Origin of the sequence: Zavarzinia marina, from assembly GCF_021568905.1 — a bacterium.
GTDB lineage: Bacteria > Pseudomonadota > Alphaproteobacteria > Zavarziniales > Zavarziniaceae > Zavarzinia > Zavarzinia marina.
Genome location: NZ_JAKGSB010000002.1, coordinates 115,059 through 170,805 on the forward strand (window position 1 = coordinate 115,059; position 55,747 = coordinate 170,805).

The 55,747-nt window shown below is 68.8% G+C and carries 53 protein-coding genes (2 of these 53 only partly in view); 23 read left to right on the forward strand and 30 right to left on the reverse strand.

Translation table 11 applies throughout. The features are described 5' to 3' along the window. Positions 1-487: the 3' portion of an SDR family oxidoreductase gene (locus tag L2U69_RS06340; protein WP_236105947.1), read on the forward strand. Its footprint begins 296 nt before the window's first position; only the last 487 of its 783 coding nucleotides appear in the window; its start codon lies beyond the left edge, outside the window; it ends in the stop codon at positions 485-487. Positions 488-508: 21 nt separating this feature from the next. Further along, the gene (locus L2U69_RS06345) at positions 509-982 is read left to right on the forward strand and encodes a nuclear transport factor 2 family protein (protein ID WP_236105948.1); all 474 of its coding nucleotides are present in this window, start codon (positions 509-511) and stop codon (positions 980-982) included. 69 nt (positions 983-1,051) lie between these two features. Here the strand turns inward: L2U69_RS06345 and L2U69_RS06350 are convergent, their stop codons facing one another. Beyond that, positions 1,052-3,070, reverse strand: coding sequence for an autotransporter family protein (locus tag L2U69_RS06350; protein ID WP_236105949.1), 2,019 nt, complete (start codon positions 3,068-3,070; stop codon positions 1,052-1,054). A gap of 271 nt (positions 3,071-3,341) precedes the next feature. Between L2U69_RS06350 and L2U69_RS06355 the strand changes: the two genes are divergently transcribed. From L2U69_RS06355 to L2U69_RS06370, 4 genes are all read left to right on the forward strand, one after another. Continuing rightward, positions 3,342-4,529, forward strand: coding sequence for a BaiN/RdsA family NAD(P)/FAD-dependent oxidoreductase (locus L2U69_RS06355; protein WP_236105950.1), 1,188 nt, complete (start codon positions 3,342-3,344; stop codon positions 4,527-4,529). A 39-nt stretch (positions 4,530-4,568) separates the two neighbouring features. Then, complete coding sequence (gene arfB, locus L2U69_RS06360; protein WP_236105951.1) at positions 4,569-4,994, forward strand: alternative ribosome rescue aminoacyl-tRNA hydrolase ArfB; 426 nt, start codon at positions 4,569-4,571, stop codon at positions 4,992-4,994. Between the two features lie 93 nt (positions 4,995-5,087). Further along, positions 5,088-5,717: a PadR family transcriptional regulator gene (locus tag L2U69_RS06365; RefSeq protein ID WP_236105952.1), complete on the forward strand. Its 630-nt coding sequence runs from the start codon at positions 5,088-5,090 to the stop codon at positions 5,715-5,717. An 8-nt stretch (positions 5,718-5,725) separates the two neighbouring features. After that, positions 5,726-6,025, forward strand: coding sequence for a DUF2218 domain-containing protein (locus tag L2U69_RS06370; protein WP_236105953.1), 300 nt, complete (start codon positions 5,726-5,728; stop codon positions 6,023-6,025). Here the strand turns inward: L2U69_RS06370 and L2U69_RS06375 are convergent. Then, on the reverse strand, positions 6,009-6,698 hold the full coding sequence (locus tag L2U69_RS06375) for an LrgB family protein (protein ID WP_236105954.1): 690 nt from the start codon (positions 6,696-6,698) through the stop codon (positions 6,009-6,011). The genes L2U69_RS06370 and L2U69_RS06375 overlap by 17 nt on opposite strands. After that, positions 6,688-7,101 (reverse strand): CidA/LrgA family protein, encoded by a 414-nt coding sequence (locus L2U69_RS06380; RefSeq protein ID WP_236105955.1) that lies wholly within the window; start codon positions 7,099-7,101, stop codon positions 6,688-6,690. Before L2U69_RS06380 ends, L2U69_RS06375 begins: the two co-directional genes overlap by 11 nt. A 94-nt stretch (positions 7,102-7,195) precedes the next feature. Between L2U69_RS06380 and L2U69_RS06385 the strand changes: the two genes are divergently transcribed. Continuing rightward, positions 7,196-8,077 (forward strand): LysR family transcriptional regulator, encoded by an 882-nt coding sequence (locus tag L2U69_RS06385; protein ID WP_236105956.1) that lies wholly within the window; start codon positions 7,196-7,198, stop codon positions 8,075-8,077. Between the two features lie 31 nt (positions 8,078-8,108). Here the strand turns inward: L2U69_RS06385 and L2U69_RS06390 are convergent, their stop codons facing one another. The 8 genes from L2U69_RS06390 to L2U69_RS06425 all read right to left on the reverse strand — a co-directional run bounded on the left by L2U69_RS06390 (position 8,109) and on the right by L2U69_RS06425 (position 16,760). Beyond that, positions 8,109-9,665, reverse strand: a complete 1,557-nt coding sequence (locus L2U69_RS06390) for a PepSY-associated TM helix domain-containing protein (protein ID WP_236105957.1) — start codon at positions 9,663-9,665, stop codon at positions 8,109-8,111. Further along, a complete protein-coding gene (locus L2U69_RS06395; RefSeq protein ID WP_236105958.1) occupies positions 9,662-9,937 on the reverse strand; it encodes a hypothetical protein in 276 nt (91 codons plus the stop codon). Before L2U69_RS06395 ends, L2U69_RS06390 begins: the two co-directional genes overlap by 4 nt. Next, positions 9,927-10,202 carry a hypothetical protein gene (locus L2U69_RS06400; protein ID WP_236105959.1) on the reverse strand — a complete coding sequence of 92 codons (276 nt, stop codon included), beginning with the start codon at positions 10,200-10,202 and terminating at the stop codon, positions 9,927-9,929. Before L2U69_RS06400 ends, L2U69_RS06395 begins: the two co-directional genes overlap by 11 nt. A gap of 215 nt (positions 10,203-10,417) precedes the next feature. Further along, positions 10,418-12,592: a TonB-dependent receptor gene (locus L2U69_RS06405; RefSeq protein ID WP_236105960.1), complete on the reverse strand. Its 2,175-nt coding sequence runs from the start codon at positions 12,590-12,592 to the stop codon at positions 10,418-10,420. Between the two features lie 153 nt (positions 12,593-12,745). Further along, positions 12,746-13,621: a LysR family transcriptional regulator gene (locus tag L2U69_RS06410; RefSeq protein WP_236105961.1), complete on the reverse strand. Its 876-nt coding sequence runs from the start codon at positions 13,619-13,621 to the stop codon at positions 12,746-12,748. Between the two features lie 30 nt (positions 13,622-13,651). After that, entirely contained in the window at positions 13,652-14,668 is a 1,017-nt protein-coding gene (locus L2U69_RS06415) for a YeiH family protein (protein WP_236105962.1), read from the reverse strand. A 125-nt stretch (positions 14,669-14,793) separates the two neighbouring features. After that, a complete protein-coding gene (locus L2U69_RS06420; protein WP_236105963.1) occupies positions 14,794-15,501 on the reverse strand; it encodes a DUF1013 domain-containing protein in 708 nt (235 codons plus the stop codon). 254 nt (positions 15,502-15,755) lie between these two features. Then, positions 15,756-16,760, reverse strand: coding sequence for an NAD(P)H-quinone oxidoreductase (locus L2U69_RS06425; protein ID WP_236105964.1), 1,005 nt, complete (start codon positions 16,758-16,760; stop codon positions 15,756-15,758). 122 nt (positions 16,761-16,882) lie between these two features. Between L2U69_RS06425 and L2U69_RS06430 the strand changes: the two genes are divergently transcribed. Beyond that, the gene (locus tag L2U69_RS06430) at positions 16,883-17,092 is read left to right on the forward strand and encodes a DUF1192 domain-containing protein (RefSeq protein WP_236105965.1); all 210 of its coding nucleotides are present in this window, start codon (positions 16,883-16,885) and stop codon (positions 17,090-17,092) included. 194 nt (positions 17,093-17,286) lie between these two features. Here L2U69_RS06430 and L2U69_RS06435 read toward each other — a convergent pair whose 3' ends face one another. From L2U69_RS06435 to L2U69_RS06445, 3 genes are all read right to left on the reverse strand, one after another. Continuing rightward, entirely contained in the window at positions 17,287-17,757 is a 471-nt protein-coding gene (locus L2U69_RS06435) for an Hsp20 family protein (RefSeq protein WP_236105966.1), read from the reverse strand. A gap of 204 nt (positions 17,758-17,961) precedes the next feature. After that, a complete protein-coding gene (gene rpmE, locus L2U69_RS06440) occupies positions 17,962-18,186 on the reverse strand; it encodes a 50S ribosomal protein L31 (RefSeq protein ID WP_236105967.1) in 225 nt (74 codons plus the stop codon). 141 nt (positions 18,187-18,327) lie between these two features. After that, positions 18,328-19,323, reverse strand: a complete 996-nt coding sequence (locus L2U69_RS06445; RefSeq protein WP_236105968.1) for an SHOCT domain-containing protein — start codon at positions 19,321-19,323, stop codon at positions 18,328-18,330. Positions 19,324-19,516: 193 nt separating this feature from the next. Here L2U69_RS06445 and L2U69_RS06450 point away from each other — a divergent pair, with 193 nt between their 5' ends. Continuing rightward, positions 19,517-19,759 carry a DUF3297 family protein gene (locus tag L2U69_RS06450; RefSeq protein WP_236105969.1) on the forward strand — a complete coding sequence of 81 codons (243 nt, stop codon included), beginning with the start codon at positions 19,517-19,519 and terminating at the stop codon, positions 19,757-19,759. A gap of 12 nt (positions 19,760-19,771) precedes the next feature. On the opposite strand, the gene L2U69_RS06455 is transcribed toward L2U69_RS06450, so the two are convergent. After that, positions 19,772-20,650 carry a helix-turn-helix transcriptional regulator gene (locus L2U69_RS06455; protein ID WP_236105970.1) on the reverse strand — a complete coding sequence of 293 codons (879 nt, stop codon included), beginning with the start codon at positions 20,648-20,650 and terminating at the stop codon, positions 19,772-19,774. A 352-nt stretch (positions 20,651-21,002) separates the two neighbouring features. On the opposite strand from L2U69_RS06455, the gene L2U69_RS06460 reads away from it, so the two are divergent. Both L2U69_RS06460 and L2U69_RS06465 read left to right on the forward strand, forming a co-directional pair. Continuing rightward, positions 21,003-22,382 (forward strand): DUF1329 domain-containing protein, encoded by a 1,380-nt coding sequence (locus L2U69_RS06460; protein WP_236105971.1) that lies wholly within the window; start codon positions 21,003-21,005, stop codon positions 22,380-22,382. A gap of 65 nt (positions 22,383-22,447) precedes the next feature. Then, positions 22,448-24,646, forward strand: a complete 2,199-nt coding sequence (locus tag L2U69_RS06465) for a DUF1302 domain-containing protein (RefSeq protein WP_236105972.1) — start codon at positions 22,448-22,450, stop codon at positions 24,644-24,646. A 122-nt stretch (positions 24,647-24,768) separates the two neighbouring features. On the opposite strand, the gene L2U69_RS06470 is transcribed toward L2U69_RS06465, so the two are convergent. The 4 genes from L2U69_RS06470 to L2U69_RS06485 all read right to left on the reverse strand — a co-directional run bounded on the left by L2U69_RS06470 (position 24,769) and on the right by L2U69_RS06485 (position 29,016). Further along, positions 24,769-25,542, reverse strand: a complete 774-nt coding sequence (locus L2U69_RS06470; protein WP_236105973.1) for an enoyl-CoA hydratase — start codon at positions 25,540-25,542, stop codon at positions 24,769-24,771. Continuing rightward, positions 25,539-26,009: a MarR family winged helix-turn-helix transcriptional regulator gene (locus tag L2U69_RS06475; protein WP_236105974.1), complete on the reverse strand. Its 471-nt coding sequence runs from the start codon at positions 26,007-26,009 to the stop codon at positions 25,539-25,541. Before L2U69_RS06475 ends, L2U69_RS06470 begins: the two co-directional genes overlap by 4 nt. Positions 26,010-26,048: 39 nt before the next feature. Then, positions 26,049-27,101, reverse strand: coding sequence for an MBL fold metallo-hydrolase (locus L2U69_RS06480; RefSeq protein WP_236105975.1), 1,053 nt, complete (start codon positions 27,099-27,101; stop codon positions 26,049-26,051). Between the two features lie 118 nt (positions 27,102-27,219). Continuing rightward, the gene (locus L2U69_RS06485; RefSeq protein WP_236105976.1) at positions 27,220-29,016 is read right to left on the reverse strand and encodes an acyl-CoA dehydrogenase; all 1,797 of its coding nucleotides are present in this window, start codon (positions 29,014-29,016) and stop codon (positions 27,220-27,222) included. A gap of 109 nt (positions 29,017-29,125) precedes the next feature. On the opposite strand from L2U69_RS06485, the gene L2U69_RS06490 reads away from it, so the two are divergent. Genes L2U69_RS06490 through L2U69_RS06515 form a run of 6 tightly spaced genes read left to right on the forward strand, consistent with a single transcriptional unit; the run spans position 29,126 to position 34,797 of the window. Next, entirely contained in the window at positions 29,126-30,124 is a 999-nt protein-coding gene (locus L2U69_RS06490) for an L-threonylcarbamoyladenylate synthase (protein ID WP_236105977.1), read from the forward strand. Continuing rightward, positions 30,121-31,533, forward strand: coding sequence for an FAD-binding oxidoreductase (locus L2U69_RS06495; RefSeq protein ID WP_236105978.1), 1,413 nt, complete (start codon positions 30,121-30,123; stop codon positions 31,531-31,533). Before L2U69_RS06490 ends, L2U69_RS06495 begins: the two co-directional genes overlap by 4 nt. A gap of 31 nt (positions 31,534-31,564) precedes the next feature. Further along, positions 31,565-32,554, forward strand: coding sequence for an NAD-dependent epimerase/dehydratase family protein (locus tag L2U69_RS06500; protein WP_236105979.1), 990 nt, complete (start codon positions 31,565-31,567; stop codon positions 32,552-32,554). Further along, a complete protein-coding gene (locus tag L2U69_RS06505) occupies positions 32,555-32,998 on the forward strand; it encodes a GNAT family acetyltransferase (RefSeq protein WP_236105980.1) in 444 nt (147 codons plus the stop codon). A gap of 36 nt (positions 32,999-33,034) precedes the next feature. Further along, positions 33,035-33,805, forward strand: a complete 771-nt coding sequence (locus L2U69_RS06510) for an SDR family NAD(P)-dependent oxidoreductase (protein WP_236105981.1) — start codon at positions 33,035-33,037, stop codon at positions 33,803-33,805. An 11-nt stretch (positions 33,806-33,816) separates the two neighbouring features. After that, the gene (locus tag L2U69_RS06515) at positions 33,817-34,797 is read left to right on the forward strand and encodes a YheT family hydrolase (RefSeq protein ID WP_236105982.1); all 981 of its coding nucleotides are present in this window, start codon (positions 33,817-33,819) and stop codon (positions 34,795-34,797) included. 4 nt (positions 34,798-34,801) lie between these two features. Here L2U69_RS06515 and L2U69_RS06520 read toward each other — a convergent pair whose 3' ends face one another. Continuing rightward, the gene (locus L2U69_RS06520) at positions 34,802-35,236 is read right to left on the reverse strand and encodes a thermonuclease family protein (RefSeq protein WP_236105983.1); all 435 of its coding nucleotides are present in this window, start codon (positions 35,234-35,236) and stop codon (positions 34,802-34,804) included. 253 nt (positions 35,237-35,489) lie between these two features. Here L2U69_RS06520 and L2U69_RS06525 point away from each other — a divergent pair, with 253 nt between their 5' ends. Further along, complete coding sequence (locus tag L2U69_RS06525; protein WP_236105984.1) at positions 35,490-36,455, forward strand: alpha/beta hydrolase; 966 nt, start codon at positions 35,490-35,492, stop codon at positions 36,453-36,455. Between the two features lie 26 nt (positions 36,456-36,481). On the opposite strand, the gene L2U69_RS06530 is transcribed toward L2U69_RS06525, so the two are convergent. Next, on the reverse strand, positions 36,482-37,399 hold the full coding sequence (locus L2U69_RS06530) for a LysR family transcriptional regulator (protein ID WP_236105985.1): 918 nt from the start codon (positions 37,397-37,399) through the stop codon (positions 36,482-36,484). A gap of 56 nt (positions 37,400-37,455) precedes the next feature. Here L2U69_RS06530 and L2U69_RS06535 point away from each other — a divergent pair, with 56 nt between their 5' ends. From L2U69_RS06535 to L2U69_RS06545, 3 genes are all read left to right on the forward strand, one after another. Next, positions 37,456-38,229 carry an SDR family NAD(P)-dependent oxidoreductase gene (locus L2U69_RS06535; protein ID WP_236105986.1) on the forward strand — a complete coding sequence of 258 codons (774 nt, stop codon included), beginning with the start codon at positions 37,456-37,458 and terminating at the stop codon, positions 38,227-38,229. 152 nt (positions 38,230-38,381) lie between these two features. Further along, positions 38,382-40,484, forward strand: coding sequence for a trypsin-like peptidase domain-containing protein (locus L2U69_RS06540; RefSeq protein WP_236105987.1), 2,103 nt, complete (start codon positions 38,382-38,384; stop codon positions 40,482-40,484). Continuing rightward, positions 40,481-40,924 carry an MOSC domain-containing protein gene (locus L2U69_RS06545; protein ID WP_236105988.1) on the forward strand — a complete coding sequence of 148 codons (444 nt, stop codon included), beginning with the start codon at positions 40,481-40,483 and terminating at the stop codon, positions 40,922-40,924. The genes L2U69_RS06540 and L2U69_RS06545 overlap by 4 nt, the downstream gene beginning before the upstream one ends. Positions 40,925-40,933: 9 nt before the next feature. Here L2U69_RS06545 and L2U69_RS06550 read toward each other — a convergent pair whose 3' ends face one another. Continuing rightward, positions 40,934-41,947 carry a 3',5'-cyclic nucleotide phosphodiesterase gene (locus L2U69_RS06550; RefSeq protein WP_236105989.1) on the reverse strand — a complete coding sequence of 338 codons (1,014 nt, stop codon included), beginning with the start codon at positions 41,945-41,947 and terminating at the stop codon, positions 40,934-40,936. 418 nt (positions 41,948-42,365) lie between these two features. On the opposite strand from L2U69_RS06550, the gene L2U69_RS06555 reads away from it, so the two are divergent. Further along, complete coding sequence (locus L2U69_RS06555) at positions 42,366-45,827, forward strand: AMP-binding protein (protein WP_236105990.1); 3,462 nt, start codon at positions 42,366-42,368, stop codon at positions 45,825-45,827. Positions 45,828-45,845: 18 nt separating this feature from the next. On the opposite strand, the gene L2U69_RS06560 is transcribed toward L2U69_RS06555, so the two are convergent. From L2U69_RS06560 to L2U69_RS06595, 8 genes are all read right to left on the reverse strand, one after another. Continuing rightward, a complete protein-coding gene (locus L2U69_RS06560; protein WP_236105991.1) occupies positions 45,846-46,946 on the reverse strand; it encodes an alpha/beta hydrolase in 1,101 nt (366 codons plus the stop codon). Between the two features lie 324 nt (positions 46,947-47,270). After that, positions 47,271-48,299, reverse strand: coding sequence for an aspartate-semialdehyde dehydrogenase (locus L2U69_RS06565; protein WP_236105992.1), 1,029 nt, complete (start codon positions 48,297-48,299; stop codon positions 47,271-47,273). Between the two features lie 147 nt (positions 48,300-48,446). Beyond that, positions 48,447-48,959: a diguanylate cyclase domain-containing protein gene (locus tag L2U69_RS06570; protein WP_236105993.1), complete on the reverse strand. Its 513-nt coding sequence runs from the start codon at positions 48,957-48,959 to the stop codon at positions 48,447-48,449. A 131-nt stretch (positions 48,960-49,090) separates the two neighbouring features. After that, complete coding sequence (locus L2U69_RS19240; protein WP_236105994.1) at positions 49,091-50,842, reverse strand: heparinase II/III family protein; 1,752 nt, start codon at positions 50,840-50,842, stop codon at positions 49,091-49,093. Between the two features lie 49 nt (positions 50,843-50,891). Further along, complete coding sequence (gene rpe / locus L2U69_RS06580; protein WP_236105995.1) at positions 50,892-51,557, reverse strand: ribulose-phosphate 3-epimerase; 666 nt, start codon at positions 51,555-51,557, stop codon at positions 50,892-50,894. A gap of 40 nt (positions 51,558-51,597) precedes the next feature. Further along, on the reverse strand, positions 51,598-52,917 hold the full coding sequence (locus L2U69_RS06585) for an RsmB/NOP family class I SAM-dependent RNA methyltransferase (RefSeq protein ID WP_236105996.1): 1,320 nt from the start codon (positions 52,915-52,917) through the stop codon (positions 51,598-51,600). Between the two features lie 4 nt (positions 52,918-52,921). Then, the gene (htpX, locus tag L2U69_RS06590; protein ID WP_236105997.1) at positions 52,922-53,797 is read right to left on the reverse strand and encodes a zinc metalloprotease HtpX; all 876 of its coding nucleotides are present in this window, start codon (positions 53,795-53,797) and stop codon (positions 52,922-52,924) included. Between the two features lie 101 nt (positions 53,798-53,898). After that, positions 53,899-55,038 (reverse strand): penicillin-binding protein activator, encoded by a 1,140-nt coding sequence (locus L2U69_RS06595; protein ID WP_236105998.1) that lies wholly within the window; start codon positions 55,036-55,038, stop codon positions 53,899-53,901. A 203-nt stretch (positions 55,039-55,241) separates the two neighbouring features. Between L2U69_RS06595 and rsmI the strand changes: the two genes are divergently transcribed. After that, positions 55,242-55,747, forward strand: partial view of a 16S rRNA (cytidine(1402)-2'-O)-methyltransferase gene (rsmI, locus tag L2U69_RS06600; protein WP_329605372.1) — the 5' portion only. 307 nt of this gene lie beyond the right edge of the window; 506 of the gene's 813 nt are visible here — the first part of the coding sequence; the start codon lies at positions 55,242-55,244; its stop codon lies off the right edge, out of view.

The following is a 55,747-nucleotide window of genomic DNA, read 5'->3' on the forward strand; positions in this document are numbered from 1 at the left end:
GCTCGACAATGACGCCGACGACCTGCGCCAGGCCTTCGACGTCATCGTCGGCGGTGCTCTGAACATGGTGCGCGCCGTGCGCCCGACCATGCAGGCCAAGGGCAAGGGCGCCGTGGTCAACATCGGCACCATGGCCGACCGGAAGCCCATGGCGGGCGAAGGCGGCTACGTGCTGGCCAAGGGGGCGCTGGCCGCCCTGACCCGCCAGCTCGCGCTCGAACTCGGGCCCGAGGGCATTCGCGTCAACATGACGGTCATGGGCTGGCTGGGCGGGCCCGCCACCGACATGTTCTTCGAATGGCGCGCCATGTCGACCGGCAAGACCAAGGAGGACGCCGTGGCGGAGGCGACCGCGCGCATCGCGCTGGGCAGGATCCCGCCCGACGACGAATGCGGCCGCGCCGCCCTGATGCTGCTGTCCGATTACGCCGTGCAGATCTCGGGCGCCATGCTCGACGTCAACGGCGGCGAATACATGCCCGCCTGATCCCCAGGGAAGGAGAGAGCCATGGCCCTGCGCCTCGAGGACATGGAGCTGATCAAGCAGCTCAAATACAAATATTGCCGCGCCATCGACACCTGCGATCTCGAACTTCTCGAAAGCCTGCTGACGCCGGATGCCGAGGTCGACTATCAGGGCGGCATCTACCGCTTCAAATACGAGGGGCGGGACAATGTGATGCAGGCGATCAAGGAAGCCTTCAGCCCGGAACTCGTCTCCAGCCACACGGTCCATCACCCGATCATCGACATCCATGACGACGACACCGCCGACGGCCATTGGACCCTGATCGACTGGACCCTGAGCATCGCCTTCCAGAACACGGTGGTCGAGGGCAGTTCCTTCTACGTCGACAAATACGTGAAACTCGACGGCAAATGGCTGATCCGGAAGGCGACCTATACCCGCCTGTTCGAGCGCGTGCACCAGATCCCGGACGCCAATCTGACCGCCCATCTGCTGGGCAGCAAGGCGGTCTGATCCGATCGCCGCAAAGGCAACGGCCGCCCGGATCGCTCCGGGCGGCCGTTTCCGTTCGAAGGCCCCGCCCTAGAAGGCGACGCGGGTCCGGAAGGTGACGAGGTGGTTGGTATAGTCCTCGTTGCCGAAGATGCCCTCGTAGTCGAGGCCCATGGCGAAATCATAGGTCACGGGGAAGCTGAGACCGCCGCCCAGCCGGGCATAATTGCGGTCCGGATTGGCGTTCCGCGTGGCGAGCGTGGTGCCCGTCGCGATGACCTGCTGGTTCACGGTCAGCGCGTCGTCCAGATATTCGTGGACCCAGCCGGCCGAGGCCCGGAGCAGAACCGTATCGGCGAGGATATAGGACGGCACGCCCATTTCCGCGCCGAGACCGACCTCCGTGGTCAGGGAGTCGGACGAGAAACCCGACACCGTGCGCGCCCCGACGCCACCCGTCTCCGAGAAGCCGTCGACCGACGAGGCGTGGTAGCGCAACTCGACATAGGGTACGAAGGCGAGAGTCGCCCCCTCGACGTCCGACGGCATGTCGAAGCGATAGCCGGTGCGAAGCAGGGCGCCGAAATCCGACGAGTCGATGTCGGCCGAGAACCGGTTGGCGCCCGCCACGCGATCGCTCTCGTTGGCCAGCCAGGAATAGCCGATGGTGGCGTCCACCGTCAGATTGTCCAGGAGAGTGGCGCCGCCATAGGCGAGCAGGGTGACGCCATTGCCGTCCGCGTTGGATCCGCCGTCGTGGGCATCCGACGAATAGCCCGACCAGCCGAGACCGATGCCGACGATGGCATTGTTCACCACGTCGCCCCCGGACACGAGTTCGTAGTCGATGCCGGCGGTGATGGCAAAGCCGGTGATGTCCTGGCCGAGGGCTCCGCCGCTGGTGCTGAGCTTGCTGCTGCTGACCGAGCCGGTCAGGAAGGCGCGCAGGCCCGAGACGCCGAACATGTTGCTGGCCATCGTATCGCCCGACGCCGCCCCCATCGCGTAGGGCGCGCCGTCCATCATGGATGCGACCGTCGACAGGGTGGAGGTCTCGCCGCCGCCGATGCGGCCGGTCATGCGCAGGCCGATGTTGCGGAAGTGCTCGTTGGTGACGAGCAGCGGCATGTCGACATAGAGCGGATAGATGTCGGTCTGGGTGCCGCCGAGCGCCGAGCCACCGACGCCGGCGAAGGCGAAGATGAAGGTGTTCTGATCGTCGGCCGCATTGCCCCCGGCGCCGGTCGCCTGACCGAGCGAGAAGACTTCCGCCCCGACGGCCCGCAGCGCCTCGAGCGCCTCGGCCTCGTTGGCGGCGGCACCGTAGAAGATGGTGAATTCCTTGGTGTCGCCAACGGCCAGATTGCCGAAGCTGAAATCGAAGGTGGCGCCGTGATCGGCCGGGCCGTCATCGACGAAATTCGAATCCTGCGGTGCCGTGATGTTGCCGGTCGCCACCAGCGGGCTGCCGTCGGCGAAGCCGTTGTCGCTGGTCGCGACGATGTCGGTGGCCGGCAGGCCCTGGATGGTGACGAATTCGGAGAATTCGGTGGGCGGGATATCCCAGTCCATGGCGCGGCGATAGCGCAGGTCGCCGATGTCGGCCGTACCCGTGTTCTCGATCGCCACGTCGACGGCATAGAGCCGGGCATCGACGCTGGGATGATAGTCATGGGTGACCTGAAGGCCGAGCGGGCTGCCCGCGACGCTGACGTCGACACGGGAGACGGCACTGTCGCCGGTCGAGCGCGGATCGGTGCCGGTGCCCGAGACGGTCAGAGTGGCGCCGCTCAGGTTGGCGTCGCCGAAGCTCTCCCCCGCCTTGCCGAAGAATTCGGCGCCCGAGCCGGCAGTGGTGAAATCCGCCACGCCCCAGCCTTCGCAGGCACAGCCGGGCGTCAGGGCATCCTGCGCGCCGAGAGGTGACGGCAGGAAGGTGAGACCGACACCGCCGGTCACCAGATTGCCTTCGGCATTGACGCCGAGCGCGACCGTACCATTGTCGATGATGGCCTGCGCCGACGCCTGGCCGGCCAGCAGGCCCGCGCCGAGCATCAGCACCGGCAAGGAGACCGCGGCGGTCAGCATTGAACGCTTGAATACAGACATTGAATTCCCCCCTCGACATGGGAAACCATCCGGCCCAGGCCGGCTTCGAAACCCAATCGAACTGACATACTGAATGCGGCGCTGGCCCCCCCGGACCTGATCACCGTCGGCACTAGCATTGAGCAATGATCCGCGACAAATCAATACAATTTCCGATTTCGGGAAGACGGGCTCAATCCCCGGTGGCACAACCGCCCTCGGGTGCCGGAAATTCCACGTATCGGCGCGAATTCCACGTGACGGATGCGAGCCATGCATACAATCACGGGCCATGACCACGACCCGTCCCATCGAAAGTGATTCGATCGTCATCGGCGCGGGTGCCGCCGGCCTGTTCTGCGCGGCGACGGCGGGCGGACGCGGCCGGCGCGTGGTGGTACTCGAACACGGGCCGAAGCCTGGCGCCAAGATCCTGATTTCGGGCGGCGGGCGCTGCAATTTCACCAATCTCGACGCGGGCCCCGACCGCTTCCTGTCGGCCAATCCGCATTTCTGCAAATCGGCGCTGAGCCGCTATGACCAGCATGATTTCGTCGACATGGTGCGCCGCCACGGCATCGCCTTTCACGAAAAGACCCTGGGGCAATTGTTCTGCGACGGCTCGGCGCGCGAGATCCTGGCCATGCTGCTGACGGAATGCGCCGTGGGCGGCGTCGACATCCGCCTGTCGCACCGGATCACCGAGGTCGGCCATGACGGCAGCCGCTTCAGGGTGGCGACGGAACGCGGCACCTTCCTCGCCCCGCGCCTGGTGATGGCGACCGGCGGCCCGTCGATCCCCAAGATGGGGGCCACCGCCTTTGCCCATGACGTGGCACGACAATTCGGCCTTCGCGTGGTGGAACCGCGCCCGGCCCTGGTGCCCTTCACCCTGGATGCGACGGAACGGGCCTGGACCGTGCCGCTGTCGGGCGTTGCCCTCGGTGCCCGCGTCGCCTGCGGCAAGGCACGCTTCGACGAGGCCGTGCTGTTCACCCACCGCGGCCTGTCGGGCCCCGCCATCCTCCAGGTTTCGTCCTATTGGCAGCCAGGCGCGGCGATCACCCTGGACATGGCACCGGGCACCGACACCCTCGCCTTCCTCAAGGACCGCAAGGACGCCCGCCCGAAGGCGGAAGTGCGGAGCGTGCTGGCGGAAATCCTGCCGGCCCGCCTTGCCCAGGCTCTCGCGGGGGAACAGCACCGCCCGATCGGCGAGACCGGGGACAAGATCCTGCGCAATCTTTCCGAGCGGATTTCGCGCTGGCGCGTGGTGCCCGACGGAACCGAAGGGTTCGCCAAGGCCGAGGTCGCGGCCGGCGGCGTCGACACGCGGGATCTGTCGTCCCGCACCATGGAGGCCAATGGGGTGCCCGGCCTTCATTTCATCGGCGAGGCGGTGGATGTCACCGGCTGGCTGGGCGGCTATAATTTCCAATGGGCGTGGTCGAGCGGCCATGCCGCCGCAACCGCGTTCTGAGCGCCCCATATTCAGAACGCCCCACATTCAGATCGAACGATGGCCCCGATCCGCATCACCCACCGCATCACCATCGACGATGGCGAGATCCTGGAGAGTTTCATCCAGGCCTCGGGGCCGGGCGGGCAGAACGTCAACAAGGTCGCCACCGCCGTCGAACTGCGCTTCGACGTCGCCCGTTCCCCCTCCCTGCCGGAGGGCGTGCGCCAGCGCCTGATCGCGCTCGCCGGCCGGCGCATGACCCAGGACGGTGTCCTGGTCCTCTTCGCGCGCCAGCACCGCACCCAGGAGCGCAATCGCGCCGATGCCCGCGAGCGCCTGTTCGAGCTGATCCGCAAGGCGAGCGTGGTGCCCGTCACCCGCCGGCCGACCCGCCCCACCCTCGCCTCCAAGCAGCGCCGCCTGACCCGGAAGGGCCAGCGCGCCACCGTCAAGAAGGACCGGCGCCGCCCCGATCTCGAATGACCCGCATCGGGCGATCGGTTTTTCTCGCTTGAATTCGAGTGCAATTAGATATATCCAAACTTCGACATATCGAAACAATGTCGGAGAATGAAGATGCGTTTCAACAGAGAGAGCGGCCTGTGCCGCCAGGATAGGGGCCGCCATGAAAGGGGCCGCCACGACAAGGGATGCGGCGACAGCCGGCGCTTCGCCCGGGGCCGGGACGATTTCGGCGATCACGAGCGCGGCGGGCGCGGCCGTCACGGCGGCGGCGGACGGCGCGGGCGCCGGTTCTTCGATCACGGCGAGTTGCGCCTGGTGATCCTGGGCCTGCTGGCGGAGAAGCCGCGCCACGGCTATGAGCTGATCAAGGCGATCGAGGATGCGGCCGGCGGCCAATACAGCCCGAGCCCGGGCGTGGTCTATCCGACCCTGACCCTGCTCGAGGAGATGAACCAGGCCGCCATCGTCGAGAGCGAGGGCAGCCGCAAGCTCTATGGCGTCACCGAGGAAGGGCGCGCCCAGATCGACGCCAACAAGGGCGCGGTCGATGCCCTCTTCGCCCGCATGGCGGAAGCCAAGGCGATCCACGGCGACGGTCCGCCGCCCCAGATCATCCGCGCCATGGAGAACCTGAGGATGGCGCTGCGCCTGAAGCTCGCCGCCGGCAAGCCCGACGAGGAGCAGGTCCGCCTCGCCGCCGCCGCGATCGATGCCGCCGCCCTCGAAATCGAGAAACTGTGAGGATGCCGATGATCCAGTCCAGGGCCATGGTGGCGACGGCGTCGGGCCGGCGCTACCTCGGGCAATTGTGCAAGCATTTCGCCCATAAGATCCCGACCGAACTCGACCTCGACGCCGGCAACGGGCGGATCGACTTTCCCTTCGGCACCTGCCGGCTGAAAAGCGACGCCGAGGGCCTGCGCCTCGACGCCGAGGCGGCCGACGCCGACACGCTGGAACAGGTTCAGCAGGTGATCGAAAGCCACCTGATCCGCTTCGCCCACCGCGAAGACCTGACCATGACCTGGGCCTCTACCCCAGCGTCATGATCAGCGCGGGCGCGACCGCGACATTGGCGAGCCCGGCGAGGATCATCACGAGGCCGGCGACGGAGCCTTCCTCCGCCCCGACCTCCCGCGCCTTGGCGACGCCGGCACCATGCGCCCCCATGCCGAACAGCGCGCCCCGCGCCATCGAGGAGCGCAACGGCAGGAGTTTCAGGAGCAGATCGCCGAGCGCCGCCCCGACCACGCCGGTGATCATGACGAAGACCGCCGTCAGCTCCGGCAGCCCGCCGACATGGCCCGAGACATTCATGGCGAAGGGCATGGTGACGGAACGCGGCAGCAGGCTCTGCCGGAGTTCGGGCGCGAGGTCGAGGGCGCGGGCCAGCGCGTAACCGCTGGCGACCGCGATCAGGCTGCCCACGGCGACGCCGACGGCAAGCGGCAGCCAATGGCGCCGGATCACCGCCCGCTGATCGTAGATCGGCAGGGCGAAGGCGACGGTCAGCGGCCCGACCATGGCCATCAGCCAATGGCTGCCCAGCAGATAATCGCCATAGCTGGCATGAAGGGCGACGGCGAGCAGGATCAGCACCACCGGCGTCGTCAGCAGGGGCGAGGTCTGCCACCCCGGACGGCGGCGATAGAGCGCCCGGCACAGCAGATAGGCGGCGACGGTCGCCGCCGGCCAGAACAGGATCTTCGCTTCAACGGGCATGATCGGCGCCCGAACGCGCCATCAGGCGCTGCACCAGTTCGACCGTCAGGGCCGTGCCGGCCATGACCAGCAGGGTGCCGACCAGGATCAGCAGGAAGATCTTGGCGCCGAGCAGGCCCAGGAATTCCCCATGGTCCAGCAGGCCCATGACCGCCGGCACGAAGAACAGCAGCATGTCGCCCAGCAGCACGTCGGCGCCGCGCCGCACGCTGCACGGGCCGATCCCCCGGGCCAGCAGCAGGCCCAGCATCAGCAACATGCCGATCACCCCGCCCGGCACCGGCAGGCCGATGGCGCGCACGGCCGCATCCCCGAGCCACCAGAAACCGACGATCAGCCCGAGCTGGACCAGACGGCTGCGGTGGAGGATCCGCTGGGACGAGAGGAGGATGCGGCGCGGCATGACGGGTTTCCTTGCGACGATCCTTATCTTGGCGCGCCGGCCCTATAGATAAAATGAATTGTCGGAATGAAATTTATTCCATATTGGAATGAGAATGCAGCTTCGCACCCTCAGGATCTTCGTCGAGGTCGTCCGCCAGGGCGGTTTCTCCGCCGCGGCCAAGGTGGTCTTCGCCACCCAGCCGACCGTGAGCAAGGCCGTCCAGCAGATGGAGGACGAGTTGGGCGTCATCCTCCTCGACCGGACCGGCCATCGGCCGGTGCTGACGGCGGCGGGCGACATCGTCTTTCGCCGCGCCCAGGCGATCCTGGCGGCGCGCGAGGACATGCTGCGCGAGATCGACGATCTGCGCGGCCTGCGCCGGGGCGAATTGCGCCTGGGCCTGCCGCCGCTGGGCAGCGCCGAACTCTTCGCCCCGCTCTTCGCCGCCTATCGCCAGCGCTATCCCGGCGTCGAGATCCGCCTGGTCGAACATGGCGCCAAGCGGCTGGAGGCGATGCTGCTGGGCGGCGAGATGGAGATGATCGCCACCCTGCTGCCCCTCGACGACGCCTTCGCCTGGCAGGCGGTGCGGCGCGAACCGCTGGCGGTGCTGATCCCGGCGGACCATCCGCTGGCCGGACGCCCGCGCATCGGCTTCGCCGATCTCCGCGAGACCCCTTTCATCCTGTTCGAGGGCGGTTTCGCCCTGAACGCGGTGATCACCGCCGCCTGCCAGCGCGCCGGCTTCACCCCGGTCGAGGCGGCGCGCAGCGCCCAGGTCAGCTTCATCTGCGCCCTGGTCGCCGCCGGCCTCGGCTGCGCCGTGCTGCCCCGCATGATCGCGGAACGGCGCGAGCAGACGGGCGTGCATCTGGCGGAACTGGACGCGGAGGGGGTCGACTGGCACATGGCCCTGGCCTGGCGCCGGGGCGGCTATCTCTCGGATGCGGCGCGGGCCTGGCTGACGCTGGCGCACGGGATCTACGGCGCCTGAGCATCGACCGGCGACCGTGGCGGCGCCGAATTCAGGGTGAAACCGTGGCCGCCCGCCGTCCGGGCAGGGACCAGACACTGTTGATCGGCCCCTCCCGACCGCGACGCAGCGTGGCGCGCGCCATGCGCGCATAGGCCCAGGCCAGCAGCAAGGCCGTCACATCCACCCAGAGCCGATGCAGATGCCCGTCCAGCAACGCGGCAAGCGGCGACACGCCGGTGGCCACCCAGGCCGCCGCGGGGATCGCGGCGGTCACCACGGCGCACAGCCACAGCAACTCGTGCCCGGCGCGGGCCGGCGCGCGCAGAAATGCCCAGACGACGCAGGCGAAGAACAAGCCGAAATAGACGGACTCGTCGAAACGCTCGGGCAGCAGGGCACCGCTGACGAACAGTGCCGAGATACCGGCAATGCAGCCGAGGCACACGCCCAGCGTCAGCTGCGCCATGAGGCGCGTGCGGCGCGGCTGTTCGGCCTGCTGGCGCTTTCGGCGCGCCTCAACGTAAAGCAGGTTGCCGCTGTAGAACAGGAAAGCGCCCGCCAGGCCGAGGATGAAATACAGCCACTTGAGCAACGTGCCGCCGAAATTGCCGTAGTGCAGCGAGGTCAGACCGGCGAGAAAGCGCTTGCCCGGCGTGTCGGTGATCGGCTGGTCGATGCCCAGCACCGCACCGGTGGCGCCGTTGAGCGCCACGGCCACACGCCGGCTCAACCTCTTCTGGTCCGCCAGGCCCGAGAGCGTGACCTGTGCGTTGACATCACCGGGATCGTGCAGGGCGATGGCGCCGACCTCAAGGCCGGGCACCTCTTCCTCCGCGCGGCGCAGCAGTTCGGCCAGGGGCTGCAAGGGTTGGCGTACCCCCGCCGGTTCCACATGCGCGGCAACCTCGAGGTCGGGCCCGATCCGCGGCATCAACCGACCCTCGAAGACGAGGAACTGAAAGGGTGCCAGCAGGAGCGTGCCGATGGTCAGGATTGCCCCGCTCCAGGCGAAGATCGCGTGGAAAGGCAGGGAAAGCACGCCGATGACATTATGCGCGTCCTGCCAGAAGCGCTTGAGGTTGCGCCCGGCGCGCAATGCGGACATGTCCTTCAACAGCACGGGAGAATGGACGACGATGCCGCTGACCAGGGCCAGACCGTAGAGCACGCAGGCGACGCCGAACAGATAGGTGCCCCAGGGCGCGGGCAGGCCGGCCGTATAGTGCAGCGTGTAGATGAACTGAATGAAGCCGCCGTGCTCCGCGCCCTGCGTCAACGCCTGGTTCGAGGGATCGAGCAGGTAGCGGCGGTGTTCGGCGTAATTCTCGCTGTACCAGTGCAGTTCGGGATTGGCGGGTTCCAGGCGCAGGCGAAGATTATGCGCGTTCGGGTGGGCGGCTTGGACCTTGTCCAGCAACAGCTGCGCCCGCTCGATCTTTTCCTCGCGCGGGACTTCGCCCGCGGGCCGGCGCCAGCCGTCGAGCTCATGCGTGAAGACCGAGATGGCACCCGCATAGAACGCAATGAAGAGCAGCAGGCCGGAAGCCAGGCCGACCCAGGTGTGCAGCGTCACGAAGCTGCGCAGCGTCTTGGATGGGAGTCTCATGGTGCGCCGACTCCGATCCAGCCCAGAGTCTTCAGGCCCTGCAGCAGACCATAGCCGAGCACCGTGGCACCGCCCATCCACAGCCAGGCCCGCAGACCGCTGCGCGCGGCGAAGGCAAGCGACATGAGGCCGATCCAGAGGGGAAAGGCCATCATCAGCCAGGGCAGGGTGACGATCTCGGGACGGCCGGGCCAGCTCAGGGCCAGCAGGCCGATGACGGCAACCGTCAACGGCAAGCCCAGGAGGGCCGCCGCGAGCGCCTTAACCCACATGGCGGATTTCCTTCCGCGCCTTGCGCTCGCTCTTCCATGCGCCGTACCAGACGTCGGCATAGGGCAGGGCGACGGCCGCCAGCATGAAAGCCGTCAGCATCGCAAAGCCGCCGCCCCAGAAGCCCAGCGCCCGCCAGGCCGCCGCCCAGGCCAGCACCAGCAACAGCCAGCCGGCCCGGCGCAGGCGCCGCGGCCGGCGGACCCCGCGCAGCCGCTGATGCGGGCTGCCCAGGTAGAAGGCGCCAGCCGCAGCCAGCGCGAGCACGAGATAGAGCGCGCCCCACATGCCGGTCAGAACGTTTCGCGATGAATCGACGACACCGCGCGTGCCGTCCCGATCGCCATAAGGCCGATCAAGACGCGGATGTTCCCGTGGCCGATGATGACGCCCATGGTTTCCATTCGCCCCTTCCTCACACTACCGCCGGGTCTTCATCGCCAGCGGACCGTGCCCCCGCGATACCCCTTCGGTTGCAGATTTCAGAATTGGCTGCTGAGGCGGATGCCGAAGGTCCGTCCCTCGCCGACGGCCGCCTGCGCCCCACCGGACGAGATGCCGGTCAGATACTCCTCGTCGAAGAGGTTGCGGGTGAATGCGGAAACGGTGAAATGCTCGGCCTCATAGCCGAAATTGGCATTGACCAGGGTGAAGGCATCGACGGACAGCGCCGGCGAATTGGCGATGTCGCCCTTGCTGTAGAACCCGTCGGTGTAGATGACGTCGCCGCCCAGGAAGAAGCCCGAGCGATGGTGCCACATGCCACCCAGCGAGGCGGTGACGGCCGGCGCCTCCGGGAATTCATTGCCGTCGAGATTGAAGCCGGCGCCGCCCGAACCGGTCAGGACGAAACCTTCGTCGAATTCCGTGTCGAGAAGGCCGAGGCCGGCGAAGAGCTCGAGGCCCGGCGTGGGTTTCCACCGCGCCTCGACCTCCGCGCCATAGGCATGAGATTCGGCGGCATTGATCGTGATGGTCTGGAACGGGAAGCTGTCGCTGAAGAAGATCGGGACCTGCTGGTCGCGATAGTCGTAGTAGAAGGCGTCGAGATTGAGTTGCAGGCGGTCGCCGAACCAGCGCGAGCGATAGGCCAGCTCATAGGCCCACAGGGATTCCGCCGAGACTTCGTTGACGTTCGCCGTGCCGATCTCGAGTTCCGAGAATCCGGGGCGATAGCCCTTGCTGACCGTGGCGGCGATGGTCTGATTCTCCGCCAGATCGAAGGCGAGGCCGATCTTCGGCAGGAAGGCGGTATCGGAGACCGAACTGTCCTCGGCCAGCGAGGCGTAGGTCGGCGTGAAGGTGGCAATGGTCGTGACGACATCCAGCAGGGCACCGCTGTAGTTCGCGGAGACTTCGTCGCGCAGCAGGCGGCCGCCCGCGAGCAAGGTCCAGCGGTCGGCGAATTCGTAGCGTGCGTCCGCATAGAGCGCGAAGGACTCGCTCTCGTTCGTCGCGTCGAGCTGCTGGAACGGCAGCAGGGGGATGAGGGGGGCGAAGAACGTCGTCTGGATGTTGGAATCGATATCCATGGTGGAGCGGCCGGCGAAGACGCCGATCACGCCCGAGACCGGCGAATCCGGCGAGGCATAGCTGAGCCGGATGTCCTGCGACAGATCCTGGCCGCCGCGCATGTCGTCGCGCACCAGGGCCGACGTGGCCGGCGACGTGATCTCGACGTCCGTATCGACCAGGGCGCTGATCGAGTTGATCGTCCAGTCCGGGGAGATTTCGTAGCTCAGGTCGGCGATGTAGCGGTTCACCTTGGTGTCGCGGAATTCCCCGGCGCTGTTACCGGTATCGGTGAAGGTCCGGGCGAAGAAATCGGGGCCGGTGGCCAGCGACCAGGCGGGCTTGTCGTGGGTATGGCTGATCGTGAACAGGCCGGAGAATTCGGGCAGGCCGGCGGGTTCGATCAGCAGCTTGCCGCGCACTTCCTCGAATTCGTCGTCGCCCAGCGTCGCGAGGATGGGGTCGGTGTACTCGATGCCGTTGTCCCGCCGCGACATCTGGCCGGCGATGCGGACGGCGAGCTGATCCTCGACGATCGGTCCCGAAGCGACGATCGCGCCGGATGCCGTGTGCTGATTGCCGCCGATGCCTTCGAACCTGAATTCCGGGTCCCAGGTCGGATCCTTGGTCTTGATCTGGATCGAGCCGGCCAGGGCGTTGCGGCCCTGCAGGGTCGACTGCGGCCCGCGCAGCACTTCGATCTGCTCGACGTCCCAGATGCCGCGCGTGCCGCGCCGCGTCGCCTCGATGCCCTGTTCGGCGCCGTCGACCACGACGGAGATCGCGGGATTGGAGCGGCTGGGCTGGGTGGCACCCTCGGCGTTCTGGCCGCGAATGACGAAATTGCCGTTGCCCGTGCCGGTATCGAACGACCGGATGTTGGGCGCGTTGTTCAGCGCCTGGCCGAGCGTGTCATAGCCGAAGTCCTCGATCTCGTCGTCGGTGACGACATCGACGCTCTCATAGGTCTTGAAGACTTCGCGCGGCACCTTCTCGCCCTCGACCACGATCACGTCGAGCATGACGCTGTCGTCGCTGTCGGCCGGCTCCTGCGCCATGGCCGGCGACACGCCCGCCAGCGCGACCGATAAAGCAGCGCCGCTCAACCCGCCGCGCACACGCCGACGCCCGAAGATCACAGACATGAAAGCCCCCAACCCAATACAGATGGGGCTAACCGTAATAAAACCGAGGGCGATCACAATTCTGATTACATTATCGCGAGACACGGCCATCTATCCGCGATGACCTTCGTGATCGCCAAAGGCGCGGGCCTGGCTGACGCTGGCGCACGGAACCTAGGGTGCCTGAGCGTCCACCAGACCCGCCAGCGCCTCCGCCGCGCGGGAGAGGCTGCGCTGGCGATGGGTCAGCATCAGGAATTGGCGCCCCGGCATCGCGAACGGCAGCACCGCCAGCCGGCCCGTCTCGAGGCCGCTGGCGACCACCACGCGCGACAGCACGGCGACGCCGCCGCCCGCCTCCACCGCCGTGCGCACCGCTTCGTTGGACGGCAGTTCGAGCAGGACGTCGAGATCGAAGAGACCGAGGCCGTGGGCCGCCAGCGCGCGCTCCAGCGCGTCGCGCGTGCCGGACCCCTTCTCGCGCAGGATCCAGCGCAGGCGCCGAGGATCGAGGGGCGGCGGCCCGGCGTCGAAGCCGGCGGCGGCGACCAGCACCATGTCGTCCGCCGCGATCGGGCGGGCGGACAGGGCATCGTCCGCCACCCGGCCCTCGACGAAGCCGATGTCGGCGGCACCGTCATGCAGCAGCGCGGCGACGGCCTCGGTATTGGCGATGGCGACATCGACCACGATGCCGGGATAGCTCTCGCGATAATGCAGCAGAAGCGGCGGCAGCCAGTAATGGGCGACGGTCTGGCTGGCGGCCACCGAGAGCCGGCCCCGGGCCAGCCCGGTCAGATCGGCCAGCAGCGCCTCCGCCCCCGCCGCCTCGGCGAGGACGGCGCGCGCCGCCGGCAGAAAGGCGCGGCCCGCCGCCGTCAGGGCGATGCCCCGGCCCACCCGGTCGAACAATCTGGTGCCGTGGCGCGCCTCGAGCGCGGCGATGGCGGCCGAGGTCGCGGATTGGGTCAGGCGCAGGGCCTCGGCGGCGCGGGTCATGTGCTCGTGCTCGGCGACGGCGACGAAGATCCGCAGTTGCTCCAATGTCATCCGGTCCCGTCCGATCGTTGGCTTCGGCCCTCAGCCGATCACCTCGACCAGTAGCAGACTGAAGCCGGCGATGAAAACAAAGGCCAGCAGGGCGAGCAGCAGGGGACGCAATCCTTCGGCCTTCAGGCGGCGCAGATCCGTCTCCAACCCCATGGCGGCCAGCGCCGTGGCCAGCAGGAAGCCGGTCAGCGGTGCCGCCGCCGCCCTGAGACCCGCCGGCACGTCCACCACGCTGTTCAGGCCGACCAGAACGATGAAGCCGAGGACGAACCAGGGCACCGGCGGCCTGGCCGCGCCCTGGCCGCCCCGGCCGAGGCCGAGCAGCAGGACGACCGGGGCCAGCAGCATGACGCGGGACAATTTGGCGACGGTGCCGAAATCGCCCGCCTCGGTGCCGCGCTGATAGGCGGCGGCGACGACCTGGGCGATCTCGTGGATCGAAGCCCCGGCCCAGAGCCCGAAGGCGCGCGGCCCGAGATCCGCGAGGCCGGCCAGCGCCGGATAGGCGAACATGGCGATCGAACCGAAGATGGTGACGCAGGCGACGGCATAGGCGACGTCCTCGTCCCGGCCGCGCACCGCCGTATTGGCCGCCAGTACGGCGGAAGCGCCGCAGATCGAGGTGCCGGCGGCGATCAGCGCCGTCAATTCCCGCCCGACCCCCAGAAGACGGCCGGCGAGGGTGGTGAAGCCGAAGGTGGCGGCCAGGCTGAGGGCGATCACCGCCAGCCCGCCGGGCCCGACCGCGAAGACCTGCGCCATCGTCAGTTGCAGGCCGAGGAGCACGATCCCGGCGCGCAGCAGGCGGCGCATGGAAAAGGCGATGCCGGGCCTGACCCGCGCCGGCAGACGGGCGAGATTGCCGAGGCCGATCCCCAGGGCGATGGCGAGGATCATGGGGCTGAGGGCGCCGAAGGCCGGCAGGCGGTTGAGCGCGGTCGCGGCAAGGCCGATGCCGCCCGCCAGCAAGAGACCGGGCAGAACGTCCCCCGCCCGTCGGGCCAGGGGAACAGGATCGGAAAGGGAAAGGATAGGCGTTGAACTCATGGCGGCTGTCCTCCGGTCCGAAGACGGTGACAGCCCGCGATCAATCAATCCAACGCATTATTATCCAATAATTCATCGACTGTTTCGATGAATTCCCGGCGGCGGCTACCGCCGGGGGTCGGAAATCAGTTGGCCCAGCCGGGGATCGGGGACTCGTCGCCCTCGCCGTCGCCCTCTTCGCCTGCCGCTTCTTCACCGACCGGCGCTTCTTCGCCTTCCGGCGCTTCGCTCTCGCCTTCGGCCAGGGCCTCCAGGACCTCGGGGGCGTTCGCCTCGTCGTAATCCTCGTCCTCGTCGCCGCCTTCGCTCTTCAGGCGCTCGGCCGCCTTCTGCACCGCCTGGTCGAGTTCGATCTGGCTGCACAGGCCGAGGGTCACGGGATCGACCGGCTTGATGTTCGAGCTGTTCCAATGGCTGCGCTCGCGCACCGCCTTGATGGTCGGCTTGGTGGTGCCGATCAGGCGGCAGAGCTGGGCGTCCGAAAGCTCGGGATGATGGCGCAGCAGCCAGGCGATGGCGTCCGGACGGTCCTGACGGCGCGACACCGGCGTGTAGCGCGGGCCCTTGGAGCGGACGCGCGGCGCCGGATTGGTCGATTCCAGCAGTTCCATATGGTGGCGCGGATCGGCCTGGGCCTTGTCCAGCTCGGCCTGGGAAATCTGGCCGTGGGTGACCGGGTCGAGACCGACGATGCCCTGGAACACCTCGCCGTCGGCAATACCTTTCACCTCCAGCGGATGCAGGCCGCAGAAGGTCGCGATCTGATCGAAGGTCAGGGCGGTATTTTCCACCAGCCAGACGGCTGTGGCCTTGGGCATCAAGGGAAGGGGCATGTCAATCCTCCACCGTTGCGACGGATCCTCACCGGACCTGCCGCCGCCACGATTCATGGCATTTAGCGATAACGGCTATATAGTCGCGCCCGGCGCCATCGTCAAACCCTGCACGCGGCACGACTTTAAACCCGCCCGGAATCCGAACGCGTCATCGGGGCAGAAGGCCGGGATCTCGTGACGACAAGGCCGCCCTTATCTCGACAAGGTCCCGACCTGCGCCGGGACGACGAGGTACTCGGATCGCGGGCTGCTCACATCGTCAGCACGATCTTGCCCAGATGGCCCCGGTCGTCCATGCGGGCGTGGGCGCCGGCGGCGTCCGCCAGGGGGAAGACCGTGTCGATCACCGGCTTGATGCGCCCCTCGGTGACCAGCGGCCAGACCGTCTCGCGCAGCGACTCCGCGATCGCCGCCTTGTCGGCGACGGAGCGGATGCGCAGCGTCGAGCCGGTGATGGTCTGGCGCTTCAGCATCAGGCCCATCAGATTGATCTCGACCTGGGGTCCCTTGAGGAAGGCGATATAGACCAGCCGGCCATCGACCGCGAGGCAGGTCAGGTTGCGCTGGACGTAATCGCCACCGACCATGTCGAGGATGACGTCGACCCCCTTCTTGCCCGTCTCGGCCTTGATCACCTCGACGAAGTCTTCCGTTTCGTAGTCGATCACCCGATGGGCGCCAAGGGCCTTCAGGGGTTCGATCTTGGCGGCGCCGCCGACCGTGGTGAAGACCTTCGCCCCCAGGGCCGAAGCCATCTGCACCGCCGTCGTACCGATGCCGCTGGCGCCGCCGTGGACGAGGAAACTCTCCCCCGCCTTCAGGCCGCCGCGATCGAAGACGTTGGTCCAGACCGTGAAGAAGGTCTCGGGCATCGCCGCCGCCTCGACCATGGTCAGGCCCGGCGGCACGGGCAGGCAGTTGGCGGCCGGCGCCACCGCGTATTCGGCATAGCCGCCGCCCGGCAGCAGGGCCGTCACCCGATCGCCGAGGCCGACACCGTCGACGCCCGCGCCGAGCGCGACCACGGTGCCCGCGCCCTCGAGCCCCGGGGTCTCGGGCGCACCCGGCGGCGGCGGATAGAGACCGAGACGCTGGAACACGTCCGGCCGGTTGACCCCCGCCGCTTCCAGCCTGATCAGCACCTCGCCCGCGCCCGGCCGGGGTACCGGCAGATGCACCGGCTGCAGCACTTCGGGCCCCCCGGGGCTGGTGATGGCGATGGCGGTCATGGTATCGGGCAGGACGGGAGGGGTCATGGCGCTTATCCTTGCTGAGACCCTCTGGTTAGGCGAGGACGGCCCCGGAGGCAAGAATGGGGAGCCAGTAATGGGGAGACAGGCCAGTAATGGGGAGACAGGCCAGTAATGGGGAGACAGGAATGGCATTCGATCCCGAAGACGAACGCGTGGCCCGGCCCGGCGCGGCCCTGAAGGCTCATCTGATCGCGCCCGCCCCGCTCGACAATCTGTCGGTCGAGGACATCGAGGCGCGCATCGAGTCCGCCCGGGCGGAGATCGCCCGCTGCGAGGACGCAATCGCAAAGAAGAAGGCGAGCCGAAGCGCGGCGGACGCCTTTTTCAAGCGCTGAGCGATAAGAATCTTATTCGCGTTTCGCTGTGACGGGTTGACGCAGGTCATGCACCCGCGCATGATCCGTCCCGCAAGTCTTACAGGGACGGCATCACAAAAGAACGGGCTGCCCATCGGGCAGCCCGTCGTCTTTCGGGCCCCTTCGGAAGGGGCCCATCCAGACGGGGAAGCCTATCCAGAAAAGGAAGCGTATCAGGCGGCGGCCTGATGCTCGATCCGCGGGCCGGCGACGGCGGCGCCGGTCTCGATCGCGATCTGGCGCGGCTTCTTCGCTTCCGGCACCTCGCGCACGAGATCGACGTGCAGCAGGCCGTTCTCGAACGACGCATTCACGACCTTGATGGTATCGGCAAGCTCGAAGCGGCGCTCGAAGGCGCGGGCGGCGATGCCGCGATGCAGATACTGGACCTCGGCCTTGTCCTCGCGGCCCTTGCCGGCGATGACGAGGACATTCTCGTTCACGGTCACGTCGAGTTGGTCGGGGGCGAAGCCGGCGACGGCCATGGTGATGCGGTACTTGTCCTCGCCCGCCTTCTCGATGTTGTAGGGCGGATAGGACGTGGCGGCCTCGTCGACGCGGGCGGCGGCATCGAGCAGGCGCGAGACCCGGTCGAAACCGATGGTGGAACGCATCAGGGGCGAAAAATCAAAGGCAGAGCGCATCGCAATTCTCCATTGAGCAACGGCGAGTTTCGTCATGCGGCCATCCCCCCGAAGCCCGGGCGGGATCGCGCGCCGAGCCCCGTCGCGGGCACCCGGCACCAATGGATTTAAGGGCTGCGGCCCGGGCTTCAAGAGGCCCTGGAACGAAAAAAGGCGGCCCCGCGGGACCGCCCTTTCACGAACGCCGCCGGTCGCGGCGCGGCCTTACTTGAGGCCGAACTTCGAGAAGCGCTTGTTGAACCGGGCGACCATGCCGCCGGTGTCGATGATGCGCTGCTGACCGCCGGTCCACGCCGGGTGGGAGCTCTTGTCGATGTCGAGCTTCATGACATCGCCTTCCTTGCCCCAGGTGGTGCGGGTCTTGAACACCGTGCCATCGGTCATTTCGACCGAGATGACGTGGTAGTCCGGGTGAATGCCTTCCTTCATCGTCCTGCTCCTTGACCACGGTGCCCTGGCTGTCCTGGGCCGCCGGCCATGGGTAAATCGGTTTCGACTGCGCGTCGGGAAGCCGCGTTCCTATCGGAAATGGCCGTCGAAGGCAACGACAATCGCGGCTTTCCCCGGTTTCTAGAGACGCGACAGCAGTTCCGCCTTCTTTGCCGCGAATTCCGCGTCGCTCAGGATGCCCTTGTCGCGGAGCGCCGCCAGCTTCTCGATGGTGGCGATGATGTCGGCGGCGGAGGGAGCTGCCTGGGCCGGGCTGGCCGGCGCCGGGACCTCGAGCCCCGCGCTGTCCGGGGCCGGGATTTCGGTCGCCGTCGGCACCGGCACTTCCTGGGGTGCCGGCGGCGGCACTTCCGGCATGATGGTGGCGGGCGCCGGTACCTCGGGCATGGGCGGCGCTGCATCCGGCATCCGCGGCGCCGCCGGCGCCTCGCGGCCGCCGGAGACCACGGGCAGGGAGGCGACGTCGATCAGGCCGTACTGGCTGGTGAAGCTGAGGGTGCCGCTGCCCGACTGCTGCTGCGAGAAGCCGCCGATCGAATGATCCATCGTGTCATAGACCGTGACATGGCCGCCGAGGTCGATGGCGAGGCGCCGGGGTCCGGCGAACCAGGCATAGCGGACATTGTTCTGGGCACCGCTGCTGTTCGGCTGGCCGAGGTCCGCCGGCCACCAATGGCTGCCCTGGCCCGGCCCCGGCACGAACAGGCTGACGCCGGCACCGCCGCCCTGGCTCTGCGACTGGTATCCGCCCTGATTCGGCTGGCTGTCCTGGCTCTGGTAATTGCCGTAGCCACCCTGGCCGTAACCACCCTGGCTCTGGGACTGGAAGCTGCCGGTCAGCAGCAGGCCGGGCTGGCTGGCGGCCAGCGACGCCAGTTCGTTGCACAGGGCGTCGATCCGGCCCTTCAGAGCATTGTTGAACATGTCGGACAGCATGATCATGCCGCCCTGCATCCATTGGCCCGAGCCGCCGAATTCCGGATGGTCGAACTGCGCCATGGAGCCGTTGCCGTTGACGACGCTCATCAGCATCGAGGTGACGGCGTCGGCGCTGAAACCGTGACGTTGCGCGATATCGCCGACCGCCTGCTGGCCGGCCTGGGAGAGCTGTCGCATGGGATGTCCTGAAACGGGGTGAGATCTTCGAGGGACGTCGCCCCACGATCGCCCTACCCTGCCCCGCTTCCGTGACAGAAATAAAGCCCGCGCCGCGCGAAAGGCGAATTTTTCCTGTCCGGCCCCCGGTTGGCAGTCCGGTCCTGGGGGGCTAATACTGTCGGCTTTCCGTTTCCAGCGATGGCCAACACGCATGACCGACAGCCTGCCCGACCGTCTTTCCACCAATCCGAACAGCCCCTATTACGACGAAGAGATCCTGAAGCGCGGCATCGGCATCCGCTTCAAGGGGCAGGAAAAGACCAATGTCGACGAATATTGCATCTCCGAGGGCTGGATCCGCGTCGCCGCCGGCAATTCCCGCGACCGCAAGGGCAATCCCCTGACCATCCTCCTCAAGGGCCCGGTCGAGCCCTATTTCCGCGACGCCGACTGAGCGGGCGCGCCGTCACTCGGCGATGCGGCGGCGGTACTGCTGGGGCGTCTCCCCCAGATGCTGCTTGAAGACGCGGGAGAAATGGCTCTGGCTGGCGAAGCCGACCTGATCGGCCAGTTCCGCCAGCGAGACCCGCGTGCTCTGCAGCAGTTCGCAGGCCCGCGTCACCCGGGCACGGGTGATGAAGGCATGGGGCGTCATGCCGAATTCGGTCTTGAAGAAACGGAAGACGTAGGACGCCGAGACGTCGAACAGGCGCGCGATCTCGTCGATCTCGATGCCGCGCTCCAGATTGGCGCCGACGAAGTCCGACACCGCCGCGCGCCGGAACGAGCGCCGCCCGTTCGACGGTTGCAGGGCGCGGATGCGGCGGATCGCGATCGTTTCCAGATGGCCGCATAGGGCGCCCACCATCGCCTTCAGATGGCCCTCGGTCATATCGTCCGCCGGCTGTCCCAATTCGCCCGCGATCGACAGGCCGAGGCTGAGGGACAGCGCGTCGGGCACGGCGAATTGCAGATCGTCGATGAATTCGCTGCGCCCGATCATGGCGCAGGCCTGCGCCGATGGCCGAAACTGCACGGTCAGCAGGTCGAGCTCGCCGTTGATGCGCCAGAACACCCGCGTGTTGGCGGGGATGAACTGCACCGATCCCGGTGCCGCCTCGCGCTCCGACCAGTCCTCGTCCACGCGGTAGCGCGCCCCGGCCCGGCCGCCCAGCATGATGGCGACGCCCCAATGGGCCAGCGGCGCCATGTCGAAGATCGCCACATGCCGGCACCAATAGCCGATCATTGCAGGACGATCGTCCAATATCGTGCAGTACTCGAACTCCGGATCGCCCAGAGCACTGGTCACATAATCGAAATCCCGCCGGAACGTCGAGAACATCCCACCCCCTTTGGCGCTTCCGCACCTTGTTTTTCGTCAGGATAGGGACATCCGTCCAGCGACGCCAGAAATATGAAAAATCGAGTTCACACATGTGCAAGAACTCGCCAATTCGACCTGATAACTTCCCTTGCAACAACGAAAAGCGGAGGAAGTGCCTGAAAGGGCGCTGGCGGGTTTCTTTTGCCCGTCGGCGACGAGGCAAGGGCGGAACGGGATCGTTTCTTGAAAAATCAGGAAATTTCATGCGGTGGCAAAGTCACCGCAGCGGATTCCCGTGCGCCTTGGACGAAGGATGCGCCTTCACTTCCCGAGCGAAAACTGTGTTTACCGGGGATACGAGGAGCACCTGATGAAGACGCTGAACCTCATGATGGCGGGTCTTGTCCTTGCCGCGGCGGCGACGCCCGCCTCGGCCAAGGTGCCGCAGTCGGAGGCCGATCGCCTGGGCGCGGATCTGACCATGGTCGGCGCCATCAAGGCGGGCAATGCCGAGGGCACGATTCCCGCCTATGACGGCGGCATCACCAGGCCGCCGGCGGGCTACGCGCCGGGTACGCATTATCCCAACCCCTTTGCCGGCGACACGCCGACGGCGACCATCAGCGCCGCCAACATGGGCCAATACGTGGCCCATCTGACCGCCGGCCAGCAGGCCATGCTGAAGCTCTATCCCGACTTCAAGATGCCGGTCTATCAGACGCGGCGGTCGTGTTCCCTGCCCGAGCGGGTCTATGAGGCGAGCAAGCGGAACGCCGCGACCGCGACCATGACCGAGGACAAGAACGGCCTGAATGACGCAATCCTGGGCGTGCCCTTCCCGATCCCGCAGAGCGGCGTCGAGGCAATCTGGAACCACCGGCTTCGCTATCGCGGCTTCAAGTTCCGCCGCTGGTTCGGCTCCGCCGCGGTGAACCGCGACGGTTCCTACATCATGTTCAAGAGCCAGGACGAGGGCATCATCCACTATTCCGGCCCCGGCCTCGCCGAGATCGGCGACGTTACCGACATCAAGCAGCTCAACAATATCGGTATTTCCTACCTGAACATCACCACTGCGCCGTCCCGGGTGGCGGGTTCGATCGTTCTCGTCCTCGACACGATCAACGCCAAGGAACTGCCGCGCCAGGCCTGGCAGTACAATCCGGGCACGCGGCGGGTGCTGCGCGCCCCCGAGCTCGCCTATGACAACCCGCTGTTCAACACCGACGGCCTCGCCACCACCGACCAGTTCGACGTCTACAACGGCGCCACCGACCGTTACACCTTCGACCTGCTGCCGTCGAAGGAGCTCTACATCGGCTACAACGCCTATGAGCTGATGTCGGACAAGCATCCCTATGACGAGCTGCTGCGCCCCGCCCACCTCAACCAGGATCTCGCCCGCTACGAGCTGCATCGGGTCTGGGTCGTCGATTCCAAGCTGAAGGAAGGGTCGCGCCACATCTACGGCCGCCGCACCTTCTATCTCGACGAGGACAGCTGGAACATCGTCGCCGTCGACATATACGACGGCCGTGGCGAGATGTGGCGCGTGCAGGATGCCCCGGCCGCGAATTACTACGACCTGCCGCTGTGCTCCTCCGCGCTCGAGACCAGCTACGACCTCCAGTCCGGCCGCTATGTCGTCTTCGGCCTGAAGAACGAGGAAAAGATGCTGGACTGGAACGTGCCGGATATCGATCCCTCGCAATTCTCGCCCGACGCCATCCGCCGCATGGGCAAGCGCTGACACCAACGAAGAAGAGGAAAGACGGTCGCGCCGCCGAGGCGTGGCCGCGTGGGGGAGAGACGAGAATGCATGCTTCCAGGCATCCGGGCCGGCCGGCGCGCCGGATCTTCCTGACGGCGACCGCCGTCTGCGCCCTGACCGCCGCCGCGGGCGCCGCCGCCGCCTATGAATTCGACGTCGGCGACGAGATCACGGTGTCCATCATCGGCTCGCTGTCGACCGGCGCCCAGATCCGCATGGCCGACCGCGATCCGCGCAACTACGGCTACTACTACGGCGGCGGGCTGATCTCGTCGGGCAACGACGACGGCAACCTGAACTTCGACAAATACGACCTGATCAGCCAGATCACCACGGCCAAGGCCGAACTGTCGGTCGAATGGCGGAATTTCCTGGTCTATGTCCGGGGTGCCGCCTTCTACGACTGGGTCGCGGACAACAACGACCTGGCGGATTTCGACCCGGCGCATCGGGTCTACAACTCCGGGCGTTACCACGACGGCGCCGCCGACAAGGCGAATTGGGACGCCTATCTGCTCGACTACTATGTGCGCGGCGACTTCACGCTGTTCGACAATTACCTGGGCATCACGGTCGGCAACCAGATCCTGAACTGGGGCGAGGCGCTGTTCACCATCAACGGCATCTCGGTGATCAATCCGATCGACGCCGGCAAGATCCGCGTGCCCGGCGCCGAGCTGAAGGACGCGCTCATCCCCGTGCCCATGGTCTCCGTCAATTACGAGATTGCCAGCGGCCTGTCGGTGGAAGCCTTCTACCAGCTCGATTTCGAGCCCTTCAAGCTCGACGCCTGCGGCAGCTTCTTCTCCTTCACCGACAATTTCTGCGACGGCGTGAAGGTCTCGTCCAGTTTCACCGATCCCTACGACACACGGTCCTATACCTCCGGATCCGGCCTGAACCCCAATGATTACGACGATCCGAACAGCGTGCTGCTCGCGGCGAACGCGCCCATCACCACGCTCGACGATCCCGATACGGACGATTGGGGCGTCTCGCTGCGCTACTTTTCGCCCGAGCTGAACAATACCGAGTTCCAGCTCTACTACGTCCGCTACAATTCGCGCCTGCCCTCGCTCTATGCCGAATCGCCGGCCCAATTCGCCCCCGGCACCGGCGAGACCAATCTGGCCGCGCTGCCGGCGCCCCTGCTCCAGGGCCTGTTGGACCAGCTCGGGGTCGATGCGCTGAACCAGCTCACCACGGCGCTTTCCAATGTGCTCGGCGGGCCGATCACCGATATCGCGGGGGCCCTCACCAATCCGCTCAGCAATGTGCTGATCGATCCGGCCTTCGGCACGGCGCCCCGTTCCACGGTGCTGAAGAATCTCGAGGGCGGCGGTCTCTATCAATATTACCCGTCCGATCTCGAAATGATCGGCTTCGCCTTCAACACCACCTACGACCCGCTGGCGGTGGCGATCAACGCGGAGGTGAGCTGGAAGCACAATGTGCCGATCTGGATCTCCGAACCCGCCTTCCTCGCCGCCGTCTATAATTCGGCGGGCGGCGTTCCCATCGACCAGGCGACCAAGGCCGAGACCGAGCTTTGCGTGCAGCCCGTCTGCGTCCAGAATCCGGGCATCGCGCCGATCCTCGAAACGCCCTTTTCCGGGCACGACGATCAATATGTTCCGGGCGGCCGCGTCTTCCTCGACGAGCCGCACGACGTCTGGCAGGCGGCGATCCGCTTCATGCAGATCCGCGGCGGCTCGGACTGGGTGACGAAGCTGCTCGGCGCCAACCAGCTCTTCGCCCTGGTCGAATTCGGCGCGCTCCACGTCGATCTCGACAACGGCACGCAATATGCGGCTTACGGCCAGAACGGCTTCACCGGCTTCCGCACCCGGCCGCTGAACCTCGGCCCGGTCACGGTGCAGGACCCGATCTATGCCACCAACCTGGGGCCCTATTTCCCGTCGACCTGGAAGAATCCGTCGAAATGGTCGGGCGGCGTGCAGGGCCTCGTGTTCTGGGATTATCCGAACGTGATGGACGGCGTGACCATGACGCCGTCGGTCGGCTTCTCTCACGGGCTGTTCGGGGTGACCCCGGCGCCGACGCCCGGTTTCGTCAAGAGCGTGACGTCGCTGAATTTCGCCGTGAAGTTCGACTACCTCGAACACTGGAGCCTCAGCGTCAACTACTTCAAGAGCTTCGGCGGCGGCGGGGGCGGCGGCGGTTCGCGCAATCCCTATATCGACCGCGACTTCGTCGGCTTCAACCTGACCTATTCGCTGTAACTGGCCAGGTACGTCACCCGGCCCCGCGTTCCCACACGCTCGTTACCTCCTAACGGGTGTGCCACTCGCCCCGGATCGCCGCGCCCTCGCGGCCGGCGGTCCGGGGTTTCTTATGATCCGCCTCAGGCCGCGAATTTCGAGAAGTCGGGCTTGCGCTTCTCGAAGAAGGCACCGATCGCCTCGGCGACCTCGGGCCCGCGCAGCAGGCGGCCGAAGATCGTGCCTTCCTCCTTCATGCGGCCGGCGACGTCGGGCGTCTGCGACTTCATGAGTTGCTTGGTCAGGCGCAGCGCCGAGGGCGAGAGCGCGGTCAGGCGCGCCGTCTTGGCCGCGACATGGGCCATCAGCTCGGCCGCCGGCACCACCGCGTTGACGAAGCCGAGCTCGGCCGCCGTCGCCGCGCTGAACTGCTCTCCGAAGAGGAAGAGTTCGGCCGCCTTGCGGTGGCCGATCATGGCCGGCACGATCAGGCTCGACGCCGCCTCGGGCACGAGGCCGAGCGCGGTGAAGGGCATCGAGAAACGCGCCGTGTCGGCGGCATAGACCAGGTCGCAATGCAGCAGCATGGTGGTGCCGACGCCGACCGCGATGCCGTTCACCGCCGAGATCATGATCTTGGGGAAGCTGGCGATCGCGGCCAGGAAGCGCGAGACCGGCGATTCGCCCTCGAGATCGGGCGGATTCTGCATGAAGTCGACCAGATCGTTGCCGGCGGTGAAGGCATCGCCCGCGCCGGTGAAGACGAGGACGCGCACCGTCGGATCCTCTTCCGCCGCCTTCATGGCCGCGACGATGGCGTCATACATGGCCAGCGTCAGGGCGTTCTTCTTGTCCGGCCGGTTCATGGTGATGGTGGCGACACCGTCCTGGGTTACGCTGGTGACCAGATCCGTCATGATGACACTCTCCTCTTCTTGTCGTGATCGTCCCCGTTGCGCAGGGTCGCGAAACGTTCGGCGGCGGTTTCGAGGAAACGGGCGACCAACGCCACTTCCTCCGCAGTGAAGCCTTCGGTCAGGCGGGCGTTCACCGCCGTCATCAGGGGCCGGGCGGCGGCGATCCGATCGCGCCCTGCCCGCGTCAGGGCGAGAAGCGTCACGCGTCGGTCCGTCTCGTGCGGGCGGCGCCTGATCAGGCCCGCGCGCTCCAGCCGCTCCGCGAGACCGGTGACGGCGGAGGCGTTGAGGTCCAGGCGCTCCGCCAGATCGCCGGGGGTGCAGTCCGGCGTCTCCCCCAGGACGAACAGGGCGCCGAGTTGCGCCGCCGTCACGTCGAGACGCGTCAGCAATTCGCCGTCCGCGGTCTTGAAGGCGGCATTGCGGGCCCTGTTCAGCAGATGGAAGAGACGGGGTGTCGAGCTCATGGCCGGCACCCTACGGCGAAATGCTTCACATGTGAAGTATCATTCGGCCGCGTCCCGCGCGGCCACCAGACGGCGCCAGTAGTGGACACCGTCGCCCGCTTCCTCCCGCGCGATCAGGCCGCGCGTGCGCAGGCAATGGAGATGCGCCAGCCCCTCGCCCAGCGCCAGCATGAGGTCGGTGCCTTCGAGCTTGCGCCGGAACATCGGCAGCATCAGGTCGAGGGCGTGGCGCGGCTCGTCCAGGGCATTCATGGTCAGGTCGAGCCGGCGCTGGTGCCCGACGGCGAGGCGCTGCACCCGGCTGTGCAGGCCATGGAAGGGTTCGTTGTGGGCGGGCAGCAGCAGGACGTCGTCGGGCACGCGCCCGGCGATCGCCGCCAGGGAGTCCAGCCAGTCGGTCAGGGGATCCGCCTCCGGCTCGGTCACGCCGACCGAGACGTTGGAGGAAATGCGCGGCAGCACCTGATCGCCGGAGATCATCAGCTTCCTCGCCGGCGACCACAGGCAGGCGTGCTCCGGCGAATGGCCGCGCCCGACCACCACTTCCCATTCATCGCCGCCGATCTCGATCCGGTCGCCGTCGCTCATGCGCCGATAGCCGAGCGGCATCTCGCTGACGCCCAGGGAGAAATTGCCGAAGCCGCGCGCCTTGTAGGTCTCCAGCATCTCGGGCGTGAAGCCGCAGCGACGATAGAATTCGACCGCCTCCGCCGGCGGTTCGGGCCGGACGTCGAGGCAGAGGATGCGGGCCAGCAGGAATTCCGCCCGCGTCATCCACAGCGAAGCGCCGAAATGGCGCACCAGGAAACCGGCCTGACCGATGTGATCGGGATGCAGATGGGTGGCGAAGACCCGCGTCACCGGGCGGCCGCCCATGACGCCCTCGAACAGGCGGTGCCACTGCGCCTCGGTCTCGTGTCCGCGCAGGCCCGTATCGACCACGGCCCAGCCCTCGCCGTCCTCGATCAGCCAGCAGTTGATGTGATCGAGACTGAACGGCAGGGAGAAGCGCACCCAATGCACGCCGGGCGCCACCTCGATGGCTTCGCCGGGGGCCGGGACCCGCTCGAAGGGAAATGAAAGACTGCCCACCACGCACTCGCTTCCAAACGTTCGCGACTGCGAGTGTAGGGGGGATGACGCGAACGTCAACTTGCCCCCGAAGACCCGCCGCCGACGCGACGTCGGCGGCGGCGGGTCCGATGGCCGATCAGGCCACCAGCAGGTCCGGCAGGTCGGCCAGCAGGGCGTTGCCACTGGTCACCGGACCCAGCAGGGCGGCGGCGACCGGCAGGCGCTGTTCGGCGAAATAGCGGGCCGAGGCGATGCGCGCGGTCAGGAACTTCCGGTCCGCGCCGTCCTGGTCCAGCTTCTCGCCGGCGGCAAGGGCAAGACGCGCCAGCAGCCAGGCGCCGACCACATTGCCCGCCATCTCGAGATAGGTGCAGGCGGTCGCCAGCACCTCGTTCGGATCGTTGGTGGCATGGGCCAGCACCCATTCCGTCGCCTCGGCGAAGGCGGCGGTGGCCGGCGCCAGATGCTTGGCGATCACCTTGAAGTCGGCGCCTTCCGCGGTTTCCAGGGCCGGGATGACGCTTTCGATTTCGGCGATCAGGCCGCGCACTGTGTCGCCGCCGTGCATCGGCACCTTGCGCATGACGAGGTCGATCGCCTGAATGCCGTTGGTGCCCTCGTAGATCGGGGCGATGCGGCTGTCACGCCAGTGCTGGCCGGCGCCCGTCTCCTCGATGAAGCCCATGCCACCGTGGATCTGGATGTTCAGCGAGGTCAGGTCCATGCCGCGGTCGGTGCACCAGGCCTTGGTGATCGGGGTCAGCAGGTCGGCCATGGCGCGTTCCGCCGTCCGCTCCTCCTCCGTCGCCGCCGCCTTGGCGAGGTCGATGGCGAGGGCGTTGCGGCACACCAGGGCGCGCATGGCGTCGATGGTGGAGCGCATGGTGAACAGCATGCGGCGGATGTCGGGATGGTCGATGATCGCGCTCGGGCCCGGCGGGGCGCCGACGGCGCGGCTCTGGCGGCGCTCCTGGGCGAAGGCCAGCGCCTGCTGATAGGCGCGCTCCGACAGCGCCAGACCCTGCACACCGACCGACAGGCGGGCATTGTTCATCATGGTGAACATGGCCTGCAGGCCCCGGTTCTCCTTGCCGATCATGTAGCCGACGCAATCGTCGTTGTCGCCGAAGGCCATGACGCAGGTGGGCGAGCCGTGGATGCCGATCTTGTGCTCGATCGAGACGCAGCGCACGTCGTTGCGCTGGCCGAGCGAACCATCCGCGTTGATCAGATACTTGGGCACGATGAAGCAGGAAATGCCCTTGGAACCGGCGGGCGCGCCCGGCGTCTTGGCCAGCACCAGATGGATGATGTTCTGCGACAGGTCATGCTCGCCGAAGGTGATGAAGATCTTCTGGCCCTTGATGCGCCAGGTGCCGTCCTCGGCCGGGACCGCCTTCGACTTGATCTCGCCGAGGTCGGAACCCGCCTGGGGCTCGGTCAGATTCATCGTGCCGGTCCATTCGCCGGCGATCATCTTCTCGAGATAGGTCGCCTTCTGCTCCTCGGTGCCATGGGCCATGATCGCCTCGGTGGCGCCCTGGTTCAGCAGCATGATCAGGCCGAAGGCCATGTTGGACGAGGACCAGAGTTCCGAGACCGCCACGGTGACGGTCCAGGGCAGGCCCTGGCCGCCGAATTCCGGCTCGAAGGGGACGCCCGGCCAGCCGCCCTCGACATAGGCCTTCCACGCCGCCTCGAAGGCCGCCGGCACCGTGACCTTGCCGTTTTCGATCTTGGCACCCTCGCGGTCGCCGATCGGGTTGGTCGGGGCGATGACGTCCCGCGCGAGCTTGCCGGCCTCCTCCAGCACCTGGTCGATCACTTCCGGGGTCGCGTGCTCGTAGAGCTCGTACCCGGAAATGTCGTTCAGGCGGCCGATGGTCTCCAGCGTGAACATCAGCTCGCGCGAGGGGGCGGAATAGACGGTCATGGGGTCAGCTCTCCGATATTTCTGTCTTTGGGGCCGAACATCTCGGGGTCGTGCGGCCTTTGAGGGGCGACCGCGATATGCTAAGGCCAGTGAAATCATGGAAGTCGACATGACGCCGCAGACATTGGCGCCCATCAAGCCCCCAGTGGCCGAGACCATTGCGCAAGCAGGCCGCTTACTCAAGGGTGGTTTTCTCGTTGGGCTGCCCACCGAGACCGTTTACGGCCTGGCGGGCGACGCGACGTCGGATCGCGCCGTCGCCGCCATCTTCGCGGCCAAGGGCCGGCCCGGCTTCAACCCCCTGATCGTCCATGTCGCCGATGCCGCCGATGCCCCCGCGCTCGCTATCGTCCCGCCCGTCGCCCAGGCCCTGATCGACGCCTTCTGGCCCGGCCCCCTGACCCTGGTCCTGCAACGGCGGGCGGATTGCCCCGTCTCCCTGCTCGCCTCCGCCGGGCTCGACACCCTGGCGCTGCGCTGTCCGGCCCATCCGGTCGCCCGGGCCGTGATCCGGGCCGCCGGCGTGCCGCTGGCCGCGCCCAGCGCCAATCCCTCCGGCCGGCTCAGCCCGACTTCGGCCCGGGACGTCGCCGATGCCTTCCCCGAGGACCGCGTGGCCCTGGTGATCGACGGCGGTGCCACCCCGGTCGGGGTCGAATCCACCATCGTCGGCCTGTTCGGCGACCGCGCCGTGATGCTTCGCCCCGGCGGCCTGTCGCGGGCCGAGATCGAGGCGGTGACCGGTCCCCTGGCCGAAGCCGGCGACGACGCCGATGCGCCCCGGAGCCCGGGACGCCTGCTCTCCCACTACGCCCCCGGCCTGCCCGTCCGCCTCGACGCGACGGGTGTGGCGCCGGACGAGGCTCTGCTCGCCTTCGGGGCGGGCGTGCCCGAAGGCGCCCTCGTGGTCGAGAATCTCTCCCCTCGCGGCGATACGGCCGAGGCGGCTGCCAATCTCTTCGCCATGCTCCGCCGCCTGGACCGTTCGGGGGCGCGCGCCATCGCCGTCATGCCGATCCCGGCGACCGGCCTCGGCGAAGCCATCCGCGACCGCCTCGCCCGCGCCGCCGCGCCGAGGGAAGCCCCCTCCCGGGAAGCTGCGTCATGATCGCCACCGACCTCCGCGACCGGCTGCTCGCCATCCTCGGGCCTGCAGGGCTTGTGGAAGACGCGGACACGATCGCGCCGCGCCTGCGCGATCATCGCGGGCGCTATGTCGGGCGCACCCCCTTCGCCATCCGCCCGGCGACGGTCGACGAACTCGCGGGCTGCATGGCGATCCTCCATGAAGCCGGCATCGCCATGGTGCCGCAGGGCGGCAATACCGGGCTGGTCGGCGGCGCCACCCCCGACGAGAGCGGGGCGCAGGTGCTGATCCTGACCGATCGCCTGCGCGCCGTCCGCGAGGTCGATCCGGCGGGCGACACCATCACGGTCGAGGCCGGCTGCACGCTCGCCGAGGTCCAGGCGGCGGCGGAGGCGGCGGACCGTCTCTATCCCGTCTCCCTGGCGTCGGAGGGGAGCTGCACCATCGGCGGCACGCTGTCGACCAACGCCGGCGGCGTCCATGTGCTGCGCTGGGGCAATACGCGGGAACAGGTGCTGGGCCTCGAAGTCGTGCTGCCCGACGGGCGGATCTGGAACGGGCTTCGGGCCTTGCGCAAGGACAATACGGGCTACGATCTGAAGCAGCTCTTCATCGGCGCCGAAGGCACATTGGGCATCATCACCGCCGCCGTCCTGAAGCTGCAGCCCCGGCCGCGCGGGCGCGCCGCCGCCTTCTCTGCCGTGCCGGACGTCGAAGCGGCGGTCGCCCTGCTGCAACGCCTGCGGGCGGCGGCGGGCGAGGCGCTGACCGCCTTCGAACTGATGCCGGAGATCGGCCTCGGCTTCGTCCTGAAACACATGCCGGGGCGCCAGCGCCCCCTGGCCGACGCGTCCCCCTGGTATGTGCTGGCGGAAATCGCCTCCCAGGGCACGGATCAGGCGGACGTCATGGAAGCGGCCCTGGCCGATGCGGTCGAGGCGGGGCTGGTGCGGGATGCGACCATCGCCACCTCCGAAGCCCAGGCAAAGGCGCTCTGGGCCCTGCGCGAGGACATGTCGGACGCCCAGCGCCCGGAGGGGGCGAGCCTGAAGCACGACGTCTCCGTGCCCGTGCCGCGCATCGCCGCTTTCGTCGCCGAAGCCACGGCCGCCGTGCTGGCGCGCGATCCGGGGGTGCGGATCTGCTGTTTCGGCCATGTCGGCGACGGCAATCTGCACTTCAACCTGAGCCAGCCCCTGGGCGCGGCAGCGGCCGATTTCATGGCACGCACGGCGGAATTCGCCCGCCTTGTGCACGACATCGTCCATGCCCATCATGGCTCCATCTCCGCCGAGCACGGAATCGGGCGTCTGAAGGTGGCGGAGATCGCGCATTATCAGGATCAGGTCGAGTTGGACCTCAAGCGCCGCATCAAGACGGCGCTCGACCCCCGGGGGTTGATGAATCCCGGCAAAGTGGTCGGACCATGAGACAATGATAAAGGCATAGGGGAGGGGCAGCATGCCTACGGCATTCGTCACGGGGGCGACCGGCTTCGTCGGCATCAATCTGGTGGACGAGCTTCTGGCGCGGGACTGGCAGGTCACCTGCCTCGCGCGGAGCGGCTCCAACACCCATCTGCTCGGCAAGCGCGACGTCGCCATCGTCAACGGCACGATCACCGACGCCGACAGCCTGCGCACCGCCATGCCGGCCCGGGTGGACGCGGTGTTCCACGTCGCGGGCGACACCAACATGTGGTCGCGCAACAATGCGCGCCAGACCGCGACCAATGTGACCGGCACGAGGAACATGTGCGACGTCGCGCTGGAGAAGGGTGCCAGACGCTTCGTCCACACCTCGACCATCGCCGCCTGGGGCCTGATCGACGGCCCGATCGACGAGACCACGCCCCAGCGGGGCGGCCAGTCCTGGATCAACTACCAGAAATCCAAATATCTGGGCGAACAGGCGGTGAAACAGGCGGTCGGGCGCGGGCTCGATGCCGTGATCGTCAATCCCGGCGCCATCGTCGGCGCCCAGGACAGCCACACCTGGGCCCGCATGTTCATGATGATCGCCCAGGACGAACTGCCCGGCGTACCCCCCGGCGCCATGTCCTTCGGCCATGTCGGCGAAGTGGTGAAGGCCCATGTCGCCGCCGCCGAGGTGGGCCGCACCGGCGAGAATTATCTCCTGGCCGGGACCGAGGCGACCATGCGCGACTTCGTCGCCGAGATCGGCAAGCGCCTCGGCAAGGCGCGGCTGCCGCCGGTGGTGCCGCTGCCGCTGCTGCGCCTCGTCGCGCGTTTCTATGCGCTGCGTGCCGCGATCACCGGCGCCGAACCCTCGGTCACGCCGGAGATCGCCGCCATGGCGGCCAAGACCAATCCCTGTTCCAGCCGGAAGGCGCAGGCGGAACTCGGCTATCGCACCGTGCCGCTGGCCGACATGGTCGCCGATTGCGCCGACTGGCTGATCGCCCAGGGCTATCTCGAAAGGCCGAACTGAGTGCTTGAACGGACGCTTGCCATCCGCCCCGTCACCGATGCCGAAATCGACGATCTGGTCGCGCTCTGGATCGACTGCGGCCTGACCCGGCCGTGGAACGACCCGCGTGACGACATCACCCGCGCCCGCGCCTCGGCCGAGGCCGACATTCTGGTCGCGGTCGAGGACGAACGGGTGGTCGGCAGCGTGATGGTCGGGCACGAGGGCCATCGCGCCTGGATGTATTACCTGGCGGTCGCGCCCGCGATGCAGGGCCGGGGCCTCGGCCGCCGCCTGGTGCGCGAGGCGGAGATCTGGGCGGCGGCCACCGGCATGCCCAAGATGCACCTGCTGATCCGGCCGGAGAACGACCGCGTCCGCGCCTTTTATGAAGCCATCGGCTACGGCGAACAGAAGCGCGTCATGATGGCGCGCTGGCTGGACGGCCGGCCGCTGCACGATTGAACCGACCCAAAACAAGAACGACACGGGGAGAGAAACATGACGTTCCAGCCGTTCGACCTGACGGGCAAGGTGGTGCTGGTGACCGGCGGCAATGGCGGCATCGGCCTGGGACTGGCCGAGGGCTGCGCCAAGGCGGGCGCCGATATCGCCGTCTGGGGCACGAGCGAGGCTAAGACGGCCGCCGCCGTGGAACGCCTCTCGGCCCATGGCACCAGGGTCGCGGGCTTCGCCGTCTCGGTCGCCGACGAGGCGGCGGTGGCGGACGGCTTCGCCCGCACGGTCGAGACCTTCGGCCGCGTCGACTGCTGTTTCGCCAATGCCGGTGTCGGCGGCATGACGCCGTCCTTCATGGAACTCGGCCTCGACGAATGGCGCCGGGTGATGGCGGTCAATCTGGACGGCGCCTTCCTGACCCTGCGCGAGGCCGCGCGCCACATGACCCTGCGGGGCGGCGGCGGCTCGCTGGTGGTCACGGCGTCCCTGGCCGGGATCGAGGGCGCGGCGCGGAACGAGCATTACGGCGCCACCAAGGGCGGCGTCATCGCCCTGATGCGGGCGATCGCGTCCGAACTCGGGCGCGACGGCATCCGTTGCAACGCCATCCTGCCCGGCTGGATCGAGACCGACATGACCGAAGCCCTGTTCGCCATGCCGCGCTTCCGCGAAAAGGTCCTGCCGCGCGTGCCCCTGCGGCGCTGGGGCAGGCCCGAGGATTTCGCCGGCATCGGCGTCTATCTCGCCTCCGACGCCAGCGCCTTTCACACCGGCGACTGCCTGGTGCTCGACGGCGGCTATGCCATCTTCTGAGACGACGGCCGATGACCCCCTTCGCGCTCGACCTGCCGCCGTTCCGGCCCCGCCCGCCCTGGCTGGGCGCCCATCTGCAGACCGTGCGCAACGCCCTGGCCAAGCCCGCCGTGCCCCGGGTCGCCGCCGGTTCCAAGGCCCTGCGCCTGCCGGTCCGGGACGGCACGGGCGACGTGCTGCACGCCACCCTGGACCTGCCGGCCGAGGTGCGCGAGGGCCTGCCCCTGGTGCTGATGGCCCACGGCGTCTCGGGCAGCGCGGAGAGTTTCTACATGCGGGCGACGGCGGCGGACCTGCTGCCGCTCGGCTATCGGGTGCTGCGCCTCAACCTGCGTGGCGCCGGGCCCAGCCGGATCGATTGCCGGCGCCATTATCACGCCGGGCGTTCCGGCGACCTTCGGGATGCCATCGCCGCCCTGCCCGCCGGCCTGACGGCGGCGGGCGTCGTCGCCGTCGGCTTCTCGCTGGGCGGCAATACGGTCCTGAAGCTGGCCGGCGAACAGGGAGCGGACGGGCCCGTCGTGGCCGCCGCCTCGGTCTGCGCGCCGATCGACATGGGGGCGACCACGCGCAATCTGAACCGGCGCGCCAACCGGCCGTTCCAGGCCTATCTGCTGAAGGGCTTCAAGATCGAATATGTCGCGCCGGGGGCCGAGCTGACGGACGAGCTGCGCGCCGCCGTCGCCGCCGCCCGCAGCTTCGCCGAATTCGACGCCACGGTCTCCGCCCCGCGCAACGGCGCCCCGGACGTCGAGAGTTTCTACCGCGAGAACAGTTCGAAGCATTATCTGGCCGGCATCCGCGTGCCGACGCTGGCGATCGCGGCCGAGGACGATCCGATCGTCCCCTTCGCCCCCTATCGGACCGTCGACTGGCGCGCGCTTCCCGCCGTCGTCACCGCCTTCACGCCCGGTGGCGGCCATGTCGGCCATCACGGCCGAAACGGCATCTGGTACATCGAGGCGATCCGCCGCTTCCTGTCGGCGCTCTGAGCCCTCAAGCGCCCCAGCCGAGGATCCGCATCTGATGGCTGACGTCGCGGTCGCCGAAGCGGCAGGCGGCGATCAGGCGTTCGCCCGCGTCCCGGCCCCGGGCGATGCAGGAGATCTTCTGCCAGCCGACCAGCCGGCGCAGGTCGAGGGCGGCGGCCAGCCCGCAGTCGGCGACCGACGCCTTGGCCGCGCAGCCGGCGCCGAAGGCGGGCGCCGTCAGCCCGGCGATGCGGATGCGCTGCCCACCCAGATCGATGGTGGCGCCGTCGACCACCGAGGCATAGCCCTCGATCCGGCTCGCGTCCGGCGCGGCGGGGCCCGTCAGGCCGCCGATGCCGGCGCCGAGCCCGGCCCCGCCGAAGGCGAGGCCCAGCGGCAGCACCATGGCCGCCAGCAGCCGCCGCGGCCCGTCCGGTAAAAGGGAAATCGAATGCGCCATGAACCCGCCTCGTGGAGTCCGTTTCGTGCGAATTGCAACCATTATGGGCGCAAATCCTTAGGACTTTCTGAAACGCCGAAGGCCGCCCCATCGCCGCCGTTTTTCCATGACAGGGTGCAGGCTCGCGGCTAGCCTCCCGTCAGTTCCGACGACGGGGCGCCGAGGATGGGGAGAGCCGGACGCGGAGCCGGCGGCTTCGACGCCCGAAGACCGAAATGCGGACGGCCACATAAACAGACGGATGGATGAAACCATGACCCTCGACCCGCAGGCCAAGGCCATACTCGACCAGATCGCGCGTTCGCCCCTGCCCAAGATGCATCAGGTCCCGGCCAGCGTAGCCCGCCAGATGTTCGAGATGACCTGCCAGCTCACGGACATGAAGGACCTGCCCATCGGCAAGGTCGCGGACCGCACCATCCCGGGCCCCGGCGGCGAGATCCCCGTGCGGCTCTACACCCCGGTGGCGGCGCCGGCCGGGCCCCTGCCCGTGCTCGTCTATTTCCACGGCGGCGGCTTCGTCATCGGCAGCCTGGACAGCCACGACGGCACCTGCCGCCTGCTGGCGAACGAGGCGAAATGCCTCGTGGTCGCGGTCGACTACCGCCTCGCGCCCGAGCACCGCTTCCCGGCGGCACTCGAGGACTGCATCGCCGCCGTCGACTGGGTGGCGCGCAACGCCGACGACATCAATGCCGACAGGACGCGCATCGCCGTGGGCGGCGATTCCGCCGGCGGCAATCTCTCCGCCGTCGTCGCCCAGCACATGCGCGACCGCGCCAAAACGGACAAGGCGGCGCCCGGCATCGTCTTCCAGCTTCTGATCTATCCGGCGACCGACGCCCTCCATGAAGGCACGTCGCGCACCGCCAATGCCCAGGGCTATATGCTGGACCAGGATCTGATGACCTGGTTCTTCAGCCAATATGTCGGCGATGCCGAGGGCATGGACCTGGCCGATCCCCGGGTCTCGCCGCTGCGCCATCCCAATCTGTCGGGTCTCGGCGCCGTGCATGTCGTCGTCGCCGGCTTCGATCCGCTGCGGGACGAGGGCATCGCCTATGCCGACGCCCTGAAGGCCGCCGGCAACGACGTGACCCTGGCCCAGTTCCCGGGCCAGATCCACGGCTTCTGCTCCATGGCGGGCGTGATCCACGAGGGCCGCACCGCCCTGTCCGGCGGCGCCGCCCGCCTGCGCGAGACCTTCGCCCGGCTCTGATGCCGGTCGAAGCGACCCCGCCCCTCTCAGGGGCGGGGCGCGCCCATCAGGGCGGGGCGGTCGCGCTTCATGATGGCGCTGATCTGGTCGATCGTGGCGCGCAGGCGCGGCGCATGACGCAGGTCGCGATGCACCGCCAGCCAGACTTCGCGCAAGGGACAGGCGCCGGGTGCGGTCAGCCGCGTCAGGCCCTCGTCGTCGCCGATGAAACAGGGCAGCAGCGCCAGGCCGAGTCCGGCCTTCACCGCCGCCAGTTGGGCCGGCGTGCCGTCGACCCGAAGCGCCGGCCGGGCGCCGCGCGCGACCTGGGCGAACCATTGCGCATCGGCGGCGCCCGAAAGTTCGGGCGGCGGGCCGATGGCGTCGCAGCCGGCGAAGGTGCCGGGCGCCGGGGTCCGCCGTTCCTCGGGATCGAGACCGGCGGCAAGGACATAGCTCGGCGCGGCATAGACCGCGAAGGCGACGAAGGCGACGCGCCGGACGAAGAGTTCCGCCTGATCCGGCAGGGCGAAGCGCAGCGCCAGATCGCTGTCGCGCCGCGCCAGCACCGGCGGCCGCTCGTCCGACACCAGTTCGAGGGCGAGGCCCGGATGGCTGGCGACGAAGGGGGCGAGACGCGGCGCCAGGAAGGGCGCGATCAGCAATTCGGGCGCCGAGACCCGCAGCACGCCTTCGAGCGGCGTCGGCCCGCCCGCCAGTTCGACCGAAAGCTCGGCGACCGTTCCGGCCATGTTTTCCGCGGCGGCGACGACGCGAAGACCGAGTTCGGTGGCGACGAGGCCCGTGCCCCGGCGCTCGAACAGGGGCTGGCCGACCGCGGCCTCCAGCGCCGAAAGGCGCCGGCCCATGGTCGACTGATTGAGGCCGAGCGCGCGTCCGGCCGCCGTCAGCGTGCCGTGGCGCGCGATCGCCAAAGCGATCTTGAGGTCGTCCCAGTCCTGCATGACCCTTGTCGCAAAACGAATCGCATCAGCGAACAACAATACCGGGGGAGGCCGACATGACATCCAAACTCTTCGACATGACGGGCAGGACCGCCGTCGTCACCGGCTCCAGCCGGGGCATCGGGCGGGCCATCGCCATCGAACTGGCGCGCGCGGGCGCCCGCGTCGTCGTCTCCAGCCGCAAGGCCGACGCCTGCGCCAAGGTCCGCGACGAGATCGAGGCGGAGGGCGGCGAAGCCGTGGTCATTCCCTGCAACATCTCGTCGCGCGAGGATTGCGAAGCCCTGATCCAGGGCACGGTGGCGCGGTTCGGCGGCATCGACGCCCTGGTCTGCAATGCCGCCGTGAACCCCTATTTCGGCCCCATCGCCGATGTGCCGGATGCCGCCTTCGACAAGATCATGGCCTCCAACATCAAGTCGAACCTGTGGCTGTGCCAGATGGCGCGGCCGGTGATGGCGGCGCGCGGCGGCGGCGCCATCCTGATCATCTCCTCGATCGGGGGCCTGCGCGGTTCCGCCCTCCTTGGCGCCTATTGCATCTCCAAGGCGGCGGACATGCAGCTCGCCCGCAATCTGGCCGTCGAATGGGGCGGGGAGAACATCCGCACCAATTGCATCGCGCCCGGCCTGATCCGCACCGATTTCGCCCGCGCGCTGTGGGAAAACCCCGATATCGAGCGCGAAGTGCTGCGCAACTGCCCCGCCGGGCGCATCGGCGAGCCGGAGGACATCGCCGGCGCCGCCCTGTTCCTGGTCTCCGACGCCGGGCGCTACACCAACGGCCAGACCCTGGCGGTCGACGGCGGCGTCACGATTGCCGGGGGATGAGAACGCGCCGCGATCCCCATGCAACACTTCGGCGAGAATCGCATTTCGCACGTGCAAAAAGATCGCTACTCGCCTGCCCCGCCTGTAGGTTACGTCACCATGACTGAATTGGAGTTCCGACCGCGCCGGAACTTATTCTTGGTGCTTCTGGCATGATTTTTCCTGGTCGCCGCAGCTCGCTGATCGCTGCCGGCGCTTTTGCCGCGTGCAGCGTCCTGGCCGCAACGGCGGTCGGTGCCCCGGCGGGTTCGCCCGCCGACGGGGCACCCGCGCCCGACGTCGCCGCTTCGCCGGCGCCGGCCCCCGACAATACCGCCCCCGACAATACCGCCGGCCCCGAAGTCGTGGCGCCCGATGTCGTGGCGCCCCCGGAAGCGGCCCCCATGCCCGACGGCGGGACGGCGGATCTGCCGGCCGACGACGACGCCGAGCCGGCGAAGCCCACCCCCACCGTCTCCGCGCAGGCCGAACTGCCGTCGGGGCCGACCTATCAGGCAGGCTTCAACGCCTATGAGCGCGGCGACTACGAGCGTGCCTACGAAATCTGGCTGCCGCTGGCGGAGGAAGGGGATTCCGACGCCCAGTTCGGTATCGGCGTGATGACCGACAACGGCCAGGGCGTGAACGAGAACGACGCCGAGGCGGCGAAATGGTATCGGCTGGCCGCCGAACGGGGCAATCCGGACGCCCAGTTCAACCTCGCCCTGCTCTATGATTCCGGCAAGGGTGTCGCCGAGAACAAGGAAGAAGCCGCCCATTGGTACGCCAAGGCGGCGGCGCGCGGCCATATCGGCGCGCAATACAATCTGGCTCTCATGCTCGAAGCCGGCGACGGCATCCTGCGCGATCCCGCCGCGGCGGCGAAATGGTACCGCCAGGCGGCCGAACTCGGCCATATCAAGGCCCAGAACAATCTGGGCGTGCTCTACGACAAGGGCATCGGCGTCGCGGAAGACAAGGCCGAGGCGGCGAAATGGTACCGCATGGCGGCCGAGAAGGGCTTCGCCCGGGCCCAGTTCAATCTGGGCGTCATGTACGATTTCGGCACCGGCGTGCCGCTGGACGATCTGGAAGCGGCCAAATGGTACCGCAAGGCCGCCGAACAGGGCGACGTCGAGGCGCAGTTCAACCTCGCCCTCATGCTGGACGCCGGCGAAGGCATGACCGCCAACAAGTCGGATGCCGCCTTCTGGTACCGCAAGGCCGCCGAACAGGGCAATGCCGCCGCCCAGAACAACCTGGGCGTCCTGCTCGATTCCGGTGACGGCGTGCCCCGTGCCCCGGACGAGGCGGCCTATTGGTACGAACAGGCGGCCCAGCGCGGCAACAGCAGCGCCATGCGCAACCTTGCCGCCCTGTTCCGCGACGGCCAGGGCGTGCCCCAGGATCTGGTCGAAGCCTACAAGTGGCTGACCATCGCCATCGAGTCCATGGGCACCGGCCCCGACCGCGAGATGGCGCTGGAGGACCGCACCGAACTCGGCGAGCGCATGGAGCGCGGCGAGACCCGCGAGGCCCGCCGCCGCGCCGAGGCCTGGTTGCGTCAGACCGGCCCGGGCAGCCCGGAGCGGGCGGCGAGCACCGGCCCGGCCGAATCGCCGCCGCCGGAACGGCGCCGCACCGAACTGGATTCGACCGGCTCCGGCTTCTTCGTATCGGCCGGCGGCCTCGTCCTGACCAATCACCATGTCGTCGCCGCCTGCAGCGACCTGAAGCTGCGCCTGGGGCGGGAGGCGATCGGCGCGGCGACGATCATGGCCGCCGATCCCGCCAGCGATCTCGCCCTGCTGCGGACCGGCGCCCGGCCGCCGACCCGGGCGGTCTTCCGCATGGGCAAGGAACCGCGCCCGGGCGACGACGTGGTCGCCGTCGGCTATCCGCTGCGCGGCCTGCTGGCGTCGGAGGCCAACGTCACCACGGGCACGATCAGCGCCAATGCGGGGCTGCGCGACGATCCGAATTATTTCCAGGTCTCCGCCCCGGTTCAGCCCGGCAATTCGGGCGGCCCCCTGCTCGACCGCGCGGGCCATGTGGTCGGTGTCGTCTCGGCCAAGCTCGATGCGCTCGAAGTGGTCGATGCCTATGGCGACATTCCCCAGAACGTGAATTTCGCGGTCAAGGGCCGGGTCGCCGCCGCCTTCATGAACCGGGCCCAGCTCACCCCCGTCGCCGCCGACAGCACCACCGCCCTGTCCGCCGCCGACGTCGGCGAGATCGCGCGGCGCTATACCGTGCTGGTGGAATGCTGGAAATGACCGGAACCCTGATCGGCATCGCGCGGCGCAGCGCCAAGCGCGCACCGATGGAGGAAATGACCGAGGCCCGCGTCAGCCCCGATGCCGGCGTCGAAGGCGATTTCCGGGGCAAGCCCGGCAAGCGCCAGGTGACCGTGCTCGCGGCCGAGGGTTTTGCCGCCGCCGTCGCCGAAATCGTGCCCGCGCCCGCCCGTGCCCCCTGGACGCTCCGCCGCGCCAATCTCCTGGTCGAGGGGGTGAGCCTGCCGCGCACGCCCGGCGCCCGCCTTTCGATCGGCGACCTGATCCTCGAAGTGACGGGCGAAACCGATCCCTGTTCGCGCATGGACGAACAGGTGCCGGGCCTGACCAAGGCCCTGACGCCCGACTGGCGCGGCGGCGTCACCTGCCGCGTGATCGCCCCCGGCACCATCCGCCTGGGCGACGCCGTCGACGCCTGAGGCCCTGGTTCAGGGCCGGACCAGGGGGGCGTCGATGCCGTCGTCGTTCTCGTGCACGTCGAGTTCCGCCGAGGATTTGATCAGCGCCATGTTGAGGTTGAAGAAGCGCCCGGCCCGGGTCGTGAAGCTGCCGCCGACGATGTGGTTCAGGAAGCGCAGCATGTCGGCGCCGTCGAGCTTGCGCCCGCCTTCCGCGCCGAGCTTGGCGGACTGCCGCCCGGCGTAATCGACGTCGAGCCCGGCCGAGGAGAGCAGATCGGCATCGTTCAGAAGGCCGGCCATGCGCAGCAGGCGGCGATCCTCGGCCAGCGGCCTGAGTTCGGCGAAAGCCTCCGTCTCGACCGGCGGCGGCGCTTCGTAGAAGGCGGCGCCGTGAAGCGCCTTCATGTAGAGATTGGGGCCCGCCGGATCGGTCGCCAGCACGACGGCGCGGATCGCCGCGATATCGCCTTCCGCGACGCCCGCGTCCCGAAGGCAGGGCAGCGCCGCGTCGACCGCCAGGCTTTCCAGGCGAAAGCGGACCGCGCCGTTCATGGTGCCGTCGTGCTCGAAATCATGGATCAGGGCGGCGAGGCACAGAAGGCCGCGTTCCCGCGCGGTCAGGCGGATATGGGTCGCCACCTTGTCGTTCCGCTCGGCCAGGTAATGGGCGTTCAGGACGACTTCCAGGGTGTGATGGGCATTGTGATAGGGATTGACCGGCACCGGCGTGTCGCGGCTTTCGACCGCCGCCGAAAGGGCACGCGCGGCCAGGCGATAGGCATGGTCCGGCGGAAAGCCGTAGCCGGCCAGCATCCAGTCGGTCACCGGCGCCAGCTTCGGGACGGCCAGGTCTTCCAGCACCGTGAAGGCACGCACGATCGACTGCGCCGCGCGCCGGGCCGTGTGGCCCTCGATCAGGGTGAAGGGTTCGGCCGCGAGGTCGAGCCCGGCCCCGGCCGCCAGGGTCTCGAGCGCCGGCAGGGCCGCCCCGGCGGGAGCCCTGGTGGCTGGGGTGACCGGGGTCGACTCCGTCATCGCCATGCCGCCCCGTTCACGTAGCGGGCCCCTGCCGCGCATCCACGGCCGCGACGATTCTGAAGAAAGCGATGCATGGAGGAAGGCCGACCCGACGAGAGACAAGATGTCCTATTCCGACCGCCATCGGGCCATTTCCGTCTGTGACCAACATCACACCTGATCGATTTCGCGCGCCGGAGCGACTTCGGGCCCCGGAGCGAATTTGGGCCAATGGCTGCCATGCGGTGGCGGGGCCGGGACACGGGGCAAGCCTAGCGCAATTCCCCCGCCCCGCAACAGCACCGGATATACCGGAATCGGACGAGAATTGCGGTCGGGGTCTTGGATGCCGGGACGGGTTTGAGCTAATCACAGAAGGGGGGACCGGCCGCGCGCGTGCCGGGTGTTCCCCCGCGCCCCCGCGGCCCAGGACAGGAAGACCATGACCCGACAACCCGAGGCGGCCGCCGAAGCCGACCCGAAACCGGCCGCAACGGCGCCGGCGCGACGCAGCCCCATCCCCCGCATCTTCATCGCCCTCTTCGCCTTCTGCGTGACGACGGCGGCGATCTTCGTCTCCCTGCTGCTGGCCGGGGGCGAGGCCCGGGGCTTCGGCGCGCGCGGCTTCCTGGCGGCCGCCCTGCTTCTGGTGCCCGCCGTCGTGCTGCCGCGGCTTTCGGGCGGTATCGCCACGCGGGGCCGGGGCCAGCCCATGATCACCTGGTCCATGGCGGTCGCGCTGCTGGCGGCGGTGGTCGCGGCGGGTGCCATTCTGGCGCGGGCGGAATGGGCGCTGTGGCTTGCGCTGGCGCTCTGCGGCGTGGTCGCGGCGCTGCTCGGCCCGCTGGCGCTGTCCGCCCTGCACCGCCTGCTGCCGGAAGCGGGCCGCGCGGCCGGTGTCGCCGCCGCCCTGGCCGCCGTGTTCCTGGGGGCTGCCGGCGGTGTCGGCCTGACCCATGGCGTGGCCGCCCTGCCCGCGGGCGGCGCGCCCCTGATGGCGGCGCTGCTGATCGTGGTCGCGACCACCGGCTGGTGGCTGACCCGGCACCTCGCCGGCGGGCGCCTCGGCACCCTGCCGCCGGGCGACGAGGTCGATCTCGCGGCGCTCGGCACCGGCGGCGTCACCCGCACCGTCGAGCACATGCGCCGGCAGGACGTGCCCTTCACCGCGGCCTTCGCCATCGCCTGGGTCACCGCCGGGCTGTTCTTCCTGCTCGCCTTCCTGCCGGCCGCCGGCCGCGACCTGCTCGGCGGCGGCGCGCTCGTCCAATATGCCCTGCTCGGCGTGCTCGGCCTCGGCGTGGCGCTGGGGGCGCGCCTCGCGTTGCGCCTCTCGCACGGCGCGGCGAGCGCGGCCTGGGCGCCGCTGGCGGCCCTGGTCGCGATCTTCGCCGCCTTCGATCTCCAGGCGGTCGCCGCCGCCCTGGCCGCCCAGGCGCCGGCCGGTGCCGACCCCCGCCCCCTCCTCGCCCTATTGGCCGACGAAGGCGCGATCCGCTTCGCCATCGACGTGCTCTTCTTCGGCGCCGCCGCCGGCCTCTGGTCGACGCCCCTGACGGTCCTGATCGGCGACCGCACGGACGAGCGCGCGACGGCCCACCACTATGCCATCGCCGGCCTGCTGGTCGGCCTGTTCGGACTGGTGGCCCTGCTGGCCGGGCTCGGCCTGTCGAAGGCCGGGCTCGGGTTGCCGGGGCTCTTCTTCCTCTTCGCGCTGGCGAGCGTGGTCCTGCTGGTGCCGGCCATCCGGCTCTGGCCCGACCGCCTGTTCAAGGCCGCGACGGCGCGCCTGCTGCGCCTGCTGTTCCGGGTCGAGGTCAAGGGGGCGGAGAACATCGCCCGCGCCGGCGCGCGGGTGGTGGTGGTCGCCAATCACGTCTCCCACCTCGATGCGCCGCTGCTCGCCGCCTTCCTGCCCGATGCCACGCGCTTCGCCGCCACGGAACGGGTCGCCCAATCCCTGAGCGCGCGACTGCTGTCCAAGCTGATCCATCTGACCCCGGTCGACACCTCGCGCCCGGTCGCGGTGAAGGCGCTGATCCGCGGCGTCGAGGACGGCACGCCCCTGGTCATCTTCCCCGAAGGCCGGCCCACGGTGACCGGCGGCCTGATGAAGGTCTACGAAGGCCCCGGCATGGTCGCCGATAGGGCGCATGCCATGGTCCTGCCGGTGCGCATCGAGGGGCCGCAATATTCGCTGTTCTCGCGCCTCGGCGGCAAGCTGCACCGGCGCCTGTTCCCCAAGGTGACGATCCACGTCCAGGAGCCGGAACGCTTCGAGATCCCGGCCCATGTCCACGGCCGCCTGCGCCGCCAGGTCGCCGGCAACAAGCTCTACGACATCATGGTCGAGATGATGTTCCACTCGGGCGATCTCGACACCAACCTGTGGCAGGCCCTGCTCGCCGCGCGCACCAACCACGGCGGCGCCACCCAGGTGGTCGAGGATCAGGACCGCAAGCCCTTCAGCTACAACCGCCTGATCATGGCTTCCCTGGTGCTGGGCAAGGCGCTGTCGCGAAAGACCGCCGAGGGGGAGATCTGCGGCGTCCTCCTGCCCAATACCGCCGGTGTCGCGGTCACCTTCTTCGCCCTGCTCGCCTTCGGGCGGGTGCCCGCCATGCTGAACTTCTCCGCCGGACCGTCGACCATGGCGTCGGCCTGCCAGACGGCCAGGCTGAAGACCGTGCTGACCTCGCGCCGCTTCGTCGCCATGGCCAAGCTGTCGGAAGCGATCAAGGCGATCGAGGCCGTCGCGGACGTCGTCTATCTCGAGGACATCCGCGAGAGCCTCGGCCTCGGCGACAAGCTGTGGGGCGTGGCCGCGTCGCGCTTCACCGGCTTCTTCCACGGCGAGGCCGTGGCGCCGGCGAACAGTCCCGCCGTCGTCCTCTTCACCTCGGGCAGCGAGGGCCTGCCCAAGGGCGTGGTGCTGAGCCACCGCAACATGAACGCCAACCAGCTCCAGATCGCCTCGATCGTCGACATCACCAGCCAGGACAAGGTGTTGAATCCGCTGCCGGTGTTCCATTCCTTCGGCCTGCTCGGCGGCCTGGTGCTGCCCATCCTCCAGGGCGTGAAGACCTTCCTCTATCCCTCGCCGCTGCATTACCGGGCGATTCCGGAACTGGTCTACGAGATCGGCGCGACCATGATGTTCGGCACCGACACCTTCCTGAACGGCTATGCCCGCGCCGCCCACCCCTACGACTTCTATTCGACCCGCTACATCTTCGCGGGCGCCGAGCGGGTGAAGGACGAGACGCGGCGGACCTATGGCGAAAAATTCGGCGTCCGCATCCTGGAAGGTTACGGCACCACCGAATGCTCGCCGGTGGTCGCGGTGAATACGGCGATGCAGTTCAAGCCCGGGTCCGTCGGCCGCCTGCTGCCGGCGATCCGCTCGCGCCTGGAGCCTGTCGAGGGCATCGAGCGCGGCGGGCGCCTGGTGGTCAGCGGGCCGAACGTCATGCTCGGCTATTTCAGGGCGGAGAAGCCCGGCGTGCTGGAGCCCTGCGGGGACGGCTGGTACGACACCGGCGATATCGTCGACATCGACGATCTCGGCTTCGTCACCATCCTGGGCCGGGCCAAGCGCTTCGCCAAGGTCGCGGGCGAGATGGTCAGCCTGGCCGCCGTGGAACACGAGGCGTCCGTGCTGTGGCCGGATTTCGCCCATGCCGTCGTGAACCTGCCGGATCCCGCCAAGGGCGAGCGCCTGGCCATGATGACCACCTGCCCCGAGGCCGACCGCAGTATCCTGTCGCGTCACCTGCACGAGCACGGGCTGACCGAGCTCATGCTGCCGAAGACGATCGTTCAGGTCGAGGAACTGCCCCTGCTCGGCTCCGGCAAGACCGACTATCAGGCGGTCAAGTCCGCCTTCCTGAAGAAGGCGGAATGACCACGGCGAAGGTCGGCGTCAAGCCGACTCGGGCAGCAGCATGGTGCGCGGTCGGCTCCGGCCGCGCGGCAGGGTGTGGCCGACCCAGAGCGCGCGGCGCAGCGAGCCCGCCGCCTGATCGAGGGCATAGCGCGCCCGGGGGATGGATCCCGTGAAGGTCAGGAAGCCGTGCAGCATGTCCGGATGGTCCTGCAGCTCGACCCGGACGCCGGCCTCGCGCAATTCCCCGGCATAGGCGACGCCTTCGTCGTAGAGCGGGTCGAAGCCGGCGACGACCACGGTCGCCGACGGCAGATCGTCGAAGCGGTCGGCGTGGATCGGCATCACCCGCGCCATCTCCTCGTCCGTCAGCCCGCCGGCGGCGAGGGCGCGGAACCAGTCGGTGAGCTGTTTCTCGAGGATGAAGCCGCGGCCGTAGAGTTCGGCCGAACGGGTGTTCATGCGCCCGTCGGTGGCGGGATAGATCAGCAACTGGTGGCACGGCGCCTGAATGCCGGCATCGCGCGCCATCAGGCACACCATGGCCGACAGCAGCCCGCCCGCCGAATCGCCGGCGACCGCCATGCGCGCCGGATCGACGCGCAGATCGGCGGCACTGTCGAGCAGCCAGCGCCAGACCGCGCCGGCGTCGATCACCGCCGCCGGCATCGGATGCTCCGGCGCCAGGCGATAGTCGACCGACAGCACGGCGCAGCGCGCCCGGGCGGCGATGTGGCGGCAGGTGCTGTCATACCCGTCGATATCGCCGAGGACGAAGCCGCCACCATGGAAATAGACCGTCAGCGGCATGGGCCCGGTCAGGCCGGGCGGCACGAAGAGGCGCGCGCGGATCGGCCCCAGTTCGCCCGGGATCGACAGTTCCTCGACCAGCGCCATGGGCCGCGAGGCGACGGCGAAGCTCTTCATCGCGAAGCGATAGAGCGAACGCGCCTGACGGAGCTGGAAGCGATGCATCGGAAACAGCCGGCCCTGGAGGGCGGCGAAGGTCTGAAGCTGCGGGTTCAGGCGCTTGCCGTCGATGATGGCGGGTGACAAGGCGGCGACGGAGGCGAGCACCGGCGCGGAAACCCCGGCGATACCGTTGCGGACCATACGCTGGATGTTGAAGACGAGACTCATATCCTGCCGCACTCCTCGACCTGCCAGCGCCGATCATGCCGTCGGCGGCGGGGTGTGATGGCGCCGCGTCGTTCCCGAACCATGGGGACCGACGCCATGACACCAGCGTCACCTTGTCACACCTTCGAAAAGATTAACGCCGCTGGTCAAGCGTCGATTTTCCCGAATGTGAGGATTTTTCAGGTGCACCACGGTAAGTGGCTGACGACGCGAGGGAAGGCAGGATGCAGGCTCGTCCACCCGGCGGCAGGCTCCGGCCCGCGCCGGGACGACGGACGAGGTAACGGGGAATCGGGCCGCGCCGGCGGCGCGGCCCGAAAAGCCTCAGGCCGCCTTCTTCAGGTGGCGGGCAACCAGGATCTCGGCGATCTGGACGGCGTTGAGGGCGGCGCCCTTGCGCAGGTTGTCGGAGACGCACCAGAGGGCGAGGCCCTTGCCGTCCGGCACCGTCGGATCGCGGCGGATGCGCGAGACGAAGGTGGCGTAATCGCCCACGCATTCGAGCGGGGTGATGTAGCCGCCGTCCTCGCGCCGGTCGACGACCATCAGGCCCGGCGCCTCGCGCAGGATCTCGCGCGCCTGATCGACGGTGATCGGGTTCTCGAACTCGATGTTCACCGACTCCGAATGGCCGACGAAGACGGGCACGCGCACGCAGGTCGCGGTCAGGGCGATGTCCGGATCGATGATCTTCCGGGTCTCCGCCGTCATCTTCCACTCTTCCTTGGTGAAGCCGTCGTCCATGAAGACGTCGATGTGGGGGATGACGTTGAAGGCGATCTGCTTCGAGAACTTCTTCGGCTCGACCGTGTCGTTCACATAGAGCGCGCGGGTCTGGTTGAAGAGTTCGTCCATGCCCTTGTTGCCGGCGCCCGAGACCGACTGATAGGTCGAGACGACGACGCGCTTGATCCTGGCGAAATCATGCAGCGGCTTCAGCGCCACGACGAGCTGCGCGGTCGAGCAGTTCGGATTGGCGATGATGTTGCGCTTGGCATAGGCGCCGAGAGCATGGGCATTCACCTCCGGCACGATCAGGGGCACGTCCGGCTCCATGCGGAAATGCGACGAATTGTCGATCACCACGCAGCCGGCCGCCGCCACCTTGGGCGCCCATTTCGCCGAGACGGAACCGCCGGCGGAAAACAGCGCGATGTCGGTGCCGCGGAAATCGTAGTCCTCGAGGGATTTGACGGTCAGGGTCGTCTCGCCGAAGGAAACCTCGGTGCCGATGGATTTGGGCGACGCCAGCGCCACCACGTCGTCAGCGGGAAACTGACGTTCGGCAAGGATGTTCAGCATTTCACGGCCGACCTGCCCGGTCGCGCCGACGACGGCGACTTTCCAACCCATCGTCTTCGTCCTTAGGTCATGAGAGGTAGCTGCACCCGCTGCCCGTCCGGGCTGCTGTGCAGCGGGGCACAATACGCCAAACGGCGCCGCCCGCAAGCGGCGAAACACACAGGCCAGCCCTGACCAGGGTAGGGCGCGGGACCGCCCTCAGGCGCTAGCGCGGCGGATCTCGTCGACGATCATGACGCCGCCCGGACGCATCACCGCGACCCGGTCGCCACCCTGGGCGACGGCATAGGCGAGTGCCATGCCGGCCCTGGCGTAGAGATCGAGAGCACTGTCGGCACGCCCCTCGAATCCCGCGACGCCGAAGGAGAGGCGCGGCCGGGTCGAGCCCTCGGGCGGCCGGATCCGCTCCGCCGTCCAGTGCCAGACGCGGCGCGCGATCATGGCGCCGGCCTCGGGCGAGCTTTCGGGGGCCAGGATGCAGAAGCGATGATTGCCGAGCGCCGCCACCGTATCCGAGGGGCGCAGAATGTCGCCGAGAGTGTCGGCCGAAATGCCCGCGGCGACGTCGGGCACCGCGCCCGAACCGCCGTGCAGATCGAAGCGGATCAGCGTGAGCAGCCGCGAATAGCGGCTGCACCGGTCGACCTCGGCGATGAGCCGGCGGCCCAGGGCTTCATGGTCGAACGCGAAATTGGGGTTTTCCCCCGCCATGGTCTAGTCCACACACGCAATGAGAGAAGAATTTATCCCATATTGGGCAGATATTGCACCGCGTCAACATCGTCCTGCGCATAGCTCCCAGATTGCCCGCAAAGGTCGTGCGCGTCCACGCAGGCGGAATCTCAATGCTTGCCGTCGAGGCGGCGGAGCGCCCAGCGCAGGACCACCCGGCCCGCATCGAGGGAACCGGAGACGACGATCTGTTCGGCCCGGCGCGCCGGGCCGAAATCGGTCACGGAGATGGATTCCTCGATCCCCACCTGCCCGCCGAGGGCGCGGAAGCGCCAGCCGTCGCCACCATGGGTGCGCAGCAGCACGGAACTGCCGTCACCGGTCAGATTGGCGCGGACGTCGGGCGCCAGATGGAAGCGGAGCGTGAAGGGCAGGCTGCGGCCCGGCGCGCGGCCGCGCGGTTCCACCCGGTCCTCGCCGCGCAGTTCGATGCCCTCGGCGTCGAGCCACAGGCTGCGGCGGTGGATGAGGCCGAGGCGGGTGCCATAGCCGGAATGGCTGGCCTCGATCCAGACCTGGCCGTCCGCCTCCTTGCGGTTGGCGGTGGTCGCCATGGCGGGCAGCACCGGCCGGAAGCCGAGGTCCCGGTCCTCGGCCGAGATCCAGGCGTTCTGGTCGTCGAGCGTCATGGTCGAATGGGCCGCCGTCGCCCGTGCCACGCGGCGCCAATCGTCGCCGAGGCCGAGCGCCGCCCCGCAGGAGACGATCAGCCGGTCGCGCCCCGACGACATCTCGAAAGCCAGCGGCGCGACATGGGCATGCGCGCAATAGCCCGGCGGCGGCGGCGCGCCGACGTCGAGCACCAGCATCAGACGCCGCGTCTCCAGCCGCTCGTAGCCGGCGTGGGGCATGCGCGCCGGCGCCTTGCCCTTGGGCGCCGCCAGCGCCAGCACCCGGTCGATGTGGAAGGCCGCCCCCGGCTGGCCGCCGTGAAAGGCGGCGAGCCGCCCGTCGCCCAGGCGGAAGAAGCGCACCGCCGGGGCCAGACGATCGATCGCCTGGGTCAGCAGATCGCCCGGCACCTGCCCCGCCGCCGCCAGTACGCCCCGCATGCGCACCAGCACTTCGAGAAGCGCCAGATGGTCGGCGGGGTCGCGGCTGGGATAGCCGCCGTCGGGCAGGATCAGGCCGGCCAGCGCGCCATCGAGCCGGCGCAGCGCGCGCGCCAGCGGCCGGCCCCATTGGCCGAGGGCGAGACAGCCGTGAGCCAGCCCGACCGCCGCCTGCACCCGGGGCAGGCCCGGCGGCAGGCTGTTGAACGCCCTGGCGATATAGCGCTTCTGACGCATCAGGGCTTCGAGCAGGCCCTCGCGCAGGGCGGGATCGGCGTCGTCGAGCAGCAGGCCCAGATGGCCGGTCCAGGCCATGAGCCGCCGCCCGGCGAGATCGGGCCGCCACCAGCGCGCATCGAAACGGCCATAGCGGCGCAGCCAGCCGTCCAGCAGGGCGCGGGCCTGGCGCTGCGCCGCGTCCCCGCCCGCCGTCTCGAAATGGCGCAGCCAGTGGAAATCGTGCAGGGCCTCGCGCCATTCGGGGCTGGCGCCGATCAGGGTCCAGGGCGTCTGGTTGATCGACAGCAGGGTCTCGCCCGCGAAGTGATAGCGGCCCTGGAACAGGGCATTCGCCTCGTCGATGGAGCCCGGAAAGGGATCGGCCTGGACGTTCAGGGCATAGACCGACGGCGCCCGCCCGAGCGTCGCGACCGAGAGCCGCGACGCCGCCGCGGTCGCCCGCAGTTCGCGGCCGATGGCGGCGAGGCGCGCGCGCGCCAGGCTGCGCTTGGTCCAGGCCGGCGGCAGGCCCGGCAGGGTGGCGAGGGTGGTCGGCCCCGAGGCGTCGAGCCGGGGGTCGGGCGCCGCCACGTCCCCCCTCGCCGTCCCGGTCCCGCCCGTCCCGGTCATTCCGGCCGCCTCAGGCGCCGCCGCGCAGATGCTGGATGTTGGCGGCGTAGGCGGCGGGCCCGCCGGTGAAACTGGCGGTGCCCGCGACGAGCACGTCGGCCCCGGCGGCGATGGCCCGGGGTGCGGTTTCGAGGTTGATGCCGCCGTCTACTTCGAGATCGATGGCGCGGCCGGTGCCGTCGATCAGGCGGCGCAGGTCGCGGATCTTGTCGAGCTGGCTCTCGATGAAGCTCTGCCCGCCGAAGCCGGGATTCACCGACATGACCAGGATCAGGTCGACCATGTCGATCACGGTCTCGACCGCGGCGATCGGCGTCGCCGGATTGAGCACGACGCCCGCCTTGACGCCATGGCCCTTGATGGTCTGGAGCGTGCGGTGCAGATGCGGCCCGGCTTCCGGATGCAGGGAGATGATGTCGGCGCCCGCCTTGGCGAACCCCTCGATGAAGGGATCGACCGGCGAGATCATCAGATGCACGTCGAACGGCTTCTTCGTATGGGGCCGCAGGGCCGCCACCACCGACGGCCCGATGGTGATGTTGGGCACGAAATGGCCGTCCATCACGTCGACGTGGATGTAATCGGCGCCGGCCTCGTCCATGGCGCGGACTTCCTCGCCGAGGCGGGCGAAATCGGCCGAGAGAATCGAGGGCGCTATGCGGATCGCTTGCTGCATGGCTTGCTCCTAACAGCAATGAAGCAGGTTGCCAACCGCTTCACGAGCGGATCAGGCGGGCCGCGAAAAAGCCGTCCAGGCCGCCGCATTCCGGCCACAGGCTGGGCAGGGTGCGCAACTCGCCCAGGGGCGTCAGCGCGGACTCCAGACCCGGCACCTCGGCGGGCGAAATCGGGTCGCGGCGGAGGGGGGCGCCGGCCGCCAGCAGCCCTTCGATCAGTTGCGGCCCCTCGCGCGGTTCGATCGAACAGGTGCAGAAGACCAGCGTGCCGCCGGGCGCCAGCAGCTTGACGGCGGCGCGCAGCAGCTTCGCCTGGATCTTGCCGAGCGCGCGGACGTCGTCGGCGGTCCGGTGCAGGGCGATGTCCGGATTGCGCCGCAGGGTGCCGGTCGCGCTGCACGGCGCATCGAGGAGGATCAGGGGAAAGGTCTCGTCCGGCCTGAAGGCGGCGACGTCGGCGACCACCGTTTCGGCCTCGAGCCCGAGACGCGCCAGATTGGCCGTCAGGCGTTCCATCCGTCCGCGCGCCTGATCGACGGCGGTCACCTCCGCCCCGGCCGCCGCCAGTTGCAGGGTCTTGCCGCCGGGTGCCGCGCAGAGGTCGGCGACGCGCCTGCCCGCGACCGCGCCGAGGAGGCGCGCCGGCAGGGCCGCCGCCGCGTCCTGCACCCACCAGGCACCTTCCGCGTAACCCGGCAGGTCCGCGACGCGCCCGGCTTCGGCGAGGCGCAGCGTGCCGGTCGGCAGCACCACGGCGCCGAGGCGCGCGGCCCATTCGTCGCGGTCGAGACCGGGACGGAGCGAGAGATCGAGGGGCGGCTCCACCTGATGGGCGGCGGCGATGGCGGCGGCGGTTTCGGCGCCGTAAGCCCGCACCCAGCCGTCATGGAGCCAGTCCGGGGTCGAGAGATGCGGCCGGTCCAGGCGCGCGGTCAGCGCCGCGCCCTCCCGGTCCAGGCGCCGCAGCACCGCATTGGCGAGACCGCGCAGGCGCCCGATCGAACCGTCCACCAGTTCGACGGTGGCACCGACGGCGGCATGGGGCGGCGTCTTCAGGATCAGGAGTTGGGCGGCGCCCAGCACCAGGATGGCGCGCAGCCGGTCCGGCAGGCGCCCGTCCGGCCGATCGAGACAACGATCGACGGCGGCGAGCAGAAAGCCCCAGGAGCGGACGGTGGCCGCCGCCAGGGCATGCGCGAAGGCACGGTCGCGCGGCTCCAGCCGGGCCAGCGCGCCCGACTCTTCGACCGCGTCGTCCAGCGGCACGCCCCGGCCGATCACGGCCTCGATCAGGCCGAGGGCGGCGAAGCGGGCGGCGACGCCGGCATGGCCGCCGGCGGCGGTGTTGGAAACGCTCAAGGATTCAGCCCCAGGGCCCGATCTGGCCCATTTCGGTCGCCATGCGGCGCAGGCGCTCGATCCGGTTCTCCATCCGGGGATGGGTGGTGAAGAGACCGTCCATGGCGCGCCCGTGCAGGGGATTGACGATGAACAGATGGGCGGTCGCGGGATTGGCCTCGGCCGCGCGGTTCTCGATCGCGTCGGCGCCCTTCGACAGGCGCGCCAGCGCCGAGGCGAGCCAAAGCGGGCGGCCGCAGATCTCGGCGCCGATGCGGTCGGCCTCGTATTCGCGCGAGCGCGAGATGGCGAATTGCACCATGGCGGCAGCCAGCGGCGCCAGCAGGGCGACGAGCAGCGCGCCGATCCCGCCGAGCGGATTGTCGCGGCTGTCCCTGCCCCCGAACATGGCGGAGAACATGGCGAAATTGGCCAGCATGCCGATGGCGCCGGCGATGGTCGCGGTGATGGTCATCACCAGGGTGTCGCGGTTCCGGACATGGGCCAGTTCATGGGCCATGACACCCGCCACCTCTTCCTCCGAGAGAAGGTTCAGGAGGCCGGTGGTCGCGGCGACGGCGGCATTGTCGGGATTGCGGCCGGTGGCGAAGGCGTTCGGCTGGGCATTCTCGATGATATAGACGCGGGGCATGGGCAGGCCGGCATTGTCCGCCAGACGCGCGACGATGGCATGAAGGCGCGGCGCCGTCGCCGCATCCACCTGGCGCGCGCCATACATGGACAGGACCATCTTGTCCGAATTCCAATAGGCGAAGCCGTTCATCGCCAGCGCGAAGAGGAAGGCGATGATCAGGCCGTTCTGGCCGCCGACGAGCCAGCCCGCGGCCAGAAAGAGGCCGGTCATGGCCGCCAGCAGCAGGGCGGTGCGCGCGTAACCCAAGTCGATCTCCCGTCGGAAACGGTCTTCGGGGCCGATCCCCGAAGGTCACGCCTTCATGTGGGGAAGCAGGCTCCGGCGGTCAAGATTTGCTGATCGCCGCCTCAGAACCCGGAACCGGCGAAGCTTTCGGGGGCGGGGCGCACGGTGCGCGGGCCCACCGCCGTCACTTCGAGGATGGCGAGGCCGTGCTGGGGCGTACCGTCGGCGCGGAAGCGGAACAGGCCGTCGACCCCGGCGAAACCGTCGGGCGACATCAGCGCCTGTTCGGCCGTGGCGAAGCCGCCGGGGCGGCGCGCCAGCATGACCGCCAGCACCGTGGCGTCATAGGCCTGGGCCGCGATGCGCGGCGGGCGGCGGCCATAGGTGGCGGCGAAATGGCTGGCGAAACGCTCGAAGCGGCCGGGCGGCGGGCCGGCGTACCAGCCGCCGAGGGTCAGGGGGTCGCTGCCGAGGTCGGAGCCGGACCATTGGTCGGTACCGAGCAGACGGATCTGGCGGGGATCGAAGCCGATGGCGGCCAGGGTCGCCGTCACCTGACGGAGCGCGGCGCCGCCCTCGGGCACGAAGATGGCATCGACCGGCATGCGCCCGTCGGGGCCCGGCGTGACCAGGGCGCGCAGATTGTCGCTCGGCTGCAGCATGTTGGAGCGATAGCGTTCCGCCGCGACGACGAGGCCGCCATGGGCGCTGACCGCGACGTCGAAGGCCGCCCCGACGACGTCGCCATAGGCCCCTTGGGGAATCAGGGCGGCGAAACGGGTCATGCCCTGGTCGGTGGCATGGGCGACGATGGCGTTCACCTGTTCCTCGGGCAGGAAGCCGAGGAGATAGACGCCGCGCCCGGCCGCCGTGCGGTCGGTGGTGAAGCCGAGCATGGGGGTGCCGGCGCGACGCGCCTCGGTCCCCGCGACCTTGACGGCGGTGGCGCCGAAGGGCCCGATGACGATGCCCGCGCCGTTGGAGAGCACGTTCTGGATCGCGCCCGCCGCGGTCGAGGCGGAAGCGCCGGCATCGGCCGGCAGGATCTCGACGTCGCGCGCCGAAAGATCGAACAGCGCCAGTTCGGCCGCTTCCTGGAGCGCCTTGCCGATTTCGCCGGCCCGGCCGCTGGAAGGCAGGACGAGGCCGATCCTGGCCAGCTGCGGCTCGACCGGGGCCGGGGCGGGAACCACTGCCGGTGGCGGCGGTTTGGCGCTAGTGTCGGTATAGATCGTGCCGCAGGCGGCCATGACCAAGCCCACGAGAGCAATCAGCGATGAACGAAGAGAGTGACCCGCAAGACGATTCCGGAGACGGCTTTTCCGAAAACGGGCATCTCGGGACGGCGGGGCGAGAACTGTCGACATCTGGGCCTGCACCGGCGGACTCTCCCGAACGCGAGGAATGGGAGGGCCAAGGTAGCGGCGGCGGCCGCCCAAGTAAACCGGCCCCCGGCCTGCATCTGGTGGCGACGCCGATCGGCAATGCGCGGGACATCACGCTGCGCGCGCTCGACACGCTGGCCGCCGCCGACCTGATCCTGTGCGAGGATACCCGCGTCACATCGAAACTTATGCGCATCCACGGCCTGCACCGGCCGCTCATGCCCTATCACGACCACAACGCCGCCCGCGTCCGGCCCGAGATCCTGGCGCGGCTGGCCGCCGGCGCCGTGATCGCCCTGGTGTCCGACGCCGGCACGCCGCTGGTCTCCGATCCCGGATACAAGCTGGTCGCCGAGGCGGTGGCGGCGGGCATTCCGGTCACCACCCTGCCCGGCGCCTCCTCCGTCCTCGCCGGATTGACCCTGGCCGCGCTGCCGACCGACCGCTTCCTCTTCGCCGGTTTCCTGCCCGCGAAGACGACGGCCCGGCGGGACGCGCTGGACGAATTGAGCGCCACCCGCGCCAGCCTGGTCTTTCTCGAATCGGCGCAGCGCCTGGCCGAGATGCTGGCGGATGCCGCCGCCGT

Bases quoted from the DNA above. Each gene is read 5' to 3' on its own strand.
- L2U69_RS06345 (WP_236105948.1), top strand. From the start codon at position 509: ATGGCCCTGCGCCTCGAGGACATGGAGCTGATCAAGCAGCTCAAATAC.
- L2U69_RS06405 (WP_236105960.1), bottom strand. From the start codon at position 12,592: ATGTCTGTGATCTTCGGGCGTCGGCGTGTGCGCGGCGGGTTGAGCGGC.
- L2U69_RS06550 (WP_236105989.1), bottom strand. From the start codon at position 41,947: ATGGCGATGACGGAGTCGACCCCGGTCACCCCAGCCACCAGGGCTCCC.
- L2U69_RS06570 (WP_236105993.1), bottom strand. From the start codon at position 48,959: ATGGCGGGGGAAAACCCCAATTTCGCGTTCGACCATGAAGCCCTGGGC.
- rpmE (WP_236105967.1), bottom strand. From the start codon at position 18,186: ATGAAGGAAGGCATTCACCCGGACTACCACGTCATCTCGGTCGAAATG.
- L2U69_RS06365 (WP_236105952.1), top strand. From the start codon at position 5,088: ATGCGTTTCAACAGAGAGAGCGGCCTGTGCCGCCAGGATAGGGGCCGC.
- L2U69_RS06395 (WP_236105958.1), bottom strand. From the start codon at position 9,937: ATGTGGGTTAAGGCGCTCGCGGCGGCCCTCCTGGGCTTGCCGTTGACG.
- L2U69_RS06420 (WP_236105963.1), bottom strand. From the start codon at position 15,501: ATGCCCCTTCCCTTGATGCCCAAGGCCACAGCCGTCTGGCTGGTGGAA.
- L2U69_RS06490 (WP_236105977.1), top strand. From the start codon at position 29,126: ATGACGCCGCAGACATTGGCGCCCATCAAGCCCCCAGTGGCCGAGACC.
- L2U69_RS06450 (WP_236105969.1), top strand. From the start codon at position 19,517: ATGACCGACAGCCTGCCCGACCGTCTTTCCACCAATCCGAACAGCCCC.
- L2U69_RS06475 (WP_236105974.1), bottom strand. From the start codon at position 26,009: ATGAGCTCGACACCCCGTCTCTTCCATCTGCTGAACAGGGCCCGCAAT.
- L2U69_RS06350 (WP_236105949.1), bottom strand. From the start codon at position 3,070: ATGTCTGTATTCAAGCGTTCAATGCTGACCGCCGCGGTCTCCTTGCCG.
- L2U69_RS06530 (WP_236105985.1), bottom strand. From the start codon at position 37,399: ATGCAGGACTGGGACGACCTCAAGATCGCTTTGGCGATCGCGCGCCAC.
- L2U69_RS06555 (WP_236105990.1), top strand. From the start codon at position 42,366: ATGACCCGACAACCCGAGGCGGCCGCCGAAGCCGACCCGAAACCGGCC.
- L2U69_RS06540 (WP_236105987.1), top strand. From the start codon at position 38,382: ATGATTTTTCCTGGTCGCCGCAGCTCGCTGATCGCTGCCGGCGCTTTT.
- L2U69_RS06465 (WP_236105972.1), top strand. From the start codon at position 22,448: ATGCATGCTTCCAGGCATCCGGGCCGGCCGGCGCGCCGGATCTTCCTG.
- L2U69_RS06375 (WP_236105954.1), bottom strand. From the start codon at position 6,698: ATGCCCGTTGAAGCGAAGATCCTGTTCTGGCCGGCGGCGACCGTCGCC.
- L2U69_RS06495 (WP_236105978.1), top strand. From the start codon at position 30,121: ATGATCGCCACCGACCTCCGCGACCGGCTGCTCGCCATCCTCGGGCCT.
- L2U69_RS06545 (WP_236105988.1), top strand. From the start codon at position 40,481: ATGACCGGAACCCTGATCGGCATCGCGCGGCGCAGCGCCAAGCGCGCA.
- L2U69_RS06560 (WP_236105991.1), bottom strand. From the start codon at position 46,946: ATGAGTCTCGTCTTCAACATCCAGCGTATGGTCCGCAACGGTATCGCC.
- L2U69_RS06520 (WP_236105983.1), bottom strand. From the start codon at position 35,236: ATGGCGCATTCGATTTCCCTTTTACCGGACGGGCCGCGGCGGCTGCTG.
- L2U69_RS06460 (WP_236105971.1), top strand. From the start codon at position 21,003: ATGAAGACGCTGAACCTCATGATGGCGGGTCTTGTCCTTGCCGCGGCG.
- L2U69_RS06415 (WP_236105962.1), bottom strand. From the start codon at position 14,668: ATGAGTTCAACGCCTATCCTTTCCCTTTCCGATCCTGTTCCCCTGGCC.
- L2U69_RS06430 (WP_236105965.1), top strand. From the start codon at position 16,883: ATGGCATTCGATCCCGAAGACGAACGCGTGGCCCGGCCCGGCGCGGCC.
- L2U69_RS06525 (WP_236105984.1), top strand. From the start codon at position 35,490: ATGACCCTCGACCCGCAGGCCAAGGCCATACTCGACCAGATCGCGCGT.
- arfB (WP_236105951.1), top strand. From the start codon at position 4,569: ATGGCCCCGATCCGCATCACCCACCGCATCACCATCGACGATGGCGAG.
- L2U69_RS06565 (WP_236105992.1), bottom strand. From the start codon at position 48,299: ATGGGTTGGAAAGTCGCCGTCGTCGGCGCGACCGGGCAGGTCGGCCGT.
- L2U69_RS06500 (WP_236105979.1), top strand. From the start codon at position 31,565: ATGCCTACGGCATTCGTCACGGGGGCGACCGGCTTCGTCGGCATCAAT.
- L2U69_RS06485 (WP_236105976.1), bottom strand. From the start codon at position 29,016: ATGACCGTCTATTCCGCCCCCTCGCGCGAGCTGATGTTCACGCTGGAG.
- L2U69_RS06370 (WP_236105953.1), top strand. From the start codon at position 5,726: ATGATCCAGTCCAGGGCCATGGTGGCGACGGCGTCGGGCCGGCGCTAC.
- L2U69_RS06425 (WP_236105964.1), bottom strand. From the start codon at position 16,760: ATGACCCCTCCCGTCCTGCCCGATACCATGACCGCCATCGCCATCACC.
- L2U69_RS06410 (WP_236105961.1), bottom strand. From the start codon at position 13,621: ATGACATTGGAGCAACTGCGGATCTTCGTCGCCGTCGCCGAGCACGAG.
- L2U69_RS06535 (WP_236105986.1), top strand. From the start codon at position 37,456: ATGACATCCAAACTCTTCGACATGACGGGCAGGACCGCCGTCGTCACC.
- L2U69_RS06515 (WP_236105982.1), top strand. From the start codon at position 33,817: ATGACCCCCTTCGCGCTCGACCTGCCGCCGTTCCGGCCCCGCCCGCCC.
- L2U69_RS06355 (WP_236105950.1), top strand. From the start codon at position 3,342: ATGACCACGACCCGTCCCATCGAAAGTGATTCGATCGTCATCGGCGCG.
- L2U69_RS06470 (WP_236105973.1), bottom strand. From the start codon at position 25,542: ATGACGGATCTGGTCACCAGCGTAACCCAGGACGGTGTCGCCACCATC.
- L2U69_RS06380 (WP_236105955.1), bottom strand. From the start codon at position 7,101: ATGCCGCGCCGCATCCTCCTCTCGTCCCAGCGGATCCTCCACCGCAGC.
- L2U69_RS06390 (WP_236105957.1), bottom strand. From the start codon at position 9,665: ATGAGACTCCCATCCAAGACGCTGCGCAGCTTCGTGACGCTGCACACC.
- L2U69_RS06385 (WP_236105956.1), top strand. From the start codon at position 7,196: ATGCAGCTTCGCACCCTCAGGATCTTCGTCGAGGTCGTCCGCCAGGGC.
- L2U69_RS06455 (WP_236105970.1), bottom strand. From the start codon at position 20,650: ATGTTCTCGACGTTCCGGCGGGATTTCGATTATGTGACCAGTGCTCTG.
- L2U69_RS06445 (WP_236105968.1), bottom strand. From the start codon at position 19,323: ATGCGACAGCTCTCCCAGGCCGGCCAGCAGGCGGTCGGCGATATCGCG.
- rpe (WP_236105995.1), bottom strand. From the start codon at position 51,557: ATGCAGCAAGCGATCCGCATAGCGCCCTCGATTCTCTCGGCCGATTTC.
- L2U69_RS06510 (WP_236105981.1), top strand. From the start codon at position 33,035: ATGACGTTCCAGCCGTTCGACCTGACGGGCAAGGTGGTGCTGGTGACC.
- L2U69_RS06435 (WP_236105966.1), bottom strand. From the start codon at position 17,757: ATGCGCTCTGCCTTTGATTTTTCGCCCCTGATGCGTTCCACCATCGGT.